Genomic DNA, 47,840 nt, shown 5'->3' on the forward strand with positions numbered 1-47,840 from the left:
TCAGCACGAGCGGTCAGCATGATAATAGGAATATTACGACTATATTCTCCTTGTTTTAATTCTTTAGCTAACTTGACACCACTTCCGCCAGGTAACATCCAATCAAGTAAAATTAGATCAGGGTATGGCTCAACAATTTTTTCTTTCGCTTCTTTTATATCAACAGCTTCGACCGAGTTAAAACCATTTTGTTCTAAAACAAAGGTGATCATTTCCCTGATTGGAGTTTCATCTTCAACAACTAAAATGTAACCACTCATACATATACCTTAAAATATATTTACGTCACGTAATTTTCAATGTTGCTATTATGCACAACAAAAATGACACTTTTGTGACAATAAACTAAGTGAAATACTTAATTACTTACCTTAAGTAACCACTTAGTACGTTTTATCTACTTAAATACTCACTTAAAAAACAAAAAAAGCCGCAATGCGACTTTTTTATGAAAAACTACTGTAAATATCCATCCGTTAATGACTGTTCATGCATAATGTTAATATCTTATCAAACGGTCATGACTCCCTAAAAGAATATCCCCCTGATAACTTACACACGCCCTCTAAAATACAACGCTAATCTTATATAAAGTTGACATTAAAAGTCATATTGAATACCCACACCTAAATAATCAGCATCCTGATTTTCAGTTTTCAGCTCAAACCTTGTATAAAAAGCATAAAGTTTCGTATTACTTGCTAGCTTATAATCAATGCCAGCAGTTAGGCCAGAATTCTTCTCACTCCCTTTATAATCAGCCATCTGATATTGACCTTTAAGCGTTGAAGCACCAATAGTATATTTAGCTGAAATCATCACGCCATCCATTTCAGCACCGGTATCAATATCCTCTTGATTTTGAATTACCAACCCTACAATAACATCTGAAATTTTAGTTTGTACCGTCGCTCTGAACGTATCAAAACCTTTAACCTCAGCGTCATAAGCGATTGCTGCATATAGCTGAGATTTTTTCAGGTTTTTATCACCATAAAAAGCCCCGATAGATAGTGCGTCTTCACTATCTACTGAATCCTCCAACATATAGGTTACACCTAATTGGAAACCATTAAATTTAGGGGACTTATAAGTAACAGTATCACTCAAACGATTTTCACCCGCCCAAAGTGTTTTAATATCACCATTTAAGTCACTAAATAAATCAGTTTTACCTTGAGATTGTTTCAATATAGAATCGTTTTTACCAAGTAACACTTCACCAAAAGAGCCTTTTAAACCGATAAACTGATTACGTGCAGTAAAAGTATCATCGGCATCACCATCAATATCTATCTGAAACTCAGCTTGATAGACAACTTCTAGGTCGTCATTCAAATCATGACTACCTTTAAAACCTATACGAGAAGCATTACTTTTAAGTTCGCTATAGCGGCCTTCACCATCATCAGAAGATTGTACTGAGACATTTGCTCGACCATAAATATCAACATTAGCGGCATAAGCCGAGCTGATACCAACTGAACACAACATTAAGCCAAGGGTACTTCTTATTAATTTCATCTATATGCCTTTTCAGCCTAAAAAAGATTCCTGTCTTTTTAGGCTATATATCTATCATTTTTATTACATAATATGACATTATAAGGCCACAATCACTTTATATTACAAAAATATGACAAGATAATTCACTAACCTAATTTAGATAACCTCGGTAACTTCAACCAAATTCATAATATTTATGTAAAAAACTTTATCCTTTCAATAAAAGTCGTTAAAGTCATTAATATGACAATCTAACAAATGAAATAAAATTATATGAAAGTTAAGAGCCTATCTCGAAAATTGCTAACCAGAGTGCTCTCCTTTTACTTTATATTAACAGTGGGTGTTACAGGCATTCAAATTATTGCCGAGTATTTTAACACTAAAAATCATATCAATAGTGAGCTGCTTACCTTAGAGAAAACCATTAGTGGTAGCTTGACCCGAGCCGTTTGGGAATTAAACAATCAACAAGTCATTGATATTTCAGAAGGGCTTGTTGCCATTCCTATGATTAAAGGGATTACAGTTACTGATGAATCAAACAATATAATTACCCAGTTAGGCGAAGTTATTTCTCCTGAAAAATCCAGTATTCGTAATATGGCATTAGATGATGCCTCTGAAGGCATAAGTTCGGTTACCGAAGGCTTATTTGGTCACTCATTTCCTCTTGTGTTCGAATTTTCCGGCCGAACAACCTCTGTAGGCCGTGTTACCTTATTATCTAGCAACGCTGTAATATTTAGCCGAATTGAAGTTGGCCTCTATTTTCTTATTGGTAATGCTATTGTTAAAACGGCATTTCTAGTATTTCTATTCACCTTGGCCTTTAATAAGCTATTAACCACGCCGCTGAAAGAGTTAACACGACAAATTAGCCAGATAGACTTAGATGATCCTGAAGCCTCTAAACTTCATTCTATGAATTATGAAAAAAATGAATTAAATGTGCTTGAGGATGCCTACAACAATTTAATCAATGAACTAGTAGAGTTCAAAGAGAAGTTAGCACAATCCCAATTAGAAACAGATAAAGCTAAAGAACAAATTGACGAAAACAATCTTTTACTTGAACAAGAAGTTGCCAGAAAAACATCTTCATTAAGCAGCACTATGCTAAAAATGGAAGTGCAGCAAAAAGAGTTACGAGAGCAAAAGAAAACCTTACAAGAAGAAAATCTACGTCACAGCAAAACAGAAAAAACACTAACAACCACGAATAAAGATTTAATTCATTCAATTAAAGAATTAAATAAAGCTAAAGAAAGATTATTAGAAGCGGAGAAAATGGCATCACTTGGTGAGCTTTCCGCCGAAATATCTCATGAAGTAATCACACCTATTGGTATTAGTATTACCTCTTCAAGTTACTTATCTGAGCAAATATCTCATTTACAACAGAGCCTAGATGAAAACAAAATATCAAGAAAAAGTATCGAAAGCTTTATCCAAAATGCTTTAAATAGTACCAAACTATTAAATAACAACCTTCATAGAGCCTCTGAATTAGTCACAAGCTTTAAACATATAGCTACCGATCAAACGAGAGACAAAATTCGTTTAATAAATGTTTCTAATTATATTGATGAAATTATCCAATCTATACACCCTAAATTGAAGAAAACGAATCATTCCATTAAAGTAGATTGTGATGAGAATATTGACATATGTAGCCATCCTGGCGCTATTGCCCAAATACTAATCAACTTAATAATTAACTCTATCATTCATGGTTTTGAGCAAATCAACCGCGGACAAATAACTATTGATGTGAAGTATTATCATCATAAATTACTAATTGACTATAAAGATAATGGGCATGGACTTAGCGAAGAAACCAAGGAAAAATTATTTGATGCATTTTATACAACAAAATCGAATAAAGGCGGAACAGGATTAGGAACTCATATTATTAAAAACTTAGTAACAGATACCTTAAATGGCACAATTACCGCGCATAGTGAAATAAATAAAGGCCTGAGTTACCATATAGAAATACCAGATATGCGTACCTAACCGACACTTACCTCACTTAGCTGCCAGTGAAAATATAATTTTTAAACTTGCTTAGACATAAGTTTTATTGAATGCTAATGATCCACTGCTTTTTTTCAGGTAATATGGCTTTTTTAAAAATCAGCCTCACTCCGTATACATTAGGTGAGCACCCAAGCTAGGATCCTTTTATGTGGTTTAAGAACCTATATTTTTTCGCCTTTACTCGTCCATTTGAACATTCAGAGGAAGATTTAGAAAAACACCTGAGTGAACACCTTTTCACTCCTTGTGGCTCAACAGAAGTATCACACTTTGGCTGGGTGAATGCCTTAGGAAAACATGGTGATACCAGTGTACATAGCGCGAATGGAAATTTTTTAATATGTGCACGAAAAGAAGAAAAGATATTACCTGCCCCTGTGATCAAAGATATGATAGAAGAAAAAGTCGCTTTGCTTGAGCAGGAGCAAGGTCGCGGGGCAACAAAAAAAGAAAAAGAACAATTTAAAGAAGATATTGTTTTCGAATTATTACCTCGCGCTTTTTCTCGTATTTCAGATACTCACGCCTACATTAGCCCTAAAGATAACATTATCGTTATTAATGCAAGTGCTCGCGGTAAAGCAGAAGATTTACTTGCCTTACTCCGTAAAGTATTAGGCACACTACCTGTCACTACATTAGAGCCGGACGTCCAAGCTGACGAAACAATGACAGATTGGTTGGTAAAAAAAGATTTAGGCCCTAAGTTTCAATTAGGTATGGAAGCTGAATTTAATGCACTAGGTGACGATGGTGCTGTCATCAGAGTAAAAAATCAAGATTTAGACAGCGACGAAATAAAGTCTCACTTAGATGCTGATAAATATATGGTAAAAGTGGCTCTTGAATGGGATGAATCATTATCATTTATACTTTGTGATGATTTATCTATTAAACGTATAAAGTTTTTTGACGTGATTCAAGAACAAAATGACGATATCGACAGCGATGATATTGTTGCTAAGCTTGACGCAGACTTTTCACTAATGGCAGGAGAATTAAATCGATTCATTCACGATTTACTTGCAGAATTTTCATTGAAAACAACAGACTTATTAGAGAACGACTAACTTGTGTTAGTTAACAAGATTATTATTTATTTGGAGTAGAAATGACAATTATCAAAATGGCAGATGTGGAACTTACAGATAAACGCGTTTTAATACGTGAAGATTTGAACGTGCCGGTTCAAGATGGAGTAATTACCTCTGATGCTCGTTTACAAGCCGCATTACCAACAATAATTCAGGCCTTAGAGGCAGGCGCTAAAGTGATGGTTATGTCACACCTTGGCCGACCTACTGAAGGAGAGTTTGAAGATAAATACTCACTTAAACCTGTTGCTGATTATTTAGCTGGTGCTATTAACTACCCTGTGCGCTTGGTAAAAGATTATTTATCAGGCGTTGATGTAGCATCAGGAGAACTTGTTATTTTTGAAAATGTTCGTTTTAATAAAGGCGAAAAAGAAAATGATGACGTTCTCGCTAAACAATTAGCAAACCTTTGTGATGTATTTGTAATGGATGCTTTTGGTACAGCACATCGCGCGCAAGCAAGTACTCATGGTGTTGCTAAATATGCTCCTATTGCTTGTGGAGGTCCATTATTAGTTAATGAATTAGCTGCCTTAGCTAAAGCTATTGACAACCCTGCTCGCCCATTGGTTGCGATTGTAGGTGGTTCAAAAGTATCAACTAAATTAACTGTCTTAGATGCGTTATCAAAAATCGCCGACACAATAGTTGTTGGTGGCGGTATTTCAAATACATTTGTTGCTGCTGCGGGCAAAGAAGTAGGTAAATCACTATATGAACCTGACTTAATTCCTGAGGCTCAACGCCTTTGTAAGCAAACAGAAATTGTATTTGCTGATGATGTAACCGTTACTCGTGATGGTTTTAGCGATTGGAAGCATGATTCAGTAACAGAAATAAAATCATCATCAGACGTTGATGCACAAGATGATATTATCGATTACGGCCCAGCAACTTCAGCTAAAGTTGCTGAAATAATAAAAACAGCTGGTACTATTTTATGGAATGGTCCTGTTGGCGTATTTGAAATTGATGCATTTGCTAAAGGTACAGAAGTTATTTCTAACGCGATAGCTGATAGCTTTGCTTTTTCAATTGCAGGTGGCGGTGACACATTAGCCGCTGTAGATAAATATAATATTAAAGATAGAGTTTCTTATATTTCTACTGGTGGAGGTGCCTTTTTAGAGTTTTTAGAAGGCAAAAAATTACCAGCTGTAGAAATTCTAGAACAAAGAGCTAAAGAGCAATAGACATTTTCAAGTAGCGAACTTCCACACAGTTTATTTACAGTGAAGTTTGCTACTTGTATTCATTCTTTAACAATTAAGCCTAATTTTTAAAGAATGAATACAATCAACTATACTCAACAGTCTATACAAAAAATGAGTAAGTTAACGCACCCCAACTAACAGAGCTTAAAGCAAAATGAAGCTCAAACCTGAAGGAGAATTATATGGCTTTAAATGCTTCAAGTATGGCATCAATGCTTACAAAGGTTATCACAGAACATGGATTTATCGCCGCGCTTGATCAAAGTGGCGGTAGTACACCAAAAGCTTTAGCTTTATACGGCATAGAGGAAAATGAATTCTCTAATGATGAACAAATGTATGACTTAGTGCATAAAATGCGCACTCGTATCGTCACTAACCCTGCTTTTACCGGCACACGTATTTTGGGCGCTATATTATTCGAAAATACGTTAGATAGAGAGTTTTCAGGTAAACCTTCAGCGCAATACTTGTGGGAAGAAAAACAAGTTGTTCCTTTTCTAAAAGTAGATAAAGGACTTTGTGAAGAGAAAAATGATGTGCAGTTAATGAAAGCCATGCCAGAGCTAGATTCATTACTGGATAAAGCGGTTTCTCAAGGGGTGTTTGGAACAAAAATGCGCTCTGTTATTAAATTAGCTAACCAACAAGGCATTAATGATGTTGTTGCCCAACAGTTTGAGATTGCAAAACAAATATTAGCAAAAGGGCTAACTCCAATAATAGAGCCTGAAATTGATATTAACAGCCCTGAAAAATCATCAGCCGAAGCGTTACTTAAATCAGCATTACTTAACCAACTAGATAAGTTACCTGACGATAAAAAAGTCATGCTCAAATTAACATTACCTAACACCGACAATTTTTATGATAGCTGTATTAACCATAAAAACACCATTAAAGTAGTTGCATTATCAGGTGGTTATGATCGAGAACAAGCCAATAAGAAAGTTGCCGCTAATCCTAAAATGATCGCAAGCTTTTCTCGTGCGTTAACGCAAGGCCTTAGTGCTAAGCAATCAGAAGAAGAATTTACAGCAATATTAAATACCGCCATAGAAAGTATTTATAACGCTTCAAAAACCTAATATAACTCTTCATAAGTCCAAGTAAGTTAACCCTATCTAACGGTATGGTTAACTTTCATACATATTAATAACAATCAGCTAATATCACTTATTTTTCAACTACTTTTCTAGTAAATTTCTAGCATCAACCCCGTATTTTCAGTCAAACCATCAAAACAACAACTTTTACTGCCTGAACAGTATAAATACTGTTATAATTTATTGATAAACACTGTTTGTTATAAAAATAATGATTCATAAACAGAAAAAAAACACCTTCACATTCAAAAATTTAATTGGCTAATATTAGGAGTAATCAATGGCTTTAATTTCAATGCGTCAAATGCTAGATCATGCAGCTGAATTCAACTATGGCATTCCTGCGTTTAATGTAAATAATTTAGAGCAAGTGCGCGCAATCATGATTGCAGCAGACAAAACGGATAGCCCTGTAATTCTTCAAGGATCAGCAGGCGCACGCAAATATGCTGGAGCCCCCTTTTTACGACACTTAATTTTAGCTGCTATTGAAGAGTTTCCTCATATTCCAGTAGTAATGCATCAAGATCATGGAACATCGCCGAGTGTTTGCCAACGTTCTATTCAATTAGGTTTTTCATCCGTAATGATGGATGGCTCTTTAATGGATGACGGTAAAACACCAAGCAGTTATGAATATAATATTGATGTAACACGTAGAACTGTTGAAATGGCACATGCTTGTGGTGTCTCTGTTGAAGGTGAACTAGGTTGTTTAGGTTCATTAGAAACCGGTGAAGCTGGTGAAGAAGATGGCATTGGTGCAGTAGGTAAGTTAACCCTTGAACAAATGTTAACAGATCCTGAAGAAGCGGCTGATTTTGTGCAAAAAACGCAAGTCGATGCTTTAGCTATCGCCTGCGGTACATCACATGGTGCATACAAATTTACTCGCCCCCCCACAGGTGACATTCTAGCAATTGATCGCATCAAAGCTATTCATACCCGTATTCCTAATACACATTTAGTAATGCATGGCTCATCTTCTGTACCACAAGAATGGTTAGCTATAATTAATGAATATGGCGGTAATATTCCGGAAACTTATGGCGTACCTGTTGAACAAATTCAAGAAGGTATTAAAAACGGCGTACGTAAAGTTAATATAGATACTGATTTACGATTAGCCTCAACGGGCGCAACTCGACGCTTTTTAGCACATAACCCAAGTGAATTTGATCCACGTAAATTTTTAGCCGAAACAACCAAAGCAATGTCTGATATCTGTGTTGCTCGTTATGAAGCATTTAATACAGCCGGTAATGCAAGTAAAATAAAACCTATCAGCCTTGATAGCATGTTTGATTTATACCAAGCTGGTAAGTTAAACGCAATAATCAAGTAAGACAAATTAGCCTAGAATTTATAATAATGAGGTTCTAGGCTAATAAATCATTTATTTAAAGGGTTTTGGCCCTTTTTTACCTACAAAATTAATTTATTCAAATAGTTAATCATAAACATCATGCTTATTATAAAAATCACTTACCTGATGACAAGAGCGTTAATTGACTAACCTATTAACAATAAACTCAATCAAATTGCTATTAAACATCAAATCCTACTTTAAAATAATCAAAACTGCTTTATAATGAACTCTTTTAAAGTTTTGATTTAGCTCTAGCCGCAGTTATACCCGTCTACATGTTTGCTTATAAATCTACTTTTAATTGGTTCTAAGATGCTTCATACGACTTAGATATAATATTTCAAACTAAAAAAGATCTTAACATGCCTCGTTTACTCATTGTGATATCATTTTTGTATTTATCTGTTAGTACTTATGCACAAGGAAGTAATTTTCAAAAAACAAATCCTGACACATCAAGTGCAACAGCAGCTGACATTTTATTTAGTCTAGAAACTCCTGATACCACTACCAACATTAGAACGCCGCCAATTTTTACTGGCTCAATTGAACTTGGCTTCCTCTACAAAACGGGAAATACTAATAGTGGTGATGTAAAAACAGGCTTAGATTTTCGTTTTGAAAAAAGCGCCTGGTTAAGTTTATTAAATATCGACTTATTATTAAAAAAGGCAGATGTTGTCTATGATGATGGTGATACACACTTTGAAACGACCGATCACAAATGGACTGTATCTTCACAAACAAACTATAACTTAGATAATAAAGAACAAAATTATGTCTATGGCAACATTTGGTATGAAGAGAATGAATTCAGTAGCTTTGATTATCAAAGCTCGATATCAACTGGCTGGGGACGTCACTGGTATAGAAGTAACGAGGCTTCTCTTTGGGGAGATATAGGCCCTGGCTATAAACGCGATTTATACAAAGAAACTGATACCGATGAGCAATTAACGGCAGATACTTTTATCGTTCAACTTCAAGCGTTATATATAAGAAAAATTGGCGATCATATTGAATTTAAAGAATATTTAAGTGCTAAACAAGCACTTGATACCGATGAAAACAGTATTTATAAGTCAGAGACAATAATCACAACAAAACTAATTTCTACGCTGCAATTAAAATTCACAGTTACCTTAGGCTACAACACCAAGGTAGATGAAGAGCAAAAGAATTTTGATACTCAAACAGCTGCCACACTCGTCTATAGTTTTTAATATTATAAAAAATCAAACAAATTAACACATAATTAAAAGCGGTTTTTATATCCGCAAGAATGACTCAACTTTGAAAAGGAAACAGCAATGAATCATAAATTAGCACTTTCAACCCTATGTATATTACCACTACTGTCATACACAGCAGCGGCAGAAGATGCAGCTGAAGCAAAATCACCTTATACAGCATCAGCTGAATTAGGTTTTTTATATAAAACAGGTAATACTAAAAGCGCTGATGTTAAAGCCGCTTTTAACCTTGGTTACGAGCAAGATAAATGGCGCTCTACACTTGCCTTCAATATTCTAGCTAAAAAAATTGAAACAGAAGATGATGAAGGTAATGAAGAATTTGAAACTACTGATAATAAATGGGATGTTTTAGGTCAAACTAATTACACCATTGGTGAAGAAGGTAAAAACTACCTTTACGGAAACCTTGCATATCAACAAGATAAATTTAGTGGTTATGAGTCACAAGGCTCTTTTTCTGCTGGTTGGGGTCGTCATTGGTTTGAAAACAAAACCTCATCATTTTTTGCTGATATTGGTCCAGGTATAAAATATGATGTAACTCGTGCAACAGATACACAAGCCTCAGAGAGCAACACTAACTTTATTATTCAAGCACAAGCGCTTTACACACATAAATTCAATGAACATGTTCAATTTAAGCAATATTTTGTTGCTAGACAAGCAACAGAATCGGGTGAAAATAGTGTTTATAAATCTGAAAGCTCTATTACTGCTCAGCTAATTGATGCACTACAATTGAAATTTGCTATTCGCGTTGATTATGACAGTGAAGTTCAACCTGAGTTTGAAAAAACAAACACTGAAACATCAATGACGTTAATTTACAACTTCTAACCACTATATGGTTTTAGTAAGTTAACACTTCATTTCTATAGTTACTATTGTTTACAGAATCAAACAATAGTAACTATATAATACTAACTCGTTAAAATTCTCATATCCCCTCTCCCACTCTATCCTTTTCATAAATACGTATGAATAAGTTAATCAATTTAACTATAAACAACTAATAGGTGTTTTTAGTAATTGTAACAACTAGTTATTGAAATAAATACTTTGTATTTGGCCATTTTTTCTACCTGTAAAATTGTTTACTTAATTAATGAAACTGGTATTATCAGCAATCACCAGACAATATCCTAGTATTACGCCTGCTATCATGGCAGTACCTAAATTACAGGCACAAAAAAACGACCCGAAGATCGCTTTTTTAGAATTAACATATTAGTGATTAGTTAAATTGGTTAGATGTATTTTTCGCACCACCGGCTTTAAGTGCATTCTCACCAGCAAAGTATTCTTTATGGTCATCACCCATATCAGAACCAGACATGTTTTGATGTTTAACACAGGCAATACCTTGGCGAATCTCTTCACGTTGAACGTTTTTAACATAACCTAGCATACCTTGCTCACCGAAGTACTCTTTGGCTAAGTTATCTACAGATAATGCCGTTGTATGGTAAGTAGGTAACGTGATTAAGTGATGGAAAACATTCGCTTCACGTGCTGTATCAGCTTGGAAAGTACGAGTACGTTCATCAGCGATAGCTGATAGTTCAGTATTATCATATTCCGCACTCATTAAGTTAGCACGATCATAAGCAGAAACGTCTTTACCTTCTTCAACCATTGTATCGTAAGTCTGTTGACGGAAGTTAAGCGTCCAGTTAAAAGATGGCGAGTTATTATATACAAGTTTCGCATCTGGATGAACTTTACGAACGTCATCCATCATTCCCGCAATTTCGTGTACAGTAGGTACTGCCGTTTCAATCCAAAGTAAATCAGCACCTGCATTAAGTGCACCAATACAATCGAATACACAACGTTCATGGCCTGTACCAGGACGGAATTGATATAAACCAGAAGGTAAACGCTTAGGTCGAACTAATTTACCATCACGGTTAAAGCAAACATCACCTTCAGCCATATCAGCTACATCGATTTCTTCAACATCTAAGAAAGAGTTATAAATATCACCTGAATCACCTGGCTCTTTAACAACAGCAATTTCTTTAGTAAGACCCGCACCTTCTGAGTCAGTACGAGCAACGATTATACCGTTATCGATACCTAGCTCTAAGAAAGCATGACGTAAGGCACGAATTTTCGCGTGGAAGTCAGCATGAGGTACAGTAACTTTACCATCTTGGTGACCACATTGCTTTTCATCCGCTACTTGGTTCTCAATTTGAAGTGCACAAGCGCCAGCTTCAATCATTTGCTTAGCCATTAAATAAGTCGCTTCCGCATTACCAAAACCAGCATCAATATCAGCAACAATTGGTACAACATGTGTTACATGGTTATCAATTTTGTCTTGAATAGCTGCTTTTTCACTTTCTGATGTTGCTGCATCTAACTCACGGAAAAGACCACCTAATTCACGAGCATCAGCTTGACGTAAGAATGTATAAAGCTCTTCAACTAAAGAAGCTACTGACGTTTTTTCATGCATAGATTGATCTGGAAGCGGACCAAATTCACTACGAAGTGCAGCAACCATCCAACCAGAAAGGTATAAATAACGACGATCTGTTTTGCCATCAAAATGTTTCTTGATAGAAATCATTTTTTGTTGACCAACAAAACCATGCCAGCAACCTAATGATTGTGTGTATTTAGTCTTGTCTGCATCAAATGCAGCCATATCAGCACGCATGATATCTGCAGTATACTGAGCAATCTCTAAACCAGTTTTAAATCTGTTTTGTGTTCTCATACGAGCTACTGATTCAGGATTAATAGGATCCCAAGATGAACCTGCTTTTTCTTTTATTGCTTTAACTGCTTCAATTGCACTTTGATAATTAGACATAATATTCTCCAATGGTCTTATTTACATGAATCTAAGTTATATAACTAAAATTAGGTTAGTGTAACTTGCTATGAAAGCAACCACACCGGACAACAAAAATAATAACCAACCATCCACTATTTATGAAATATATAATTACTATTACCACCATTCACACAAAAAATACAACATTCAAATTCTACATCAATAAAATCAAACCAATAAAATACAATGAGTTAAAGCTTATTGAATATTACGTTTTATGACTTTTATATGAAATAATCACGATTTATTATTGAACAAGACTAAAAATTAGCTTATATTCATTTAAATTATGAATCACGAGAGAGCTATCAAACTGATGAATATTTCTAAAATTGATTTAAACTTACTAATTTATTTAGACGTACTACTTAGAGAAAAGAATGTAACTCGCGCTGCCGGTCAACTTAATATTACTCAACCTGCAATGAGTAACGGCTTAAAAAGGTTAAGAACGCTATTCAATGATCCTATACTAGTACGTACTTCTGATGGAATGTCTCCAACTGAAAGAGCAAGAGCGCTAGCGCCAGCGATTAGAAAGATATTACTTGAATTAGAAAAAACGTTACAAGGCGAAGAAGAGTTTAATGAGCAGCATAGTACCCGTGTATTTCGTATCATGGCCAGTGACTATGCAGCCTCTACTCTATTACCTAAATTACTAAAGCTTCTTAATAAAGTAGCACCTAATGTCACTATTGATATTATGACACCTAGTGATGTTACCTTTCATGATGTTGAAGCCGGTAAAATTGATATGGCAATAAACCGTTTCGATGAACTACCTCAGTCTTTTCATCAAAAGTCGATATGGCGTGATTCCTTTTCTTGCTTAGTAAGTGCTGAGAATCCTATTGTTACTAAATTCAATTTGAATTCCTACTTAGCAGCAAAACATGTTTGGGTATCAAAAACTGGTTTTGGTGTTGGGGTTGGAATGAATCCAAACGACGTACAAAAACTTGGCTGGGTTGATGAATCATTAGCAAGGTTAGGAAAGAAACGTGACATAAAAGTATTCACTCGAAACTACCATGTTGCCATGCAACTTGCTTTTGAAGATAACTTAATTGCTACCTTACCAACAAAAGCCGCTATGTTACATAAAAGCGATGCTAATTATATTATTGTTAAACCACCATTTGAAATCCCTGATATGGAATTGAAAATGATATGGAGCCCTTTACTTCATCATGATGCAAGCCATATCTGGTTCAGACACTTGGTAATAGAAGCTGCTAGGTTAGTGCAAATGTAGAGTAAATCTATTTGTTAACTCAAAGCTTACTGAGGTAACCAGCTCTGAGTTAACAATGTTGAAATAAACCTATAAAAACTTTCTAGTTAATTGAGTTAGAATGAAAAATATTATTTATACCATAATGGCTATTAGCATTTGCTTAATATCTGGCAGAATGCTTTACAGTGTTATCGGCGGTTTACCAGCAAGTTTATACGGCATGATAATGTATTGCTTATTATTACAGTTAGGTTGGTTTAACCCAGATAAAGTTCAACAAGCAAACCAATGGGGAATAAAGCATATGGGGATTTGCTTTATTCCTGCAGCGGTAGGAGTAATTAATCATTTTGAACTATTTCAACGACATGGTTATTCGATAGTCGCAATTATTCTTGTCACTACATTTATATTAATAACCTTTGTTGGCATTTTAGCTGAAAAATATTTAACAAAAAGATCAAAACCAGCTGTAGATGCAGAGGATTATTGATATGTTATTTGAAAACATAAATCTAGTCGATTCGTTAATGCTCACCTTAATGACTTTAGCGCTATATCAAAGTGTTTCTTGGGCTCAGCAAAAATGGCAGTTAATTTGGTTAAACCCAATGCTATTCTCTACTGTTTTCATCATACCCTACTTACTAGTTAATAATATTGATTACCCAAGTTATCGCGAATCTACACAAGTATTAAACGCCTTATTAGAGCCGGCTACTGTTGCTTTAGGCTTCCCTTTATATCAGCAACTTCAGCATATAAAACGCTATTGGAAAGAGCTCATTGCAATACTTGCATTAGGTATATGTATTGTGATGATTATTAGCTTTTCCTTAACTATGTTATTAATTCATCACACTGAAATTGCTATTGCGCTATCATTAAAATCAGTAACTACTCCCATAGGGATAACCTTAACAGAGCGCTTGCAAGGTGATAGCTCTATCACCGCTTTTGCTATTATGATCGCAGGTTTCTCAGGTGCTATTTTAGGTCCTATTTGGCTAAAATTTATTAACATACGAAGCGATATTGCTATAGGGCTGGCTATTGGTACTGGTAGTCATGTTATTGGCAGTATTATTCTCTCAAAAAACAACCTTAATCAAGGTGCATATAGCTCAGTAGCATTAATCATATCTGCATTATTAACCGCCTTAATAATACCGATAATGGTTCCTTTATTGTTACCACTTTTTTAAATGTAAAAATCACTATAAATAGATTTGAAAAATAAATAAAAATACATTCACAAAATGAATAATAGTTATAATAACACTGTGTTTGCTAGTCCATGCTATTAACAATAGGATAGAGTGATTAAACTCAATGTTACTAACACCACCTAAACAGATTAAATGTCACCAGAATAAGCGAGGAAAACATGACTCAAAACGTAAAATTATCAGGCTTAACAATAAATCAAGAATTATTTGATTTTATTGAACATGAAGCTTTACCAGATACAGGAGTATCTTCAACACAGTTTTGGCAAGATTTTGCTCAAATTATTAATGACTTGTCTGGTGACAATAAAAAATTACTGGTTAAGCGTGAAGCATTACAAGAAAAAATTGACCGTTGGCATCAAGATAACGTTGGCGAAAAATTTAACTTTGTAAATTACAAACAGTTTTTAACTGACATTGGTTATTTAGCTCCTGTTGTTGAAGATTTTTCTATCACTACAGAAAATGTTGATGCTGAGCTTGCTACAATTGCAGGGCCACAACTTGTTGTACCAATAATGAATGCTCGTTTTGCTTTAAATGCAGTAAATGCACGTTGGGGCAGCTTATATGATGCTTTATATGGTACCGATGTAATTAGTAACGATAATGGCGCAGAAAAAGCGGGGGCATATAACCCTGTTCGCGGCGCTAAAGTAATTAGTTACGCTAAAGATTTCTTAGATCAAGCAATTCCGCTAATTGATGGCAGCCATAAAGATGTCGTTGCTTACCACTTAAATGAACAACAATTAATGGTTAGCTTAAGTAATGGTCAACAAAGCTCATTACAAAATAATGATGCATTTATTGGCTTTACTGGCAGTATCAGTAAGCCAAGTACCTTAGTATTTAAGCATAATAACTTACACCTTGAGTTAGTTTTTGATGCTAACAGTGAAATCGGTAAAGCAGATCCTTCAACATTAAGCGACGTGATTATTGAGTCAGCCTTAACAACAATTATGGATTGTGAAGACTCAGTTGCAGCAGTAGATGGCGAAGATAAAGTCATTGCTTATCGAAATTGGCTTGGTTTAATGAAGGGCAATTTAACGGAAAACATTACTAAAGGTGGTCAATCATTTACACGAAAAATGAATAGCGATAGACAATATCAATCGCTATCGGGTGATACAATCACACTTAAAGGGCGTAGCTTAATGTTTGTACGTAATGTTGGGCATTTAATGACAAATAACGCCATTATAGATGCACAAGGTAATGAAGTACCTGAAGGTATCTTAGATGCTATGATTACGTCATTAATCGCTTTACATGACATTAAAGGTAATGGCTCATTAAGTAATAGTAATGAAGGCTCTATTTACATAGTTAAGCCTAAGATGCACGGTCCTGAAGAAGTACAATTTGCCAATACATTATTTTCTCGTGTAGAAAAAGCGCTATTATTACCGCCAAATACCATAAAAATGGGTATTATGGATGAAGAAAGACGTACAAGTGTCAATTTAAAAAACTGTATCCATGCAGCTAAAGAACGAGTGGTATTTATCAACACTGGATTTTTAGATAGAACAGGTGATGAAATTCACACATCTATGGCTGCAGGTCCTATGGCACGTAAAGCCGATATAAAATTAACACCCTGGATAGGCGCTTATGAGAATAATAATGTAGATGTTGGGTTAGCCTGTGGTTTTAGCCAAAAAGCTCAAATAGGTAAAGGTATGTGGCCAATACCTGATCAAATGGCTAATATGGTCGCCACTAAGATTAACCATGTAGAAGCTGGTGCAAATACTGCTTGGGTGCCTTCACCAACAGCAGCTACATTACATGCACTACATTACCACCGTATAGATGTATTCTCGCTACAAAAAGATTTAATGCAACGTGAAAGTGCTAATTTAGATGACATTTTAACAATTCCATTAGCACAAGATACTAACTGGAGCATTGATGAGATTACTGAAGAGCTAGATAATAATGCCCAAGGCATATTAGGTTATGTAGTGCGTTGGATAGACCAAGGTATTGGCTGCTCTAAAGTACCAGATATTAATGATGTTGGTTTAATGGAAGACAGAGCAACGTTACGTATCTCTAGTCAACATATAGCTAACTGGCTTTACCACAAAATTTGCACGCCAGAACAAGTACAAGCAAGCTTAGAAAAAATGGCAAAGATTGTTGATAGTCAAAATGCAGGGGATCCAAGCTATCAGTCAATGAGTACTGACTTTACAAATAGTATTGCTTTTAAAGCAGCTTCAGCACTCGTTTTCCAAGGTGCTGAACAACCAAGCGGTTACACTGAGCCATTATTACACCAGTTTAGGCTAGATAAGAAGGCAAGTATGAAGTAGTTAATTTGTTAATGCGTTAAGTAATAATAGCCAGAAGTAAAACTCTGGCTATTATCGATATCAACAATACGACACGAATTAATAGGAACGAAGTAGCATAAATATTCTGATCTTAGCGATTAAAACACTTTATCCTACTAAATATACCGCTTACCTTATTAATATAGTATTTACCTTTGTAAAAAAATATAGTTATAATGTATCTTTAAATTTCTAAATTGGCGGGAGAACTATATGAAAACATTATTTTCACTATTATTGATTGTTTCAATCACAATAATTTCATGGTCAACATTTGCCAAAAGCAATTTAATACAAGTCAATACGCTCTATATTCAATCTTCATCAACGTCAGAGTCTATGGTATTAAAACCTTCATTATCGACTCGAACGGTTAACGAGAATATAGCTTTATCATCAAACAATAGTAAATATAAGAACAACGAGTTCTTTGAAATGACTATGATTTTTAATGAAAAGCTACAACAATTTATTTCATCTTTCAAATAATTGACTTAAAACTGTCGACTTAAGAATAGTCTACTTAAAATAAACACCTTCTGACTTACTTATCTACACAATACTCAAGCTACTACCATTCAAAACTAAATAGATAATGAGTATTACATGATATTGCTACTCACTTATTAAGTAAGTCAGATATTAACTCGCCTAAAGCCAAGAAAGACTGTTCTCTCATACTTGCTTTTCGCCATATCATGCCTATTTCTCGATAAACATCATCTTCTATTGGTTTTATAGTTAATCCTTCTAATTTCCCAACGCCTTTTTCTACCGCCATTTGAGGGAGAAATGTTATGCCATGATGAAAAACCGTCATCTGAACCAAAGTTGCTAAGCTTGACGCTGAAAAACTGTTAATGCGACTGTAATCAGCTAGTTGACAGGCGGCAACGGTATGCTCTGTTAAACAATGTTCTTTTTTTAGTAAAAATATACTCTTTTGGGGCAAACTATCGTAATTTCGAGAATTTAACATACTAGCCACCAGATTTTTTTCACCTGCAATATAGAATTTATCTCTACCTAATATTCGCATTGAAAAGTTATGCTTGGGCATAGGAAAAGCTAAAATAGCACAATCAATCTCTCCTTGCTCTAGCTGTACCATTAAGTTATCAGTCGTATCTTCACACAAATAAAGCTCAAGTTTTGGCAATTGCTGTTGACACAACAAAACTAAATCTGTCAATAAGAAAGGGGCTATCGTCGGTATACAACCTATTCGGATGCTCCCTTCGTTTTGGCTTTCTTGTTGCTTAGCAAAAGTAACAAATTCATTAGCATTTAATAATAATTGCTTTGCAAGTAAAACGACTTGCTTACCATGGCTAGTAAACACAAAGCTCTTATGATCGCGCTCTAATAATTGACATGAAAGTTGCTCTTCTAACTTTAAAATAGCACTGCTTAGGGTTGATTGACTCACAAATGAAGCTTGAGCAGCTTTATTAAAGTGTTTGTGTTTATCAAGTGCCAGTAAGTAATTTAAATGTTTAAGATTAGGCAACTTATTATTGAAGATATTATTTTCCATAGACAACGATTATATGATTTAAGCCTTGGCTTTATATTATACCAATTTCAATAATCAATAAATTACTCTCCTCTTATACTTAACGAAATGCAGTGAGATGATATTGCGCTAAATTATATTAATCCATTATTGCTTTAATGTATTAACTTTCCTTGCTCTATTTTTTCTGCACACAGCAAGCTCTCTAATTAAATAAAGCAGGTGTCAGCCGCTCTAATTTGACACAAGAATAAATCGATACACCCGCTTTAAATCTATGACTAGATACGTTATTGTTAGTGAAATTAATTCTCACTATAGTTATAAATAGGAAAAAGCATGTCTCAAGCAGCAGCACGTCATTTATTGGTTGATACCGAAGAACAATGTTTAGCATTAAAAGCCGATATTGAAAATGGAAAGGATTTTGCAGAAGTAGCACAAGAGCACTCAAATTGCCCATCTAAAGCACAAGGTGGCAGCTTAGGAACTTTTGGTCCAGGACAAATGGTTCCTGAGTTTGACAAAGTGGTCTTTTCTGCTCCACTTAATGAAGTTCAAGGTCCTGTAAAAACTCAATTTGGATATCATTTACTTGAAGTTACTGAACGTAGCTAGTAAACATAATCTGACTTTTCCCCATTTGGTATTATATTAGATTATCATCTACAAACCACAAAAAAAGCCGCATCAATAAATGCGGCTTTTTTATTACTATTATTGAGCTATCGATTAACTCAAGATATTAAGCAAATATCCCTTTCATCATCCAGAAGAATATAATGGATAATGCTGCGCCTACAGGCAATGTAATTACCCAAGAAATAACAATATTACGTACTACACCTAAATTAATTGCTGCAATACCACGTGCCATTCCAACACCTAATACCGCACCTACTAAAGTTTGAGTAGTCGAAATAGGTAAACCTGCTCCTGAAGCGATAACGACAGTACATGCTGCAGCTAATTCAGCAGCAAAGCCACGACTTGGTGTTAAATGCGTAATGCCTTGACCAATAGTTGCAATAACTTTATGACCAAAGATAGCTAGGCCAGCAACAATACCAAAACCACCCAATGGTAATATCCACCAAGCTATTGCTGATTTAGCTGAAATTGCACCGTCATTATCAACAATACTAACAACCGCAGCTAATGGACCAATAGCGTTAGCAACATCATTCGAACCATGAGCAAAGGCCATACAACAAGCTGTAACAATCATTAATACAGCAAATACTTTCTCTACATTGGCGTAATGTGTTTTAAGCTCTGCAGATTCATCAAACTTAATTCGACTAATGAAATATTTACCAATTAAAGCGACAACAACAGAAGTAATACCAGCATAAATAAAGGCATCACCCGTATCTATATGTAAATTTAAGTGTTTTAAACCTTTGGTAATTGTCACTAGCGCAAGAACAAAACCAGCAAAAAACATATACATTGGTACCCAACGCTTAGCTTGTACCAACGGTTTATCTGTATCGAAAATCAGCTTTTGAGCACTGTTAAAGATAATAAATGCGATAACACCAGAGATTAATGGGGTTATTACCCAACTGCCTACAATACCAAGCACTTTAGACCAAGTAACAGCATCAACACTCACGCCCATAGCAGCAAAACCTACAATAGCGCCAACAATAGAATGTGTTGTAGATACAGGCCAACCTAAAGCAGATGCAATAAGTAACCAAGTTGCCGCAGCAAATAGCGCTGAAATCATCCCAAAGACGAGTAATTCAGGTGAATCTATAAAAAAGCTAGCGTCAATAATCCCTTTACGAATCGTTGAGGTAACTTCGCCACCCGCTAAATAAGCACCGGCAAATTCAAAGACCATAGCAATAATAATTGCTTGCTTAATAGTTAACGCTTTTGAGCCAACTGAGGTACCCATCGCATTTGCTACGTCGTTAGCACCGATACCCCACGCCATAAACAAACCAACAATAGCGGCGATCATGACTAAAATAGAGCCTGAATTTTGTATAATTTCCATCGGTTAAACCCTATTTTCTAGCTAAAAGAATTTCTAAACGTGCGCCTACACGTTCAGCAAGATCAGCTAAATCACCAACCCAATCAAAAATTTGATATAAAAATATTACATCAACGGGATTTAACTCACTTTCTAAAGCAAGTAAATCTTTACGCAACACGATTTGCATGTTGTCAGTATCTTTTTCAATTTCGTCTAGTTGATTTATCATTTTTTCAACTAACTCTACTTCGCGTCCACGAAAGCCAGTTTCTAATAAATCATCTAATTCACTAATCGCTTCAGCTGCTTTTTCAGTTGCTTCAATACAGCGTGCTAAATAAGCATCAAATTGTGTGTGCAAACTTTCAGGAATCTCTAACTTTCTACCGAGAATACGCCCCGAAATATCTTTAGCTTTATTCGCTATTTTATCTTGCTGACTAAGTAGCTCAAGCAAATCAGCTCGATCTACCGGCATAAATAAACCACCTGGCAGCTCTAATCGTAATTGTCGTTTCAATACGTCAGCATCTTGCTCTAATTTAGATAACTTGCGACGAACCTTGGCTGCTTCACTCCAGTTTTGTTCGCTACAAGCGTTAAAAAATGGAATAAGTTGATTGCTACATTTAACAACCAATTTGATATGTTTTACTAATGGTTTAATTGGGGACTTTGCAAAAACACCCAATATTGAATTGCTGGCCATGATATTTTCCAGTTATTATTTTCGTTGTAAATCAATTAATGTTGATCATACCGTATTTATTTAACTAAGTTAAACTTTCCTACACTACCAATTTGATTAAATTTGAGTGGAGAATAACTTAATCAAGTTGACATAATACAGTGAAATCGACCTATATACGCTTAATTTATTTTAGCTTCGCAGAGTATATGACACTTATGTGACATTTTTATTACAGGGGTAAAACTGATAGTTTATTATAAAATAATGTAGAGCGTTTTACCTTCTCATTAATAAAAGGAGAGTATTATTTTAAAAATAGTTTATAAATAAGTTTATGAACTAATTTATTATAGGGAGGAAATGCAGTAGATGCCGTATTTATTTTACCTTTTTTAAAGACTGATTTTGCTTTGGAAAAAGTTAAAAAACCTTCATGGCCATGATAATGGCCCATACCTGAGGGGCCTATGCCACCAAATGGCATATCATCTTGAGCCACATGCATTGCTGCATCATTTAAACAAACACCGCCAGCATGTGTTTTTTCAAGTACCATTTGCTGAATATCAGTATTATGACTACATAAATATAAAGCCAGTGGACGAGGCCTAGCATTTACATAAGCAATCGCATCATCTATATCCTTATAACTAACGATGGGTAAAATAGGCCCAAAAATTTCTTCCTGCATTAACAGCATTTCGTCATTTACATTATTAACTAACGTTAATGGAATTTTACCTGCCGACAAACAATCTTGCAGATTGTCATTACCTAATGGCGTTAAAATAGCTCCTTTAGCTCGTGCATCTTCTAGCCATTGGTTCAATCGCTGTAACTGCATATCATTAATTATTGCACCATAATCGTTATTATCAGCCACACTAGGGTACATTTTTATAAATTGTTTGCTTATCGCATGCTTTAATTCATCAACTCGTCGCTCAGGGCAAAGAATATAATCAGGTGCGACACAGGTTTGTCCTGCGTTAAGCGTTTTAGCTAAAATAAAACGGGAGACAGCATCGTTAATCTCAATTTCATCATCAATAATTGTTGGTGATTTACCGCCTAACTCTAAAGTAACTGGCGTTAAATTTTTAGCTGCTGCTGCCATAACAACTTTACCAACACGGGTTGACCCAGTAAAAATCAAATGATCAAAAGGTTGTTCAGAAAAGTGAGAGGCAACATCAGAGCCACCATTAATTACAGCCACTTTATCGTTTGAGAATATACTCAACAGCATTTCTTTTACTACATCATTTGTAGCAGGTGTAAATTCAGACATTTTAATCATCGCTCTATTCCCAGCAGCAAGTGCGGTGGTCAAAGGGCCAAGCGATAAAAATAATGGATAGTTCCACGGTGTAATAATGCCAACAACCCCTAACGGCTGATACATAACAAAAGCTTTCGCAGGTTGAAAAAGTAACCCCACATGACGTTTTGATGGTTTCATCCATTTTTTAATATGTTTAATAGCATAATTAATACCCATAATTGTAGGCATTAAATCAGCCATTTTACTATCGTCAATACTACGGCAGCCAAAATCCTTTGACAGGGCTTGAAGTAAAGCCTCTTGAGAGCTAAGAATAGCTGATTTTAATTTAACTAAATCATCTATACGTGCTTGTGCAGAAAGGTAAGGGTCATTTACAAAGGCTTTTTTTTGCATTAATAACACATTATCAATTTGACTAATTTCTTGTTGATCGTCTAATGCACTATATAAATTTTTCGCCATTATTAATTGCCTCTATGATTCGGAAATGCTGCGTTTTAGAATACATAGTATAGCGATAACAGCTGTTGCTATACTTGTTAAAAAATAGATAATTAACATTTTTATTTTATTAAACCATCTAAGCATACAATTTTATATAAGGCGATAGTTTTCATGGAAAATTATCTATTGCTATACTCACCATTATGGAATCATTAAAAGTAGAATAAACATATGAAAATTGAAAAGTTAATGAACCGCAGTTTACTTACCCTTTCTATGGACTCTCCATTAAGTAAGGCCAAGGATCTTTTTGAAAATAACAACGTACATCACGCTATTATTACTGACGAGAATGGTTTATTAGCCGGTGTAATTACAGATAGAGATTTATATAAACATCTAAGCCCAACGGTTGGCACGAGCCATGAAACCTTCAGAGATACCGCTTTAATGCAAAAAAAGCTGCATTTAATAATGGCTCGCAATTTAATTACCATTCAAGCACAACAATCACTAAACGAAGCAGTCTTACTTTTATATGATAATAATGTGTCCTGCTTACCAGTAGTCAATAACCAGAATGAACCAATAGGAATTATTACTTGGCGAGATTTATTAAAAGTATTAGCATTGAGATATAAAGAGAAATTAGCAGCTAACATTTAATAATTTAAAACTATTAAAAATTAGCAACTAAAATATAGTAAAGCGGTTAGTCAGTATAGTCGTCAAGCCCATCAAGTGTTACACCTGCGAGCCCTCCGGTACCACTTTGATCGTTACTTCGTAGTTTAATCATTAAACGTAAATCATTTGGAGAATCAGCATGATGAAGCGCATCAGCATAAGTAATTAAGCCTTCGTCATATAAATTAAATAATGCTTGGTCAAAGGTTTGCATACCTTGTTCATTTGATTTTTTCATGACATCTTTGAGGCTACCAACATCCCCTTTTTTAATAAGCTCTGATACATAAGGCGAGTTTAATAAAATTTCAATCGCAGCAACCCGGCCATTACCATCTTGAGTTGGCACCAATTGCTGAGCAATAATCCCCCTAAGATTCAATGCTAAATCAAATAATAATTTACCATGCTGATCAGCGGGTACTAAATGCATAATACGATCGATTGCTTGGTTTGCATTGTTAGCATGTAAAGTAGCAATACATAAATGACCTGTTTCTGCAAAACTTAATGCGTGTTCCATGATTTCTTTACTACGAATCTCACCAATCAGAATAACATCAGGCGCTTGTCGTAAAGAGCTTTTCAAAGCAGCATCAAATGATTCGGTATCCAAGCCGACTTCACGCTGAGTTATCATACTTTTACCATGTTCATGAACAAATTCCACTGGATCTTCAATAGTAAGAATATGCCCACGTGCATTACGATTTCGATAACCAATTAATGATGCCATTGACGTTGATTTACCAGTACCTGTACCACCAACAAAAAGCACTAAGCCACGTTTTGACATCACAACATCTTTCAGCACAGACGGTAATCCAAGTTCATCGGCATCAGGTATTTCGGTAACGATACGACGAACAACCATACCTGCCATATCACGCTGCCAAAAAGCAGAAATACGAAAACGTCCTATTCCATCAATTGAAATGGCAAAATTACATTCTTTTTCTTCATCAAATTGACGAATCTGTTTTTCATTCATCGCGTTATGCACTAAAGCTAATGCATCTTTTGCAGTTAAAACCTGATCATCAATAGGCTGTAACTCACCATTAATTTTTGCACTAACAGGTAACTTTGCGGTAACGAACATATCGGAAGCTTGTGCAGCAACCATTTTTTCTAATAACTGATGAAAAGCCATTAATTATTCCTATCTTATTAATTACACATAATTTAAAAGCTTCTGAACTGATTTTTATCAACGGCTTTTTCCATAGCCGAGCCTTTAGTAATAATGCCTCTACTAACTAAATTTTGTAAGCACTGATCCATGGTTTGCATACCATTCGACATACCCGTTTGAATTGATGAATACATTTGTGCAATTTTATCTTCACGAATTAAATTACGAATAGCTGGCGTACCAATCATAATCTCATGAGCGGCGACACGACCACCGCCCACTTTTTTAATTAACGTTTGAGAAATAACGGCTCTAAGAGACTCTGATAACATGGAGCGTACCATCGCTTTTTCCGCTGCCGGAAAAACATCAATAATACGATCAATCGTTTTAGGAGCAGACGTTGTATGAAGGGTACCAAAAACCAAGTGCCCTGTTTCAGCGGCAGTCATGGCAAGACGAATAGTTTCTAAATCACGCATTTCACCGACAAGAATAACATCTGGATCTTCACGTAAAGCTGAACGTAATGCTGCCTCAAAACTTAATGTATCACGATGTACTTCACGCTGATTAATCAAACACATTTTATTTTCATGTACAAATTCTATTGGATCTTCGATAGTTAAAATATGATCATTTTTCGAATCATTAATATAATCAACCATTGCCGCTAACGTTGTCGATTTACCTGAGCCTGTAGGACCTGTAACCAAAACTAAACCACGCGGCGTATCAGAGATATCCCTAAAAATATCAGGGCAACCTAAATCATCAAGAGATAATATTGTACTCGGGATAGTACGAAATACCGCTGCAGGCCCCCTATTTTGATTAAAAGCATTAACCCTAAAACGAGCCAAATTAGGCACTTCAAAGGAGAAATCCACTTCTAACTTTTCTTCATATTCTTTACGTTGACGATCATTCATAATGTCGTAGACTAATGCGTTAACATCTTTAGCGTCAAAAGCGGGTATATTAAGTTTACGAACATCACCATCAACACGAATCAAAGGCGGTGACCCGGTCGATAAGTGTAAATCTGATGCTTCATGTTGCACACTAAAGGCAAGTAGTTCAGTAATATCCATAAAAAACCTCGGTGGTATTATTTATCAAAATATAGATGGTAAAAGTATCACAGTCCAAAATAGCGATCGTTAGTATTTTATACCAATCTCACAAACTGTTATTATCAATAAAAATATATCAGTCAAATGCTACTAACTAACATAATGAATAAAATTAACGAAAATATCCAAAAAATAAAATCAAAAATAGATCAGGCTTACCATGCAAGTTCTCGTGTTAATTTTCATCATCACGCGGATATTACCTCTAAGCAAGAAAATCTGTCATATTCCGATAGTAGACAAAATCCTATAACTTTGCTTGCCGTAAGTAAAACTAAACCTATAGCAGCAATAGAACAAGCTTACTTAGCTGGACAGCGTGATTTTGGTGAAAACTATTTACAAGAGGCAGTAGAGAAAATCACTAAACTGTCACATTTATCTAATATTTGCTGGCATTTTATTGGCCCTATTCAATCGAATAAAACCAAGCTTATCGCTCAAAACTTCAACTGGGTTCACAGTGTAGATAGAGCCAAAATAGCATTACGCTTAAATGAACATTTAAATGATTTAAATCAGCAAGTTCCTTGCAAAGATAACGCGCTAAACATTTGTTTACAAGTCAATATTAGTGAAGAGGCATCGAAATCTGGCATTATGATAGATGAAGTATTTTCTTTGGCTGAAGTCGTTAATAATTGTGATAAACTCACCTTACGAGGATTAATGGCCATTCCAGAGAAAAATGCTGGAGAAACAAGTTATGTAAAAATGCAGCACTTGTTTAACAAATTACAGGCCCAATATCCTACTGTAGATACGCTATCCATGGGAATGTCGAACGATTTAACGTTGGCTATTACACATGGTTCCACTATGGTCAGAATTGGTACGGCCATTTTTGGAGAGAGAAGTTAAATATAAGTCAGTACTTCCTCTGAAGAAAGTACCCTAAAAAAGTACTCTGACACAAGTAACCTAACAAAACGTATTCGCACAAAAAGGTAGATAATTTTCATGAATAAAATAGCATTTATTGGCGCAGGTAATATGGCCCGTGCAATCATTGTAGGGCTAATAAGCTCAGGTGTTGCAGCAAAAAACATTATGGTTGCCAATCCGTCTCCTGAGAAAAGAGTACAGCTAGCTAACGAGTTTGGCGTACAACATACCAGTGATAATATCGAAGCGGCAACTTTTGCTGATATTATCGTATTAAGTGTAAAACCACATTTTATTTGTGATGTTTGTGAGCAACTTAGTAGTGCATTAGATATATCAAATAAATTGTTTATTTCTGTAGCTGCGGGTACAACAGTTGCTCAAATTCAACAGGCACTTCATTGTAATGCCGCCCTTGTTCGCGTTATGCCAAACACACCATCACAATTAGGTTTAGGCATGAGTGGCATGTTTGCTTCAAATGAAGTCAGTAAAGAACAAAAAGCTGCAAGTGATAAGTTGATGTCTGCTGTTGGTAAAGTGATCTGGCTCCCAACTGAGGATAAAATAAATGATGTTATTGCTGTGGCAGGCTCTGCACCCGCTTATTTTTTCTTGTTTATGGAAGCAATGGAAAAACACGCACAAATGCTAGGCTTTAGCGCAGAAGAAAGCAGAATGTTAGTACAACAAACTGCACTTGGTGCAGCACAAATGGTAGAGCATAGCAGTGCAGCAATTAGTACACTACGAGAAAATGTCACTTCAAAAGGCGGCACGACCTTTGCTGCTCTTGAGCAGTTTAGAGCAGATGGTATTGAAGAAATGGTCGGTAATGCAATGAATGCCGCAATAGCCCGAGCTGAAGAAATGGCAAAAGGCAACTAACATTTCAAGTAACAAATAGAGTGTAGATTACAATAAATACAATAGCAGTATACTAAGAGATTATATTGCTACTTAGGAGAAAATATGGAAGCAATTACATACTTATTAAGATTCGCTTTTGATGCCTTATTAATAATTTTGATCATGAGAGTTTGGCTGCAATGGGTAAAAGCTGATTTTTATAATCCTTTAAGTCAGTTCGTTGTAAAAGTGAGTAATCCTTTGGTTGTGCCGGTACGCCGTATTGTACCTGGATTAGGTGGGATAGATTTAGCAACAATATTAATTGCATATGCTGTCGCCACTTTAAAGTTTTTTACCTTAGCAGCCATAACAGGTCAAAGCTTAGGTTTATTAGCTTTTTATATCGGTTTGTTAGTGCTGTTAAAACAAGCGGGCTTTTTATTGTTTATGATAATGATTATTATGGCGGTAATGAGTTGGGTTGTTCAAGGTTATAACCCTACCCTAGCAGTATTCCATCAACTCACTGAACCATTTTTAAACCCTATTAGACGTATTATTCCTAATTTAGGTGGTTTAGATTTATCTATGATTGTTGCCTTTTTAGCGATGAATGTTATCAATATTCTCCTGTCAGGATCTTTACCCTACTGGGGAGCTTTATAACGCAAAATAGAGGTTCAGAGAGGCGTGGATATTATACTCATAAACATCTTAAATATAAACTTGAGGTGAGATAACTAGCACCGCCCATTTGAATTAATATAAAAAATAAAAAGTCTGTTTTATTACTATCTATTTAGAGCCGGCTATTTTTAAACCAACAAATCAGGAAATAATATGAATAATCTAATCGTTAAATTATTATTGGCGTTCACGATAAGCTTATTAGTTATATCGAGTGCTAACGCCGAAAACATGAAACCATTAGGCTCAATGAACGTTCATTACATGGCAATCGGTTCAACCTTTTTTACGCCTGAAATAGCTAAAGCTTACGGTATAACGCGTAGTCGCTATAATGGATTAGTTAATATTTCAGTACTTGATAATACAAAGGCAGGTCACCCAGCTAAAACGGTTAGTATTATTGGCCAAGCAAAAAATAATTTGGGCCAATTTAAAAACTTAGCGTTTGAAGAAGTAAAAGAAGGTGATGCTATCTATTATTTAGCGCAAGTTAGCTATAACGATGAAGAAACATTGCATTTCACCTTGGAAATTAATGACGGTAAAGAACAGCAGACATTAACGTTTTCCCAAAAATTTTATGTTGATTAAATCTATACCAAAAGAGAAGGTATAAAGGGCTTAGGGTCATAACCTTGAGAATATAACCTAGTACCGCTCTCTTTTTTCCCGTATTATTGCCGACAATTATTCATTTATATAGTCCTGTCATTTATGCCTACAATAGTTTTAGCCACTGGCAACCAAGGTAAAGTTAAAGAGTTAGCTAGCCTGCTTAGTAAATATCAAATAGAAATAGTACCGCAAAGTAATTTTAATGTGCCAGACATTGCAGAAACAGGTACAACTTTCGTTGAAAATGCCATTATCAAAGCGCGCCATGCAGCTAAAATAACAGGATTACCTGCTATTGCTGATGATTCAGGTTTAGAAGTTGATGCGTTAAATGGCGCTCCTGGTGTTTATTCTGCCCGTTATGCGAGTGATATTGTTGGTGATCACGTCACTGACAATGACAATATGAGCAAGCTTCTTAATGCATTAAAAGATACGCCTACTGAACAACGCAAAGCACGCTTCCATTGTGTATTGGTATATATGAAACATGAAAATGACCCTACCCCCATTATTTGTCATGGTATTTGGCAAGGTAGTATTAGCCACGAAAAAAAAGGCGAGCAAGGTTTTGGTTATGATCCTATTTTTTGGCAAGAAGACTTACAATTGTCCTCAGCACAATTACCCCGTGATGTGAAAAATAAGCTAAGTCATCGTGGTCAAGCTTTAGCACAACTGATAAAAAAATTAGCCAAGTAATTATAAAAACAATTTATTTGGCTTGTAACATAGAAATTAATAGTGAGTACTAACTTGTTAACAACACCACCGCTTTCTTTATATATTCACATACCATGGTGTGTTGAAAAGTGTCCTTATTGTGATTTTAATTCCCATGCACTTAAATCAAAAATACCTGAACAAGATTATGTACAGGCTTTGATCGCTGATTTAGATGCAGATATTGAGCGATTTAATTTACAAAAAAGACCACTACATTCTATTTTTATTGGTGGCGGAACACCTAGTTTATTTTCAGCGCAATCGATTGAAAGTTTACTGCAACAAGTATTTTCACGATTTATTAATGGTGCATTACAAAGCGCTGCACCAGAAGAATTGATAGAAGTTACACTAGAAGCAAACCCAGGTACTGTAGAAGCAGATAAATTTATTGGCTTTGCCAAGGCAGGGGTTACTCGCTTGTCTATTGGCGTACAAAGTTTTGAATCAGAAAAATTAGTCAAACTTGGTAGAATTCATAATGTTGACCAAGCAAAGCAAGCTGCACAACTTGCTACAAATTCTGGTGTTCAAAGCTTTAATTTAGATTTAATGCACGGCTTACCTAATCAAAGTATCGAAAATGCTCTAGACGATTTAAAAACGGCGATTAACCTTAAGCCCGATCACCTTTCTTGGTATCAATTAACTATTGAGCCTAATACAGCTTTTTATTCTAAACCACCAAAACTACCGCAAGATGAAACCTTATGGAATATTCAAGACGAAGGCTTCAAATTACTAACTGAGGCTGGTTATAAGCAATACGAAATATCAGCTTTTAGTTTAAAGCCGACGGAAAAAGACAATAAAAACAGCAAGCAATGCCAACATAATCTAAATTACTGGCGCTTTGGTGATTACCTTGGGATAGGTTGTGGTGCTCACGGTAAAATTACCAATGTTGAGTCAAACATTATTCAACGAACAGTAAAAGTAAAGCATCCTAAAGGGTACCTAGATTCAACTCGAGATCCACTAGATCACTTAACTACTGTCTCTCATGAAGAGTTACCATTTGAGTATATGATGAACCAATTAAGATTATCTTCCCCTTTTACACTCAGCCATTATCAACAACGAACGGGGTTAGCTTCAACCACTATATTACCAATATTACAACAGGCACAAACTAAACTATTAATGGAATGCCTTGATACTCCCCCTAATCAAGAAACATGGCAGGTAACAGCGCTTGGACATAGATATTTAAATGATTTACTGGAGCTTTTTCTTTAATGACCACTGACAATGATCTAACTTTTATGCAACGAGCATATGAACTCGCCCAACAAGCAGAGCAACATAATGAAATTCCTGTTGGTGCCGTCGTTGTCTATCAAGGAGATATTATCGGTGAAGGCTTTAATCAATCTATATTACGTAATGATCCCTCTGCTCATGCTGAGATGATCGCAATCCGCCAAGCAGGAAAATACCTTAATAATTATCGACTATTGAACTGCACTTTGTATGTAACGCTTGAACCTTGTCCTATGTGTGCAGGTTTATTGGTACATAGTAGAATTCAGCGTTTAGTGTATGCAAGCCCCGACTTAAAAACAGGCGCTGCTGGAAGTATTTTCAATCTGGTAGGAACATCGCAACTAAACCATCAAATAGAGGTAGATGGTGGGATTATGGTTGAGCAATGTAGTGAATTATTATCAGGCTTTTTTAAACGCAGACGTAGTGAAAAGAAATTAGCTAAGAAAGCATTAAAGCTTACATCAGAGTTTAAATAATTTATTACTTACCATAGTAAAAACAAAAGAATTAATTTTCTTTTGTTTGTTGTGCTGACTCTTGATTCACAACTTGATTGAAGAAAAATTGACGTCGTGAGTTTACTTTATGATGTTGTACTTTTAAATGTTTCTTTCTTGCAGTTGCTTGTCTTCTATTTTTCATTTTATTCTCTCTTGTATTAGTAGTTAAAATTAATTCGCACACATTATTGTCGATAAATATGACACGAATATGACAAAATACAAGTTAATTAAATTGTTCTAAGTAGTCGCTATTGCTGGATTTCGCATGTATCTAAATATGGAATCAGCTAATATCAGCAAAGAATAAGGCAAAGGATTAAATTAAAAAAAATAATACCATCGAAACAACACATTTATTCAGCTGCTTCTTCTTCTAAACTTTTTTCTGCGGCGTCCATTGCTTCAACTTCTTCAATGGCTTTCTCAATAGCTTCTTTTGACTTGTCATCTAGCCAAGTTAGCGTATCGTAGTAACGGCGAATATTATCAACATAATGCACCGGCTCAGTTCCTCGAGCGTAACCATACTTTGTATTTTTATAATATTTCTTTTGTTGTAATAATGGTAAGCGAGCTTTTACTTCTACCCAGCGATCAGGATCACCGCCTTGTTGCTGTGTAATAATACGTGCATCATTTAAATGGCCAAAACCAACATTATAAGACGCTAACGCAAACCAAATACGATCTGGATTTGGAATTCGATCAGGCATTTTAGCTATCATGCGCTTGAAATATTTACTTCCACCACGAATACTTTGTTCTGGATCTAAACGACTTTTGATCCCCATTTGTTTAGCCGTAGCTAACGTTAACATCATCATACCTCTTACACCGGTATGTGAACGAGCATGTGGCTTCCAATGCGATTCTTGATAACTAATTGCTGCCAGTAATCGCCAATCGATATCTTGACTATATTTTTGAAAAATATTTTGATATTCAGGTAATCTAGTTTTCACAGCCTTAATAAAAGTGCGTGTTTCTACGTAATTGAACTGCTCAATATGTCCATAGTATTTATCATCTAGCGCCAACAAAGAACCATTGTGATGAACTTGACCAAAAAACTCGACTAAACTTGCTAAAATAGCGTCGTCAGTAGTTTTATTTACCATCCATGCTAAAGGCTCTGTTTCTTGAATAGTAAAACCGATACTAATTTCAGGATAATAGCGACGGCTTGACGCCAGCGTATTACTGTCAACAATGGTATAATCTATTTCATCATTAAGTAATTTAGCCAATAACTCTTCACCGTCAAAATCACTTGTTTCAATCCATTTAAGATCAGGATGAATTTGTTTAAGTTTATTTAAACTTTCTACATGGCTAGAGCTAGCTGTCACCATTAAAGTTCCTGTCAAATCGCTTACTTCTCTAGGTCTTACATTACCTTGTTTAAAGACCAATTTTTGACTGACATTTGTATAGCTCGGGGCAAAATCAAAATCAAGCAAACGCTTTTCTGTTACTGCTAAGCCAGCAGCCAGCAGATCAACTTCTCCAGAATTTAGCTTAGCAAAGAGTTCATCCAAAGAGTAACTTGGTACAATTTTTAACGAGACATTTAAATAATCAGCATACTGTTTTGCCAATTCATATTCAAATCCTGCGTAGGCATCCATCTCCATGCCATTACCTTGAATATCATTACCTTGCGCATAAAAACTATTGGCACCATATAAAGTACCAATCGTGATATAACCACGCTCAATAATACGTTCAAAGGTTACTTTTTGATTTTTTTCACTACAAGAAACAAGCGTCCCAAGTAATAGAAAAGTAATAAATACCTTTTGTATTATTAATGACTTTTTTGAGTGACAATTTATAAATTTCATAGTGTAATTGTGTCGTGTATTTCCTTGTTAGCCAAGCTCTTTTTTTAAAAGTTAAATTTTCATACAAACAGAAGCTTTTAACGCTTACTAAAAGTTGAGTTTTAAACTATAATACGCGCGAAATTTTCGCTTAGGCTAAGCTCGATAGTTAGTCTAATCAAAAAACCTATAAAAACTTGGTGATTACCCTATGACGATGCCTAAGACGACGTTAATTAAAAACCTTCGTGGCGCTCCTGCACTTTCGGAATTCAGAGTTAAAAAGTTATTAACTCAATGTGAAGAATTACAGCTACCGGTAAATGATATTTATGCTGAATTTGCTCATTTTGCTCAACTTAAAGAAGAATTAAGTTCAAACGATGAGAATGTATTACAGCAATTACTTACTTATGGTCCTACCATTGAAGAACATCAACCTAATGGTTTGTTTTTATTGGTGACTCCTCGTCCAGGCACTATCTCTCCTTGGTCATCTAAATCTACTGATATTGCACATAACTGTGGTCTTACTAACATCGTTCGTTTGGAGCGTGGTATTGCTTACTACGTATCAATAGAGGATGGTAAAACATTAACTTCAGCTCAAGAAGTACAATTAAATGCATTATTGCATGACCGCATGATGGAAAGTATTTTCAATGACTTTGAGCAAGCAAGCTTATTATTTGCTAGCAGCGAACCAGGCAAGCTTACAGCCATTGATATTGAAAACGGTGGTAAGGCAGCTTTAGTTAACGCTAACGTTGAATTAGGCTTAGCACTTGCTGAAGATGAAGTTAATTATTTATTTGAAAACTTCACTAAATTAGGCCGCAACCCGCACGATATTGAACTATATATGTTTGCGCAAGCAAACTCAGAACATTGTCGCCATAAAATATTTAACGCTGATTGGACTATTGATGGCGTTAAGCAAGAGAAATCATTATTTAAAATGATTCGTAATACACACGAACTAAACAGCGATTACGTGCTTAGTGCTTATAGTGATAATGCTGCTGTAATGGTTGGTAATAAAGGTGGACGTTTCTTCCCTAATGCTGAAACAAATGTTTACGGTTATCACCAGGAAGATATTCAGGTATTGATGAAGGTTGAAACCCATAACCACCCTACTGCTATTTCACCTTATCCAGGTGCAGCAACAGGTAGTGGTGGTGAAATTCGTGATGAAGGGGCAACAGGTGTAGGCTCTAAACCTAAAGCAGGTTTAGTTGGTTTTTCTGTATCTAATTTACGTATTCCTGAGTTTGTCCAACCTTGGGAAACCGATTTTGGCAAACCAAGCCGTATTGTTAATGCATTCGACATTATGATGGAAGGTCCATTGGGTGGCGCAGCATTTAACAATGAATTTGGTCGTCCTGCTATTTTAGGTTACTTCCGTACTTACGAAGAAGAAGTTAATTCATTCAACGGCGTTGAAGTACGTGGTTACCATAAGCCTATTATGCTTGCTGGTGGTTTAGGTAATATTCGTGATGAGCACGTACAAAAGCGTGAAATCGTTGTAGGTGCAAACTTGATCGCTTTAGGTGGTCCGGCAATGAACATTGGTTTAGGTGGCGGTGCAGCATCATCAATGGCTTCAGGTCAATCCGCTGAAAATCTAGATTTTGCCTCTGTTCAACGTGAAAACCCTGAAATGGAACGTCGTTGTCAGGAAGTAATCGATAAGTGTTGGCAACTTGGTGAAAACAATCCAATCGCCTTCATTCATGATGTTGGCGCAGGTGGTTTATCTAATGCCTTTCCTGAATTAGTATCTGATGGCGGACGTGGTGGTGTATTTGAACTGCGTAATGTGCCAAATGATGAACGCAGCATGGCACCACATGAAATTTGGTGTAACGAATCTCAAGAGCGTTACGTTATTGCTGTTTCAGATAAAAATTTAGCAACGTTTAAAAAAATATGTGAACGTGAACGTGCACCATATGCAGTTGTTGGTCGTGCTACAGAAGAAGAACACTTAACGGTTACTGATTCACATTTCGCTGATGATGAACAACTAAATACACCAATTGATTTACCACTTGATGTTCTGTTAGGTAAAACACCTAAGATTATCAAAGATGTTAAGTCAGCAAAAGCCGTTGGAGATTGCCTAGATTTAAGTAAAGTTACATTAACTGATGCTGCAGATAGAATCTTAAGTCTTCCTACCGTTGCTGAAAAAACGTTTCTTATAACCATTGGTGATAGATCTGTAACCGGTATGGTTAATCGTGATCAAATGGTTGGTCCTTGGCAAGTTCCTGTTGCCGATTGTGGTGTTACCGCATCAGCGCTTGATTCTTACCACGGTGAAGCGATGTCGTTAGGCGAACGTACGCCGGTTGCCTTATTAAACTTTGGTGCTTCTGCTCGCTTAGCTGTAGCTGAATCACTAACCAATATTGCAGGTACTGATATCGCTGGCTCTGACGGTGATAGATTAAACCGTATCAAACTTTCTGCAAACTGGATGTCACCTGCCGGTCACCCTGGCGAAGATGCTGGTCTTTATGAAGCGGTTAAAGCCATTGGTGAGGAGTTATGCCCTGCGCTTGGCTTAACTATCCCTGTGGGCAAAGACTCAATGTCGATGAAGACTCAATGGGAAGATGATGGTGTACAAAAATCAGTAACATCTCCACTTTCACTTATTATTACAGCTTTTGGTGCTGTTGAAGATATACGTAAAACAGTCACTCCAGAGCTTCGCTCTGATAAAGGTGCAACACGTCTTATCGCTATTGACTTATCTCAAGGCAAAAAACGCTTGGGTGGTTCATGTTTAGCACAAGTTTACAAACAACTTGGTAGTGAAACACCAGATGTTGATAATCCAGAAATATTAAAAGGCTTCTTCAACGCGATGCAAACCTTAGTTCGCGCTGAAAAAGTCATTGCTTATCACGATATTTCAGATGGTGGCTTATTTACAACGATTAGTGAAATGGCATTTGCAGGCCATACTGGTGTTGATATTGATATCAGTAAGTTATCAAATGGTGCTAACGATGATTTAGCAACCTTATTCAATGAAGAGTTAGGTGGTGTAATTCAAGTACTTGACAGTGACATTGAAACAGTTAATTCTGTTTTAACTGAGCACGGTATTTTAGCTTGCAGTACTGTAGTAGGTACGCTTAATGACGAAGACATTATTCGCTTTAGCCGTGACGGTGAAGTAGTACTGGAGAATTCTCGTACTTATTACCGCACTACTTGGGCACAAACAACTTATAAAATGCAATCGCTGCGTGATAATCCTGAATGTGCTCAACAAGAACATGATGTTAAATTTGATACTGAAGATCCAGGCTTAAACACAAAGCTTACATTTGATATTAATGAAGATATTGTGGCCGATTTGATTGCTAAAGATGCTGCTAATTCTACTAATAGTGTGCTCACCAACCCACGCATTGCTATTTTACGTGAGCAAGGTGTTAACTCCCATGTAGAAATGGCGGCATCCTTTGATAGAGCCGGTTTTGTAGCTATTGATGTGCATATGTCAGACATATTATCTGGCAGAACTGATTTAGCCGATTTTAATGGTTTAGTTGCTTGCGGTGGTTTCTCATACGGTGACGTATTAGGTGCTGGTGAAGGTTGGGCAAAATCAATTCTATTTAATACCAATGCACGTGCTATGTTTAAGGCTTTCTTTGAACGTGAAGATACCTTTAGTTTAGGTGTGTGTAACGGTTGTCAGATGTTATCTAATTTAAAAGAAATCATCCCTGGCGCTGAGCACTGGCCTCATTTTGTGCAAAACAAATCTGAGCGCTTTGAAGCACGTTTCTCATTAGTTGAAATTCAAGAAAGTCCTTCTGTATTATTTAAAGGTATGGCAGGTTCTCGTATGCCAATCGCTGTTTCACACGGTGAAGGTCATGCTGAGTTTAAATCTGATGAAGCAATTGATGCTGCAAATAATTCAGGCACAGTATCAATGCGTTTTGTCAATAACTACGGTGATGTTACTGAAACTTACCCTGCTAACCCTAACGGCTCAGTAGACGGTATTACCTCATTAACAACGACTGATGGTCGTGTAACCATTATGATGCCTCATCCTGAACGTGTATTTAGAACGGTTGCTAATTCATGGCATCCTGATAGCTGGGGTGAAGATTCACCTTGGGTTCGCATGTTCCGCAATGCAAGAGCATTTATCGGCTAAGTAATAACGAGCCAGCAGTGCTAACCATGTTGTTAAAACAAAAGCGCTGCTGACTTACATACGATTTACTTAAAAAATTTCAACTAGAAGAAATAATTAACGAGCAGTCACCAACCATTGTTCGTTAGTTTTTTATCAAATAAAGAGGCGATGATGGAGTTTACCGATAGTCATTGCCATCTTGATTTCTCTGCCTTTGACGCTAACCTCTCTCAACTTCTACAGCAATGTGACACAAATAACATTCACCGTATTATTGTTCCTGCTGTTAAGCCAAGCCACTGGCAAAGAGTCATATCGTTAACAGAAAAAATCACACCAATAAATATAACATGCAGTTTAGGCTTTCATCCTTGGTTTGTTATACAACAAGATATTAACTTGCCAAAAAATTATGATGTTGCTTCACAGGAGCTTAAACTCAAGCAAGCGATCATCGATAACCATAGCTCTCATCAGAATAAAATTGTTGCGATTGGAGAGTGCGGTATTGATATTGGCAAAGCAAAAACAAGTACAAGGAATGAAGATGAATATAATAAAAACATTCAATTACAAGAAGCGTTTTTTGAAATGCAATTAGGCATTGCAAAAGAAAATAATTTACCCGTTATTATTCATCACTGCCAATCACACCCACTAATACTAGCGTTACTAAAACAATATAAACTGGCAAACGCAGGGGTTATACATGCATTTTCAGGAAGTTATCAACAAGCTAAAGACTATGTGAATTTAGGGTTTAAGCTAGGTATTGGCGGTACTATCACCTACCCTAGAGCTAAAAAAACAATTGATGCAGTAAAGCGTCTACCTTTATCCAGCTTATTATTAGAAACTGATGCTCCGTCTATGCCCCCTTTTGGAACTCAAGGCAGCAATAACTCTCCGCTAAATGTACTTGCAGTATTTCAGGCTTTATCAGTGATAAGAGACGAGCCAGCAACAATGATTGCTGCACAGATAGAGCATAATGTTGAAGAGTTATTCTTTAATTAGTAGGTTTTAGGTGCTCTATAGCCTTGTCTACTAAATCGATTTAAACCTCGTGTCAGGAGAAAACCGATAACGCCTGCGACAATAAGTAATAACCTGAACGATGTATGACTTTCATAGTTGTTATGCATTAACGCTGACGTTAAATAAGACTTTTCTATCGTCAGTCGTAAATAGCCCTGAAGCTCTGTATTTCTAATTTCTTTAATAACGGGAACATATAGTTTACTTTTATCAAGTGACGGCATCACTTCATCAATACCATAAAGATATTTAATCGTACTGCTAACTTCACCACTCGACTCGGACTTCAACAGTAACTGTCCAGTGTTATCATAAAAATGTACATGTTTAATATAATCAGCATCAGCAAGATTATTTACATAGGACTGTACTTGAGCATTACGTTCTATTTTGGAGATAGAATTACTATTATTCATTAAAATTACTGAAATGCCGGCAATAGCTTGCCCTAAAAGTTTATCGGCAACTTGTTCAAAATGCTGCTCAATAATTTGATTATTTTTTTCTGTATTATCCACTAAAAATACCAGCAGCAAGACTATAAGCAAAATAGCACTAACTAATTGCAGAATTTTATTATAAATTGACGATAGTTTAGGGTATAAAGGCTGTTCTAATTTATTCATCATAAAAATGCATGGTATCGAAATACATGCACCTATAATAGAGAGTTAACGTGTCTTTTTCTACTACTGTATCCTTTTCTACTGAAATATCATCATTATCGCTTGAAAATCACTTTGCACAGAGTGAAATTAAAAGTAAATTACCTCTTGATTTTACTTTAAATGATGAGCGCTTAGCATTAAATGAAGGTCATAATATTGACTCATCAAAACCTGAATTAGTGGTGTTTTCTGATTTAACATTACAAAATTTACTATTATTGCAAGGTAATGGCTATTTTACTATTGATAGCTTAATTGCAATAAACACCCGCAATAACCAGACAAGTTATCGTTTTAATGTGACTTGTACTGATTTCATTAAATCTCGCCAAGCCATTGCTGACTTTGCCTTAGCAAATAAAATAGAGGCGGCATTAATTCTAAATGCTCCAAAGCTTAATACACCAGGCTTATTAGTCATGGATATGGATTCAACCACCATTGAAATTGAATGTATTGATGAAATAGCGAAATTAGCGGGTGTTGGTGAAGAAGTATCTGCGGTAACAGAATTAGCTATGCAAGGTCAATTAGATTTCTCTCAAAGCTTACATCAACGTGTTGCAACATTAGCTAATGCACCTGAGAAAATTCTTGCCGATGTAGCAAAAAACATTCCATTAATGGCGGGATTAGAAACATTAATTAGCGAGCTTAAAAAACATAATTGGCGTATCGCAGTCGCATCTGGGGGCTTCACTTATTTTGCTGATCACCTTAAGGATATGTTAGCTCTTGATGCAACTTTTGCTAATGTATTAGAGATTGTTGACGGTAAACTCACCGGAAAAGTCTTAGGTAGTGTTGTCGATGCGCAAGTAAAGGCAGATTCATTAAATTTATTAGCAGATAAATATCAAATTCCTCATGCTCAAACCGTTGCTATGGGTGATGGCGCTAATGATCTTGTGATGATGGCTGCTGCTAACTTAGGCGTTGCATTTCACGCTAAACCCATTGTATTAGCACAAGCTGATAGTAGCATTAACCAACAAGGGTTAGATTGTTTATTACATTGGTTAGCCTAACTAGACGGCTCTATTATAAATAATAGAGCCGATAACTGCACTCTACAGTCATTAAAATTCGAGGTATTAACTATAATCGATGGCTGTACAAAACTTCATGCGTAATATCGATACATTGAATAGATGCAACAACACTCAAAATATCTTGCTCTATTTGTTTACTACGGTGTATAGCATAAGTGCTAATATAGCTAAGCTCAGCGTTTAAATATTCTAAATTAGGTGTGTTAGTACGTGATATTTTTAATTGAAAACTGAAGAAACTGCCTTTTTGGGTTGCTTGCTTGATAAAGTTTTTCCTCAACGCTGACGTATTCAACTCTCGCTCAAACTTTATACTCACCCCTTTATCAATTTGATCAACATTATTAGCAATAGAAATATAAAGAACATCAGTAATAGGCTCAGCATTTATTACCAGCTTCTTCAGGCAAGAATCAAGAAAGTTATCCTTATATAGCTTGGTTAATATAGGATAGAAATTGTAATAGCCTTTTCTATCACTAAGTATACGTAATCGCTCTAAAAAATCATTATCCTGATTATTGGTAACCAGCACTTCTACTTTGTAACGGCTACCACTTGTTTGTACAATTAATGTAGGAACTTCAATGCATTGAGAATAGTGTGTACGCAGTGATTCAGCTAAACCCGGCAACAATGAACTTCCTTCATCAGTGGTTAGCTTCTCTTTATTTTTCTCAATTAATAATTTAAAAAATGTGCGACCTACATGCTGGTGTGATCTAATATAAACTTTGCAATTAAGCACTGTTTTTTTCTGATTAACTTTTATAACCTCATAAGGTAATTTTTTCAATTCATGGGATGAAGTTATCTTTTGTAGGCTTGGAAATGTCATGCTAATAACATCACCAGCACGAACCCCTACACCTTCACTTAGTACCAACTTAACACCTGAAACAGAGAAGTCGATAGAGTTCGCTTGCCATTCTTGTTTATTATTTTCCAATATAACCGGCGTTTTATAAATAAACCTAGGCTCTTGTCGCAAATTCTTATAGCTGATGCCTAACTGCTGAACAACCAATTTATTTTTTAAACGCTTATGTCCAAACTTTTTCAATTTATTTACATCTATTCCTTTATTTGAAAAACCTTGATACTCAACAATAGAGGTTTGATGCGTAATATCACTAGCAACAACACCAAAGGACAATGAATCAATACAATTAATCACTTCTTTTGAAGGGGGTGGGTTTATATATTGTTCATCTGGATCTTGGCTATTTGATAAAATAAAAGGAGAGTGTATCGTTGACTTATCAATAGTAAAGTAAGTTAATTTGGTCACTGAAAAAGAAGCTCTTTTAGCTGCAAAAGTAAAAAACTCAGGGAAAAAGTCATTTTCTTGAGATAATTGCTCTTCATCTACAGTATAAAAATAGTCTTTACCTTGATGTTGATGAATAAAGCTGTAAACCAACAGCGACTTACCTTGCTTATATCTTTTTAACAAACGAGGCAAGCGCGCTTCATTAACGAGTGAATGTAAATTAGAGTGGTGCTCTTCATCTTGCCAGTATTGAAAGGTAGGTTGATTATTGTTTGTTGTTAATACATAACGAGGAATAATTTGATTGCCGTTTAGTTGAAAATATATAGGTAACTCATTAATTTTGGGTAAAACATATTGTTCAAAGCTTCTAGATTGTAATGCCGCAATAGTATTTTCTAAATTAATTTTATATCTACGTTTATTAACTTGAATATAATCAAGTAAAAAGGTTTTAAAGTCATCATTTTCAAAATCATCTATACGTTGGCAACCAACAAGTTGGGTATTTTCATCACTGTAAATATTTTTTATTTGATATTCTAAACTGTCTCCGCGAGAAAATTGAAAGTCACTTTCAATATCTTTGAAAACGATTGTAATTTTTTGGTCTATATAAAGAGGTAACTTACTATTCAATCGAAACTTTAATCCTGTCACGCTGATATCAATACTATTCACTGACTTTTTCTGATTATCGTCCAACGCTATTGCAAAAGGCACAACAAAATTCATTCGTTCTTCCATTCGATTATATCGTTGACTACAAGGAACGTACTTAACAGGGTATTGAAGTTTCTCGATTGTTTTTTTAGGAAGTTCTACCTGTGCTTCTTTTGATTTTAGCTGATCTATATGCTGTTGTTCTTTCTGATAAATAACACGGAAATTATTTTCTGTATTTTTTACTGCTTCATAAACGCCGAAAGTATAACCTTGATATTTATCTACATTTTCTTGAAATACATTAATAGCAATGTCATCTAAAAAGTGGCTTTGCCCACAATATTGAAATAACTTACAATCTCCGTTAACTAAACCACGTAAATCAATAGACCGAGTACAAGTGCTCGCTAAGCGTTTCAATTCCATTTTTAATAAGAATTTTTCCGTCTTAGTCATCTGTTTAGTCTGTTGAGTAAACTTGATATCAAAACTTGGCTTATTTACTTCACCGCGAAAGTTATGAATTATCTTTTGGTATTTTGAAAAGTCTTTGCTCATAGAATAATATTATGTTTACTCTTATTGTTTAATAAAGAATTTCTTGAATAAAGTATAATGCAAGCTCAAATAGCATTATAATTTGAACGACTTAAATTCAGCTATAGTATTTAATACATCATCTTGCAGCTCTCTGCAACAATACAGATATAGCAATAACTAAGCAATTTTTGTGCCTATAACTAATAAACAACAAAGAGGGAATGTATGGCTAAAGCTAAAGCCGCCTATGTCTGCACAGATTGTGGCTCTGAATATTCTCGATGGCTAGGTCAATGTAATGACTGTAAAGCTTGGAATACTATTTCAGAATTTAGACAAGCAAAACTACCTGCTCGTGGTGGAAACTTTGCTGGGTTTGCAGGTGCTGCGCACAATGAACAAGCAAAAGTCCAAACTCTTGACGCTATTGATTTGACAGATCTACCTCGATTTTCATCTGGCTTTGCTGAATTTGATCGCGTTCTTGGTGGCGGTATTGTACCTGGAAGCGCTATTTTGATTGGTGGGGAACCGGGCGCAGGGAAAAGTACTTTATTACTACAAACTATGTGTACTTTAGCGTCTAATATGCCGGCTTTGTATATCACAGGTGAAGAGTCATTACAGCAAGTTGCAATGCGTGCTAAACGCTTAAGTTTACCTACAGATAAATTACAGATGCTTTCAGAAACAAGCGTTGAAAATATTTGTCAAATTGCCATAAAAGAGCAACCTAAGATTATTGTAATTGACTCTATTCAAGTAATGCACATGAGTGAAATACAATCTGCACCTGGTAGTGTTTCACAAGTCAGAGAAAGCGCCGCTTATTTGACACGTTTTGCTAAACAATACCATGTTGCTATATTATTAGTTGGCCATGTTACTAAAGACGGCTCTCTAGCTGGCCCTAAAGTACTAGAACATTGTATTGATTGCTCGATTATGCTGGAAGGTAGTACTGATTCTCGCTATAGAACACTTCGTGGTAATAAAAACCGTTTTGGTGCTGTTAATGAATTAGGTGTATTTGCCATGACCGGCGAAGGGTTAAAAGAAGTTAAAAACCCTTCTGCTATTTTTCTTAGTCGCACCGAAGAACAAACGGCCGGCAGTGTTGTGATGGTGTTATGGGAAGGAACTCGTCCTTTATTGGTAGAAATTCAAGCCTTGGTTGATCATTCTGCTTTAGGAAACCCACGCCGTGTTGCCGTTGGTGCAGATCAAAATAGATTATCAATGTTACTGGCTATTTTACACCGTCATGGTGGTCTTCAGCTTAACGATCAAGATGTGTTCGTCAATGTTGTTGGCGGTATAAAAGTGACAGAAACCAGTATCGATTTAGCGTTAATTCTTGCATTAGTTTCTAGCTTTAAAGATAACGCCCTACCACAAGACTTAGTCATTTTTGGTGAAGTAGGTTTATCTGGAGAAATACGGCCGGTACCAAGCGGTCAAGAACGCATAAATGAAGCAGCAAAACATGGCTTTAAACGAGCCATAGTTCCTTTTAATAATATGCCTAAACAAGCGATAAAAGGTATGGAAGTCATTGGTGTCAAAAAATTAAGCGAAGCATTAGAGGTGATATAAATGATAGTAAATCACCTTTTCTTATAACATTTACAAATATAAATTGGTTTATACATGAACAAAAAATTAGTCAGCTCTTTCTTTACTTCTTGTACTCTGCTTACATCAGTACTTATTTTTTCAAATACAGTACATTCAGCAGAACAAGACACTACTCAAGTAGATAAAACAACAATGCCATTAACTATTGAACGTATTTATAGCTCTCCAGATTTAAATGGACAAACACCTAAGTCGTTAAAGTTTTCCCCAGACGGCTCACGAGTGACCTATTTACAAGGGAAAAGTGACGATTTAAATCGTTATGATTTATGGGAATACAATCTTAAAAGCAAAAAAAATAACTTACTTGTCGACTCTCAGGTGTTATTTACTGGTCCGGAAATATTATCTGATGAAGAAAAAGCCCGTCGTGAACGTCAACGGGTTTATGGCTTTGGTATTATAGAATATACCTTTTCAAATGATGGTAATGCGCTATTATTTCCACTTAATGGTGATATTTACTACTACCATTTAGCAAGCAAAACAGCGAAACGCCTAACCCAAACAGACGCATTTGAAACAGATGTAAAATTCTCTCCAAAAGGTAACTACGCATCCTTCATTCGTGATCAAAACGTATTCATACTAAACATTAATACCGGTAAAGAAACACAATTAACCAAAGATGGTAAAGGTACAATAAAAAATGGCATGAGTGAGTTTGTTGCTCAAGAAGAAATGGATCGAATGACTGGTTATTGGTGGTCTCCAGATGAAAAGCACATTGCTTTTTTACGTGTAGATGAAACACCAGTACAAACGGTAATACGCAATGAAATATACGCAGAAGAAATCAAGTTAATTGAACAACGCTACCCTGCCACTGGCACCAATAATGTCACAATACAATTAGCGGTAACCGATATAAAAGGGAAAAAAATTCGTTTTGTTAAATTAGATGAAGCCGAGGGTGGTACATCGAAAGGAAATAAAAATGATATTTATATTCCACGTGTAAAATGGCTACCTGACAGCAAAGTTTTATCTTATCAATGGCAGAGTCGTGATCAAAAAACCTTAAAGTTAAAAACCTATAACCTAAAAACACGTGATCAAAAAACATTAATTACAGAACATTCAGATCATTGGATAAACCTACATAATGACCTTAAATTTTTAAATGATAATAAATCGTTTATTTGGGCTTCAGAACGAGATGGTTTTAAACATTTATATCACTTTACTAATGAAGGAGAGTTAATAAATCAACTAACTAAAGGAAACTGGGTAGTAGATGAAATTAACCAAATTGATGAAACTAATGGGCTGATTTATTTTACTGGTCGTGCAGACACTCCACTTGAACGTCACTTATACAGCGTACCATTACATGGGAACTCTCCTGAGCATGTCGCGCGCTTAAGTCAACGTAATGGTTTCCATAACATCAGTTTTAGTAAAGATAACGCAAGTTATATCGATAGTTTCTCTAACATATATACACCTACCCAAGTGAGTTTACATGACGCTAATGGCAAGCACATAACTTGGCTAGCGGAAAACAAAATAGATGCTACGCATCCTAGTAACCCATATTATGATGATTTAATTCAACCTAATTTTGGCACACTCACTAGCGACGATGGTACAGCAACACTCTATTATAAATTATATACACCTAATGATATGGCTCCAGGTAAAAAATATCCTGTTATTGTTAATGTTTACGGTGGTCCTCACGTCCAGAAAGTTAAAAACGCATGGGAAGGAGCAGACTTTACTCAATACATGTTACAACAAGGCTATATTGTCTTCCAACTAGATAATAGAGGCTCTAATTTTCGAGGTACTGCTTTTGAATTTCCTATTTATGAAAAATTGGGGCAAGTAGAAATACAAGATCAAATAACAGGTGTTAAATACTTACATGAATTACCTTTTGTCGATAAAGAGCGCATTGGTATTTATGGCCATTCATATGGTGGGTATATGGCATTAATGGCTCTTTTCAAAGCCGGTGATTACTTCAAAGCCGGTGTTAGTGGCGCGCCAGTAACTGACTGGTTATTATATGACACTCACTACACTGAACGTTATTTAAACCATCCAAGTGTTAATAACGAGGGTTATGATAAATCGAGTGTTTTCCCTTACGCTCCTGAATTAAAAAATCCATTATTGATTTATCATGGGATGGCTGATGATAATGTGTTGTTTACCAATACCACAAAATTGATTAAGACATTACAAGACGAAAATAAACAATTTGAACTAATGACATACCCTGGTAGCAAACACAGCATGAAAGGTAAAAAAGTAAAAGTTCATTTGAATAATACTATTATGAATTTCTTTGATAGGCACTTTAAATAGCTTCTATTTAAAATTACGTAACATTATTTTCATTTTATAAAACGGCAAGTACTTAAGTTACTTGCCGTTTTTTTTACTCTCTATTTTTTGCGTTTTCAACGCATAATACCAAGCATTTTTCATGCCTTAAATGTAATCAAAAGTGTGATAAAAGATGTATAATTTTTAGTTACATTTAATTGCATTTATCTACCATATTACTATTGCATTTTTATGACGAGAGGAGGATTATGAAGATGTAAAGAATGATTAGTTTACGATTAAGATGACCAAGAGGTAAGATTATGAATATTAAAATTTCTGGACACCATGTTGAAATTACAGAAGGTATTAAGCAATCTATCGAGAATAAATTCGCGAAAATCTCTAAGCATTATCCGTCAATCATGACATTAGAATCAACCATTACTGTTGAGCCGCATCAACAAAAACTTGAAGTAACCACTTTGTATGAAGGTGAGCAAGTTACCGTAAATGCATCAGATAAACAGTTGTATGCTGCAATTGCTAAAGTAGCGAAGAAACTCGAAGTTTCACTGGCTCGTCGCAAAGGTGTATTATCGGCCAAATTCAATAAAAAGTTTGTTGTACCACAAACAGACCTATATCAGGCATCAACCTAAAATATTTTAAAATTAACCTTATAACGTTAATAAGTACTACGAGTAAATAATTAGTTTTAAACTCAAATATTTATTTAATGTACAAGTTAGTTAAACTATTCCTATTATTTTAATTAATTATTAACAAGTAAACCTACATAAAAAGCTGTACTCTGATCAACAGAGTACAGCTTTCTTGTTTTGACTGATTAAAAATATTTTAAATCACATTCAGGTTAACTAATACCAGTTTCATTAATTAAGTGAACAAGTTTATACGTAGAAAAAATTGCCAAATACAAGGCATTTATTTCAATAACTAGTTGTTCTAATTATTAAATAAATAACG

General features: G+C 35.5%; 40 protein-coding genes (1 of these 40 only partly in view). 27 read left to right on the top strand and 13 right to left on the bottom strand.

Going from position 1 to position 47,840, the window contains the following annotated elements:
• Both phoB and Q4503_RS11470 read right to left on the bottom strand, forming a co-directional pair.
• Positions 1-260 carry the 5' end (the start) of a phosphate regulon transcriptional regulator PhoB gene (gene phoB, locus Q4503_RS11465; RefSeq protein ID WP_215971279.1) on the bottom strand. It extends 448 nt beyond the left edge of the window, so the window shows 260 of its 708 coding nt (coding positions 1-260); its start codon is at positions 258-260; its stop codon lies off the left edge, out of view.
• A gap of 340 nt (positions 261-600) precedes the next feature.
• Positions 601-1,524: a porin gene (locus tag Q4503_RS11470; RefSeq protein ID WP_215971280.1), complete on the bottom strand. Its 924-nt coding sequence runs from the start codon at positions 1,522-1,524 to the stop codon at positions 601-603.
• Positions 1,525-1,779: 255 nt separating this feature from the next.
• Here Q4503_RS11470 and Q4503_RS11475 point away from each other — a divergent pair, with 255 nt between their 5' ends.
• The 7 genes from Q4503_RS11475 (at position 1,780) to Q4503_RS11505 (ending at position 10,428) form a co-directional block, all read left to right on the top strand.
• The gene (locus tag Q4503_RS11475; RefSeq protein ID WP_303602354.1) at positions 1,780-3,525 is read left to right on the top strand and encodes an ATP-binding protein; all 1,746 of its coding nucleotides are present in this window, start codon (positions 1,780-1,782) and stop codon (positions 3,523-3,525) included.
• A gap of 170 nt (positions 3,526-3,695) precedes the next feature.
• Positions 3,696-4,619 carry a recombination-associated protein RdgC gene (gene rdgC, locus Q4503_RS11480; protein WP_215971282.1) on the top strand — a complete coding sequence of 308 codons (924 nt, stop codon included), beginning with the start codon at positions 3,696-3,698 and terminating at the stop codon, positions 4,617-4,619.
• 41 nt (positions 4,620-4,660) lie between these two features.
• A complete protein-coding gene (locus tag Q4503_RS11485; protein ID WP_215971283.1) occupies positions 4,661-5,839 on the top strand; it encodes a phosphoglycerate kinase in 1,179 nt (392 codons plus the stop codon).
• Between the two features lie 203 nt (positions 5,840-6,042).
• Positions 6,043-6,948, top strand: coding sequence for a fructose bisphosphate aldolase (locus Q4503_RS11490; RefSeq protein ID WP_252727308.1), 906 nt, complete (start codon positions 6,043-6,045; stop codon positions 6,946-6,948).
• A 298-nt stretch (positions 6,949-7,246) separates the two neighbouring features.
• A complete protein-coding gene (gene fba, locus Q4503_RS11495) occupies positions 7,247-8,311 on the top strand; it encodes a class II fructose-bisphosphate aldolase (RefSeq protein WP_215971284.1) in 1,065 nt (354 codons plus the stop codon).
• A gap of 386 nt (positions 8,312-8,697) precedes the next feature.
• Positions 8,698-9,558 (top strand): YdiY family protein, encoded by an 861-nt coding sequence (locus tag Q4503_RS11500; RefSeq protein ID WP_215971285.1) that lies wholly within the window; start codon positions 8,698-8,700, stop codon positions 9,556-9,558.
• Positions 9,559-9,645: 87 nt separating this feature from the next.
• Entirely contained in the window at positions 9,646-10,428 is a 783-nt protein-coding gene (locus tag Q4503_RS11505; RefSeq protein ID WP_215971286.1) for a YdiY family protein, read from the top strand.
• Positions 10,429-10,825: 397 nt separating this feature from the next.
• Here the strand turns inward: Q4503_RS11505 and Q4503_RS11510 are convergent, their stop codons facing one another.
• A complete protein-coding gene (locus tag Q4503_RS11510) occupies positions 10,826-12,415 on the bottom strand; it encodes an isocitrate lyase (protein WP_215971287.1) in 1,590 nt (529 codons plus the stop codon).
• 340 nt (positions 12,416-12,755) lie between these two features.
• On the opposite strand from Q4503_RS11510, the gene Q4503_RS11515 reads away from it, so the two are divergent.
• The 5 genes from Q4503_RS11515 to Q4503_RS11535 all read left to right on the top strand — a co-directional run bounded on the left by Q4503_RS11515 (position 12,756) and on the right by Q4503_RS11535 (position 17,751).
• On the top strand, positions 12,756-13,697 hold the full coding sequence (locus Q4503_RS11515) for a LysR family transcriptional regulator (RefSeq protein ID WP_303602355.1): 942 nt from the start codon (positions 12,756-12,758) through the stop codon (positions 13,695-13,697).
• A gap of 100 nt (positions 13,698-13,797) precedes the next feature.
• Entirely contained in the window at positions 13,798-14,172 is a 375-nt protein-coding gene (locus Q4503_RS11520) for a CidA/LrgA family protein (protein WP_303602356.1), read from the top strand.
• Between the two features lies 1 nt (position 14,173).
• The gene (locus Q4503_RS11525; RefSeq protein WP_303602357.1) at positions 14,174-14,884 is read left to right on the top strand and encodes an LrgB family protein; all 711 of its coding nucleotides are present in this window, start codon (positions 14,174-14,176) and stop codon (positions 14,882-14,884) included.
• Between the two features lie 182 nt (positions 14,885-15,066).
• On the top strand, positions 15,067-17,241 hold the full coding sequence (locus tag Q4503_RS11530) for a malate synthase G (protein WP_215971291.1): 2,175 nt from the start codon (positions 15,067-15,069) through the stop codon (positions 17,239-17,241).
• 234 nt (positions 17,242-17,475) lie between these two features.
• Positions 17,476-17,751, top strand: coding sequence for a hypothetical protein (locus Q4503_RS11535; protein WP_215971292.1), 276 nt, complete (start codon positions 17,476-17,478; stop codon positions 17,749-17,751).
• A 130-nt stretch (positions 17,752-17,881) separates the two neighbouring features.
• Here Q4503_RS11535 and Q4503_RS11540 read toward each other — a convergent pair whose 3' ends face one another.
• A complete protein-coding gene (locus Q4503_RS11540; RefSeq protein WP_215971293.1) occupies positions 17,882-18,799 on the bottom strand; it encodes a hydrogen peroxide-inducible genes activator in 918 nt (305 codons plus the stop codon).
• A 318-nt stretch (positions 18,800-19,117) separates the two neighbouring features.
• On the opposite strand from Q4503_RS11540, the gene Q4503_RS11545 reads away from it, so the two are divergent.
• A complete protein-coding gene (locus Q4503_RS11545) occupies positions 19,118-19,396 on the top strand; it encodes a peptidylprolyl isomerase (RefSeq protein WP_215971294.1) in 279 nt (92 codons plus the stop codon).
• 127 nt (positions 19,397-19,523) lie between these two features.
• Here the strand turns inward: Q4503_RS11545 and Q4503_RS11550 are convergent, their stop codons facing one another.
• From Q4503_RS11550 to Q4503_RS11560, 3 genes are all read right to left on the bottom strand, one after another.
• Entirely contained in the window at positions 19,524-20,789 is a 1,266-nt protein-coding gene (locus Q4503_RS11550) for an inorganic phosphate transporter (RefSeq protein ID WP_215971295.1), read from the bottom strand.
• 10 nt (positions 20,790-20,799) lie between these two features.
• Positions 20,800-21,480: a TIGR00153 family protein gene (locus tag Q4503_RS11555; RefSeq protein ID WP_215971296.1), complete on the bottom strand. Its 681-nt coding sequence runs from the start codon at positions 21,478-21,480 to the stop codon at positions 20,800-20,802.
• Between the two features lie 286 nt (positions 21,481-21,766).
• On the bottom strand, positions 21,767-23,212 hold the full coding sequence (locus Q4503_RS11560; RefSeq protein WP_303602358.1) for a coniferyl aldehyde dehydrogenase: 1,446 nt from the start codon (positions 23,210-23,212) through the stop codon (positions 21,767-21,769).
• Between the two features lie 213 nt (positions 23,213-23,425).
• Between Q4503_RS11560 and Q4503_RS11565 the strand changes: the two genes are divergently transcribed.
• Positions 23,426-23,860: a CBS domain-containing protein gene (locus Q4503_RS11565; protein WP_215971298.1), complete on the top strand. Its 435-nt coding sequence runs from the start codon at positions 23,426-23,428 to the stop codon at positions 23,858-23,860.
• 46 nt (positions 23,861-23,906) lie between these two features.
• Here the strand turns inward: Q4503_RS11565 and Q4503_RS11570 are convergent, their stop codons facing one another.
• On the bottom strand, positions 23,907-25,034 hold the full coding sequence (locus Q4503_RS11570; RefSeq protein ID WP_215971299.1) for a PilT/PilU family type 4a pilus ATPase: 1,128 nt from the start codon (positions 25,032-25,034) through the stop codon (positions 23,907-23,909).
• Positions 25,035-25,066: 32 nt separating this feature from the next.
• Positions 25,067-26,110 carry a type IV pilus twitching motility protein PilT gene (locus Q4503_RS11575; RefSeq protein ID WP_215971300.1) on the bottom strand — a complete coding sequence of 348 codons (1,044 nt, stop codon included), beginning with the start codon at positions 26,108-26,110 and terminating at the stop codon, positions 25,067-25,069.
• 144 nt (positions 26,111-26,254) lie between these two features.
• On the opposite strand from Q4503_RS11575, the gene Q4503_RS11580 reads away from it, so the two are divergent.
• The 7 genes from Q4503_RS11580 (at position 26,255) to tadA (ending at position 31,665) form a co-directional block, all read left to right on the top strand.
• Positions 26,255-27,013 carry a YggS family pyridoxal phosphate-dependent enzyme gene (locus Q4503_RS11580; protein ID WP_215971301.1) on the top strand — a complete coding sequence of 253 codons (759 nt, stop codon included), beginning with the start codon at positions 26,255-26,257 and terminating at the stop codon, positions 27,011-27,013.
• A 93-nt stretch (positions 27,014-27,106) separates the two neighbouring features.
• Positions 27,107-27,925, top strand: coding sequence for a pyrroline-5-carboxylate reductase (gene proC, locus Q4503_RS11585; protein WP_303602364.1), 819 nt, complete (start codon positions 27,107-27,109; stop codon positions 27,923-27,925).
• An 84-nt stretch (positions 27,926-28,009) separates the two neighbouring features.
• Entirely contained in the window at positions 28,010-28,555 is a 546-nt protein-coding gene (locus tag Q4503_RS11590) for a YggT family protein (protein ID WP_215971302.1), read from the top strand.
• Between the two features lie 174 nt (positions 28,556-28,729).
• Complete coding sequence (locus tag Q4503_RS11595) at positions 28,730-29,170, top strand: DUF4426 domain-containing protein (RefSeq protein ID WP_215971303.1); 441 nt, start codon at positions 28,730-28,732, stop codon at positions 29,168-29,170.
• A gap of 123 nt (positions 29,171-29,293) precedes the next feature.
• A complete protein-coding gene (gene rdgB, locus Q4503_RS11600; RefSeq protein ID WP_303602359.1) occupies positions 29,294-29,896 on the top strand; it encodes an RdgB/HAM1 family non-canonical purine NTP pyrophosphatase in 603 nt (200 codons plus the stop codon).
• 42 nt (positions 29,897-29,938) lie between these two features.
• The gene (gene hemW, locus Q4503_RS11605; protein ID WP_303602360.1) at positions 29,939-31,159 is read left to right on the top strand and encodes a radical SAM family heme chaperone HemW; all 1,221 of its coding nucleotides are present in this window, start codon (positions 29,939-29,941) and stop codon (positions 31,157-31,159) included.
• Positions 31,159-31,665 carry a tRNA adenosine(34) deaminase TadA gene (gene tadA / locus Q4503_RS11610; RefSeq protein WP_215971305.1) on the top strand — a complete coding sequence of 169 codons (507 nt, stop codon included), beginning with the start codon at positions 31,159-31,161 and terminating at the stop codon, positions 31,663-31,665. The genes hemW and tadA overlap by 1 nt, the downstream gene beginning before the upstream one ends.
• A gap of 31 nt (positions 31,666-31,696) precedes the next feature.
• On the opposite strand, the gene Q4503_RS11615 is transcribed toward tadA, so the two are convergent.
• Both Q4503_RS11615 and mltF read right to left on the bottom strand, forming a co-directional pair.
• Positions 31,697-31,831 carry a hypothetical protein gene (locus tag Q4503_RS11615; RefSeq protein ID WP_289847510.1) on the bottom strand — a complete coding sequence of 45 codons (135 nt, stop codon included), beginning with the start codon at positions 31,829-31,831 and terminating at the stop codon, positions 31,697-31,699.
• A 214-nt stretch (positions 31,832-32,045) separates the two neighbouring features.
• Positions 32,046-33,536 (bottom strand): membrane-bound lytic murein transglycosylase MltF, encoded by a 1,491-nt coding sequence (gene mltF / locus Q4503_RS11620; RefSeq protein WP_303602361.1) that lies wholly within the window; start codon positions 33,534-33,536, stop codon positions 32,046-32,048.
• Between the two features lie 214 nt (positions 33,537-33,750).
• Between mltF and purL the strand changes: the two genes are divergently transcribed.
• Both purL and Q4503_RS11630 read left to right on the top strand, forming a co-directional pair.
• On the top strand, positions 33,751-37,716 hold the full coding sequence (purL, locus tag Q4503_RS11625; RefSeq protein WP_303602365.1) for a phosphoribosylformylglycinamidine synthase: 3,966 nt from the start codon (positions 33,751-33,753) through the stop codon (positions 37,714-37,716).
• Between the two features lie 117 nt (positions 37,717-37,833).
• A complete protein-coding gene (locus Q4503_RS11630) occupies positions 37,834-38,715 on the top strand; it encodes a TatD family hydrolase (protein ID WP_303602362.1) in 882 nt (293 codons plus the stop codon).
• Here Q4503_RS11630 and Q4503_RS11635 read toward each other — a convergent pair.
• The gene (locus Q4503_RS11635; RefSeq protein ID WP_215971308.1) at positions 38,712-39,365 is read right to left on the bottom strand and encodes an AhpA/YtjB family protein; all 654 of its coding nucleotides are present in this window, start codon (positions 39,363-39,365) and stop codon (positions 38,712-38,714) included. The two genes, Q4503_RS11630 and Q4503_RS11635, sit on opposite strands and share 4 nt — an antisense overlap.
• A gap of 47 nt (positions 39,366-39,412) precedes the next feature.
• On the opposite strand from Q4503_RS11635, the gene serB reads away from it, so the two are divergent.
• Positions 39,413-40,432, top strand: a complete 1,020-nt coding sequence (gene serB, locus Q4503_RS11640) for a phosphoserine phosphatase SerB (protein ID WP_303602363.1) — start codon at positions 39,413-39,415, stop codon at positions 40,430-40,432.
• 70 nt (positions 40,433-40,502) lie between these two features.
• Here the strand turns inward: serB and Q4503_RS11645 are convergent, their stop codons facing one another.
• Complete coding sequence (locus tag Q4503_RS11645; protein WP_215971309.1) at positions 40,503-42,953, bottom strand: PilZ domain-containing protein; 2,451 nt, start codon at positions 42,951-42,953, stop codon at positions 40,503-40,505.
• A gap of 207 nt (positions 42,954-43,160) precedes the next feature.
• Here Q4503_RS11645 and radA point away from each other — a divergent pair, with 207 nt between their 5' ends.
• The 3 genes from radA to raiA all read left to right on the top strand — a co-directional run bounded on the left by radA (position 43,161) and on the right by raiA (position 47,512).
• Positions 43,161-44,531: a DNA repair protein RadA gene (gene radA / locus Q4503_RS11650; RefSeq protein WP_215971310.1), complete on the top strand. Its 1,371-nt coding sequence runs from the start codon at positions 43,161-43,163 to the stop codon at positions 44,529-44,531.
• Between the two features lie 174 nt (positions 44,532-44,705).
• Positions 44,706-46,889: a S9 family peptidase gene (locus tag Q4503_RS11655; protein ID WP_303602366.1), complete on the top strand. Its 2,184-nt coding sequence runs from the start codon at positions 44,706-44,708 to the stop codon at positions 46,887-46,889.
• Between the two features lie 284 nt (positions 46,890-47,173).
• Positions 47,174-47,512, top strand: coding sequence for a ribosome-associated translation inhibitor RaiA (gene raiA, locus Q4503_RS11660; protein ID WP_215971312.1), 339 nt, complete (start codon positions 47,174-47,176; stop codon positions 47,510-47,512).
• Positions 47,513-47,840 lie beyond the last annotated feature (328 nt).

The organism is Colwellia sp. 6_MG-2023, assembly GCF_030547765.1.
Classification (GTDB): Bacteria; Pseudomonadota; Gammaproteobacteria; order Enterobacterales; family Alteromonadaceae; genus Colwellia.

Bases quoted from the DNA above. Each gene is read 5' to 3' on its own strand.
- Q4503_RS11470 (WP_215971280.1), bottom strand. From the start codon at position 1,524: ATGAAATTAATAAGAAGTACCCTTGGCTTAATGTTGTGTTCAGTTGGT.
- Q4503_RS11475 (WP_303602354.1), top strand. From the start codon at position 1,780: ATGAAAGTTAAGAGCCTATCTCGAAAATTGCTAACCAGAGTGCTCTCC.
- rdgC (WP_215971282.1), top strand. From the start codon at position 3,696: ATGTGGTTTAAGAACCTATATTTTTTCGCCTTTACTCGTCCATTTGAA.
- Q4503_RS11485 (WP_215971283.1), top strand. From the start codon at position 4,661: ATGACAATTATCAAAATGGCAGATGTGGAACTTACAGATAAACGCGTT.
- Q4503_RS11490 (WP_252727308.1), top strand. From the start codon at position 6,043: ATGGCTTTAAATGCTTCAAGTATGGCATCAATGCTTACAAAGGTTATC.
- fba (WP_215971284.1), top strand. From the start codon at position 7,247: ATGGCTTTAATTTCAATGCGTCAAATGCTAGATCATGCAGCTGAATTC.
- Q4503_RS11500 (WP_215971285.1), top strand. From the start codon at position 8,698: ATGCCTCGTTTACTCATTGTGATATCATTTTTGTATTTATCTGTTAGT.
- Q4503_RS11505 (WP_215971286.1), top strand. From the start codon at position 9,646: ATGAATCATAAATTAGCACTTTCAACCCTATGTATATTACCACTACTG.
- Q4503_RS11510 (WP_215971287.1), bottom strand. From the start codon at position 12,415: ATGTCTAATTATCAAAGTGCAATTGAAGCAGTTAAAGCAATAAAAGAA.
- Q4503_RS11515 (WP_303602355.1), top strand. From the start codon at position 12,756: ATGAATATTTCTAAAATTGATTTAAACTTACTAATTTATTTAGACGTA.
- Q4503_RS11520 (WP_303602356.1), top strand. From the start codon at position 13,798: ATGAAAAATATTATTTATACCATAATGGCTATTAGCATTTGCTTAATA.
- Q4503_RS11525 (WP_303602357.1), top strand. From the start codon at position 14,174: ATGTTATTTGAAAACATAAATCTAGTCGATTCGTTAATGCTCACCTTA.
- Q4503_RS11530 (WP_215971291.1), top strand. From the start codon at position 15,067: ATGACTCAAAACGTAAAATTATCAGGCTTAACAATAAATCAAGAATTA.
- Q4503_RS11535 (WP_215971292.1), top strand. From the start codon at position 17,476: ATGAAAACATTATTTTCACTATTATTGATTGTTTCAATCACAATAATT.
- Q4503_RS11540 (WP_215971293.1), bottom strand. From the start codon at position 18,799: ATGGAAAATAATATCTTCAATAATAAGTTGCCTAATCTTAAACATTTA.
- Q4503_RS11545 (WP_215971294.1), top strand. From the start codon at position 19,118: ATGTCTCAAGCAGCAGCACGTCATTTATTGGTTGATACCGAAGAACAA.
- Q4503_RS11550 (WP_215971295.1), bottom strand. From the start codon at position 20,789: ATGGAAATTATACAAAATTCAGGCTCTATTTTAGTCATGATCGCCGCT.
- Q4503_RS11555 (WP_215971296.1), bottom strand. From the start codon at position 21,480: ATGGCCAGCAATTCAATATTGGGTGTTTTTGCAAAGTCCCCAATTAAA.
- Q4503_RS11560 (WP_303602358.1), bottom strand. From the start codon at position 23,212: ATGGCGAAAAATTTATATAGTGCATTAGACGATCAACAAGAAATTAGT.
- Q4503_RS11565 (WP_215971298.1), top strand. From the start codon at position 23,426: ATGAAAATTGAAAAGTTAATGAACCGCAGTTTACTTACCCTTTCTATG.
- Q4503_RS11570 (WP_215971299.1), bottom strand. From the start codon at position 25,034: ATGGCTTTTCATCAGTTATTAGAAAAAATGGTTGCTGCACAAGCTTCC.
- Q4503_RS11575 (WP_215971300.1), bottom strand. From the start codon at position 26,110: ATGGATATTACTGAACTACTTGCCTTTAGTGTGCAACATGAAGCATCA.
- Q4503_RS11580 (WP_215971301.1), top strand. From the start codon at position 26,255: ATGAATAAAATTAACGAAAATATCCAAAAAATAAAATCAAAAATAGAT.
- Q4503_RS11590 (WP_215971302.1), top strand. From the start codon at position 28,010: ATGGAAGCAATTACATACTTATTAAGATTCGCTTTTGATGCCTTATTA.
- Q4503_RS11595 (WP_215971303.1), top strand. From the start codon at position 28,730: ATGAATAATCTAATCGTTAAATTATTATTGGCGTTCACGATAAGCTTA.
- rdgB (WP_303602359.1), top strand. From the start codon at position 29,294: ATGCCTACAATAGTTTTAGCCACTGGCAACCAAGGTAAAGTTAAAGAG.
- tadA (WP_215971305.1), top strand. From the start codon at position 31,159: ATGACCACTGACAATGATCTAACTTTTATGCAACGAGCATATGAACTC.
- Q4503_RS11615 (WP_289847510.1), bottom strand. From the start codon at position 31,831: ATGAAAAATAGAAGACAAGCAACTGCAAGAAAGAAACATTTAAAAGTA.
- mltF (WP_303602361.1), bottom strand. From the start codon at position 33,536: ATGAAATTTATAAATTGTCACTCAAAAAAGTCATTAATAATACAAAAG.
- Q4503_RS11635 (WP_215971308.1), bottom strand. From the start codon at position 39,365: ATGATGAATAAATTAGAACAGCCTTTATACCCTAAACTATCGTCAATT.
- Q4503_RS11645 (WP_215971309.1), bottom strand. From the start codon at position 42,953: ATGAGCAAAGACTTTTCAAAATACCAAAAGATAATTCATAACTTTCGC.
- radA (WP_215971310.1), top strand. From the start codon at position 43,161: ATGGCTAAAGCTAAAGCCGCCTATGTCTGCACAGATTGTGGCTCTGAA.
- Q4503_RS11655 (WP_303602366.1), top strand. From the start codon at position 44,706: ATGCCATTAACTATTGAACGTATTTATAGCTCTCCAGATTTAAATGGA.
- raiA (WP_215971312.1), top strand. From the start codon at position 47,174: ATGAATATTAAAATTTCTGGACACCATGTTGAAATTACAGAAGGTATT.